This is a genomic window from Bradyrhizobium sp. T-12, assembly GCF_058314695.1.
Genome location: NZ_CM177756.1, coordinates 4,167,721 through 4,223,872 on the forward strand (window position 1 = coordinate 4,167,721; position 56,152 = coordinate 4,223,872).

General features: G+C 64.8%; 55 protein-coding genes (2 of these 55 running past the window's edge). 23 read left to right on the forward strand and 32 right to left on the reverse strand.

Annotated features, from left to right (window positions below):
* From fabF to AC0WRY_RS19785, 6 genes are all read right to left on the reverse strand, one after another.
* Window positions 1-1,180: the 5' portion of a beta-ketoacyl-ACP synthase II gene (gene fabF, locus AC0WRY_RS19760; protein WP_212066089.1), read on the reverse strand. Its footprint begins 86 nt before the window's first position; 1,180 of the gene's 1,266 nt are visible here — the first part of the coding sequence; the start codon lies at window positions 1,178-1,180; its stop codon lies beyond the left edge, outside the window.
* Between the two features lie 108 nt (window positions 1,181-1,288).
* Window positions 1,289-1,528 (reverse strand): acyl carrier protein, encoded by a 240-nt coding sequence (locus tag AC0WRY_RS19765; RefSeq protein ID WP_008130699.1) that lies wholly within the window; start codon window positions 1,526-1,528, stop codon window positions 1,289-1,291.
* Window positions 1,529-1,840: 312 nt separating this feature from the next.
* Window positions 1,841-2,578 (reverse strand): 3-oxoacyl-[acyl-carrier-protein] reductase, encoded by a 738-nt coding sequence (fabG, locus tag AC0WRY_RS19770; protein ID WP_027557576.1) that lies wholly within the window; start codon window positions 2,576-2,578, stop codon window positions 1,841-1,843.
* 67 nt (window positions 2,579-2,645) lie between these two features.
* Complete coding sequence (gene fabD / locus AC0WRY_RS19775; RefSeq protein ID WP_194402468.1) at window positions 2,646-3,605, reverse strand: ACP S-malonyltransferase; 960 nt, start codon at window positions 3,603-3,605, stop codon at window positions 2,646-2,648.
* Between the two features lie 201 nt (window positions 3,606-3,806).
* The gene (locus AC0WRY_RS19780) at window positions 3,807-4,832 is read right to left on the reverse strand and encodes a fatty acid desaturase family protein (protein ID WP_194402469.1); all 1,026 of its coding nucleotides are present in this window, start codon (window positions 4,830-4,832) and stop codon (window positions 3,807-3,809) included.
* 3 nt (window positions 4,833-4,835) lie between these two features.
* Window positions 4,836-5,525, reverse strand: coding sequence for a TetR/AcrR family transcriptional regulator C-terminal domain-containing protein (locus AC0WRY_RS19785; RefSeq protein ID WP_194402470.1), 690 nt, complete (start codon window positions 5,523-5,525; stop codon window positions 4,836-4,838).
* A gap of 336 nt (window positions 5,526-5,861) precedes the next feature.
* Between AC0WRY_RS19785 and rpsF the strand changes: the two genes are divergently transcribed.
* The 4 genes from rpsF to rplI all read left to right on the forward strand — a co-directional run bounded on the left by rpsF (window position 5,862) and on the right by rplI (window position 8,366).
* The gene (gene rpsF, locus AC0WRY_RS19790) at window positions 5,862-6,365 is read left to right on the forward strand and encodes a 30S ribosomal protein S6 (protein ID WP_008133548.1); all 504 of its coding nucleotides are present in this window, start codon (window positions 5,862-5,864) and stop codon (window positions 6,363-6,365) included.
* Window positions 6,366-6,370: 5 nt separating this feature from the next.
* Window positions 6,371-6,610 carry a 30S ribosomal protein S18 gene (rpsR, locus tag AC0WRY_RS19795; RefSeq protein WP_007592020.1) on the forward strand — a complete coding sequence of 80 codons (240 nt, stop codon included), beginning with the start codon at window positions 6,371-6,373 and terminating at the stop codon, window positions 6,608-6,610.
* Between the two features lie 131 nt (window positions 6,611-6,741).
* Window positions 6,742-7,719 carry a DUF2232 domain-containing protein gene (locus tag AC0WRY_RS19800; protein WP_194402471.1) on the forward strand — a complete coding sequence of 326 codons (978 nt, stop codon included), beginning with the start codon at window positions 6,742-6,744 and terminating at the stop codon, window positions 7,717-7,719.
* Window positions 7,720-7,769: 50 nt separating this feature from the next.
* Window positions 7,770-8,366, forward strand: coding sequence for a 50S ribosomal protein L9 (gene rplI, locus AC0WRY_RS19805; RefSeq protein ID WP_194402472.1), 597 nt, complete (start codon window positions 7,770-7,772; stop codon window positions 8,364-8,366).
* Between the two features lie 37 nt (window positions 8,367-8,403).
* Here the strand turns inward: rplI and AC0WRY_RS19810 are convergent, their stop codons facing one another.
* The 3 genes from AC0WRY_RS19810 to AC0WRY_RS19820 all read right to left on the reverse strand — a co-directional run bounded on the left by AC0WRY_RS19810 (window position 8,404) and on the right by AC0WRY_RS19820 (window position 10,513).
* The gene (locus AC0WRY_RS19810) at window positions 8,404-8,868 is read right to left on the reverse strand and encodes a PaaI family thioesterase (protein ID WP_194402473.1); all 465 of its coding nucleotides are present in this window, start codon (window positions 8,866-8,868) and stop codon (window positions 8,404-8,406) included.
* An 11-nt stretch (window positions 8,869-8,879) separates the two neighbouring features.
* Window positions 8,880-9,476 (reverse strand): TetR/AcrR family transcriptional regulator, encoded by a 597-nt coding sequence (locus AC0WRY_RS19815; protein WP_194402474.1) that lies wholly within the window; start codon window positions 9,474-9,476, stop codon window positions 8,880-8,882.
* Window positions 9,477-9,583: 107 nt separating this feature from the next.
* The gene (locus AC0WRY_RS19820) at window positions 9,584-10,513 is read right to left on the reverse strand and encodes a hypothetical protein (protein ID WP_491120578.1); all 930 of its coding nucleotides are present in this window, start codon (window positions 10,511-10,513) and stop codon (window positions 9,584-9,586) included.
* A gap of 290 nt (window positions 10,514-10,803) precedes the next feature.
* Here AC0WRY_RS19820 and AC0WRY_RS19825 point away from each other — a divergent pair, with 290 nt between their 5' ends.
* The 3 genes from AC0WRY_RS19825 to alr all read left to right on the forward strand — a co-directional run bounded on the left by AC0WRY_RS19825 (window position 10,804) and on the right by alr (window position 15,654).
* Complete coding sequence (locus AC0WRY_RS19825; RefSeq protein WP_194402476.1) at window positions 10,804-12,054, forward strand: cyclopropane fatty acid synthase; 1,251 nt, start codon at window positions 10,804-10,806, stop codon at window positions 12,052-12,054.
* 767 nt (window positions 12,055-12,821) lie between these two features.
* Complete coding sequence (locus AC0WRY_RS19830; protein WP_194402477.1) at window positions 12,822-14,330, forward strand: replicative DNA helicase; 1,509 nt, start codon at window positions 12,822-12,824, stop codon at window positions 14,328-14,330.
* Between the two features lie 46 nt (window positions 14,331-14,376).
* Window positions 14,377-15,654, forward strand: coding sequence for an alanine racemase (gene alr / locus AC0WRY_RS19835; RefSeq protein WP_194408329.1), 1,278 nt, complete (start codon window positions 14,377-14,379; stop codon window positions 15,652-15,654).
* Between the two features lie 165 nt (window positions 15,655-15,819).
* Here alr and AC0WRY_RS19840 read toward each other — a convergent pair whose 3' ends face one another.
* On the reverse strand, window positions 15,820-16,041 hold the full coding sequence (locus tag AC0WRY_RS19840) for a cysteine rich repeat-containing protein (RefSeq protein ID WP_194402478.1): 222 nt from the start codon (window positions 16,039-16,041) through the stop codon (window positions 15,820-15,822).
* Window positions 16,042-16,080: 39 nt separating this feature from the next.
* On the opposite strand from AC0WRY_RS19840, the gene AC0WRY_RS19845 reads away from it, so the two are divergent.
* Window positions 16,081-16,860 carry an exodeoxyribonuclease III gene (locus tag AC0WRY_RS19845; RefSeq protein WP_491120581.1) on the forward strand — a complete coding sequence of 260 codons (780 nt, stop codon included), beginning with the start codon at window positions 16,081-16,083 and terminating at the stop codon, window positions 16,858-16,860.
* Window positions 16,861-16,970: 110 nt separating this feature from the next.
* Here AC0WRY_RS19845 and AC0WRY_RS19850 read toward each other — a convergent pair whose 3' ends face one another.
* The 3 genes from AC0WRY_RS19850 to treZ form a co-directional block, all read right to left on the reverse strand.
* Window positions 16,971-17,786, reverse strand: coding sequence for an SGNH/GDSL hydrolase family protein (locus AC0WRY_RS19850; RefSeq protein WP_194402480.1), 816 nt, complete (start codon window positions 17,784-17,786; stop codon window positions 16,971-16,973).
* A 106-nt stretch (window positions 17,787-17,892) separates the two neighbouring features.
* Window positions 17,893-18,261, reverse strand: a complete 369-nt coding sequence (locus AC0WRY_RS19855; protein WP_194402481.1) for a GFA family protein — start codon at window positions 18,259-18,261, stop codon at window positions 17,893-17,895.
* A gap of 135 nt (window positions 18,262-18,396) precedes the next feature.
* The gene (gene treZ / locus AC0WRY_RS19860; RefSeq protein WP_246776273.1) at window positions 18,397-20,223 is read right to left on the reverse strand and encodes a malto-oligosyltrehalose trehalohydrolase; all 1,827 of its coding nucleotides are present in this window, start codon (window positions 20,221-20,223) and stop codon (window positions 18,397-18,399) included.
* Window positions 20,224-20,538: 315 nt separating this feature from the next.
* On the opposite strand from treZ, the gene glgA reads away from it, so the two are divergent.
* The 4 genes from glgA (at window position 20,539) to AC0WRY_RS19880 (ending at window position 25,485) form a co-directional block, all read left to right on the forward strand.
* Window positions 20,539-21,948 carry a glycogen synthase GlgA gene (glgA, locus tag AC0WRY_RS19865; protein ID WP_194402482.1) on the forward strand — a complete coding sequence of 470 codons (1,410 nt, stop codon included), beginning with the start codon at window positions 20,539-20,541 and terminating at the stop codon, window positions 21,946-21,948.
* A gap of 171 nt (window positions 21,949-22,119) precedes the next feature.
* The gene (locus AC0WRY_RS19870) at window positions 22,120-22,401 is read left to right on the forward strand and encodes a hypothetical protein (RefSeq protein WP_194402483.1); all 282 of its coding nucleotides are present in this window, start codon (window positions 22,120-22,122) and stop codon (window positions 22,399-22,401) included.
* Between the two features lie 24 nt (window positions 22,402-22,425).
* Window positions 22,426-24,663, forward strand: coding sequence for a glycogen debranching protein GlgX (glgX, locus tag AC0WRY_RS19875; RefSeq protein WP_194402484.1), 2,238 nt, complete (start codon window positions 22,426-22,428; stop codon window positions 24,661-24,663).
* A gap of 96 nt (window positions 24,664-24,759) precedes the next feature.
* Window positions 24,760-25,485, forward strand: coding sequence for a sulfite exporter TauE/SafE family protein (locus AC0WRY_RS19880; RefSeq protein ID WP_194402485.1), 726 nt, complete (start codon window positions 24,760-24,762; stop codon window positions 25,483-25,485).
* A 6-nt stretch (window positions 25,486-25,491) separates the two neighbouring features.
* Here AC0WRY_RS19880 and AC0WRY_RS19885 read toward each other — a convergent pair whose 3' ends face one another.
* Together AC0WRY_RS19885 and AC0WRY_RS19890 are read right to left on the reverse strand one after the other, a co-directional pair.
* Entirely contained in the window at window positions 25,492-27,543 is a 2,052-nt protein-coding gene (locus AC0WRY_RS19885) for a putative bifunctional diguanylate cyclase/phosphodiesterase (protein ID WP_194402486.1), read from the reverse strand.
* A gap of 17 nt (window positions 27,544-27,560) precedes the next feature.
* Window positions 27,561-28,709, reverse strand: a complete 1,149-nt coding sequence (locus AC0WRY_RS19890) for an ABC transporter substrate-binding protein (RefSeq protein WP_194402487.1) — start codon at window positions 28,707-28,709, stop codon at window positions 27,561-27,563.
* Between the two features lie 193 nt (window positions 28,710-28,902).
* Here AC0WRY_RS19890 and radA point away from each other — a divergent pair, with 193 nt between their 5' ends.
* From radA to AC0WRY_RS19920, 6 genes are all read left to right on the forward strand, one after another.
* Window positions 28,903-30,348 carry a DNA repair protein RadA gene (radA, locus tag AC0WRY_RS19895; protein ID WP_194402488.1) on the forward strand — a complete coding sequence of 482 codons (1,446 nt, stop codon included), beginning with the start codon at window positions 28,903-28,905 and terminating at the stop codon, window positions 30,346-30,348.
* Window positions 30,349-30,515: 167 nt separating this feature from the next.
* The gene (locus AC0WRY_RS19900) at window positions 30,516-31,145 is read left to right on the forward strand and encodes a CvpA family protein (protein ID WP_011086837.1); all 630 of its coding nucleotides are present in this window, start codon (window positions 30,516-30,518) and stop codon (window positions 31,143-31,145) included.
* Between the two features lie 27 nt (window positions 31,146-31,172).
* Entirely contained in the window at window positions 31,173-32,696 is a 1,524-nt protein-coding gene (gene purF / locus AC0WRY_RS19905; protein WP_194402489.1) for an amidophosphoribosyltransferase, read from the forward strand.
* Window positions 32,697-32,855: 159 nt separating this feature from the next.
* Window positions 32,856-33,596, forward strand: a complete 741-nt coding sequence (locus AC0WRY_RS19910) for an SDR family NAD(P)-dependent oxidoreductase (protein ID WP_194402490.1) — start codon at window positions 32,856-32,858, stop codon at window positions 33,594-33,596.
* Between the two features lie 76 nt (window positions 33,597-33,672).
* Complete coding sequence (locus AC0WRY_RS19915; protein ID WP_194402491.1) at window positions 33,673-34,821, forward strand: NHL repeat-containing protein; 1,149 nt, start codon at window positions 33,673-33,675, stop codon at window positions 34,819-34,821.
* Window positions 34,822-34,990: 169 nt separating this feature from the next.
* Window positions 34,991-36,217, forward strand: a complete 1,227-nt coding sequence (locus tag AC0WRY_RS19920; RefSeq protein ID WP_491120588.1) for an ABC transporter substrate-binding protein — start codon at window positions 34,991-34,993, stop codon at window positions 36,215-36,217.
* A 106-nt stretch (window positions 36,218-36,323) separates the two neighbouring features.
* Here AC0WRY_RS19920 and AC0WRY_RS19925 read toward each other — a convergent pair whose 3' ends face one another.
* From AC0WRY_RS19925 to AC0WRY_RS19960, 8 genes are all read right to left on the reverse strand, one after another.
* On the reverse strand, window positions 36,324-37,580 hold the full coding sequence (locus tag AC0WRY_RS19925; protein WP_491120590.1) for a TCR/Tet family MFS transporter: 1,257 nt from the start codon (window positions 37,578-37,580) through the stop codon (window positions 36,324-36,326).
* Window positions 37,577-38,956 carry a ribosome biogenesis GTPase Der gene (der, locus tag AC0WRY_RS19930; RefSeq protein WP_491120592.1) on the reverse strand — a complete coding sequence of 460 codons (1,380 nt, stop codon included), beginning with the start codon at window positions 38,954-38,956 and terminating at the stop codon, window positions 37,577-37,579. Before der ends, AC0WRY_RS19925 begins: the two co-directional genes overlap by 4 nt.
* 48 nt (window positions 38,957-39,004) lie before the next feature.
* Window positions 39,005-39,556, reverse strand: a complete 552-nt coding sequence (locus AC0WRY_RS19935) for a hypothetical protein (RefSeq protein ID WP_491120594.1) — start codon at window positions 39,554-39,556, stop codon at window positions 39,005-39,007.
* 44 nt (window positions 39,557-39,600) lie between these two features.
* Window positions 39,601-40,260: a tetratricopeptide repeat protein gene (locus AC0WRY_RS19940; RefSeq protein WP_194402496.1), complete on the reverse strand. Its 660-nt coding sequence runs from the start codon at window positions 40,258-40,260 to the stop codon at window positions 39,601-39,603.
* A 165-nt stretch (window positions 40,261-40,425) separates the two neighbouring features.
* Entirely contained in the window at window positions 40,426-42,018 is a 1,593-nt protein-coding gene (locus tag AC0WRY_RS19945) for a class I adenylate-forming enzyme family protein (RefSeq protein ID WP_491120596.1), read from the reverse strand.
* Window positions 42,019-42,093: 75 nt separating this feature from the next.
* The gene (locus AC0WRY_RS19950; RefSeq protein ID WP_491120598.1) at window positions 42,094-42,678 is read right to left on the reverse strand and encodes an NnrU family protein; all 585 of its coding nucleotides are present in this window, start codon (window positions 42,676-42,678) and stop codon (window positions 42,094-42,096) included.
* A gap of 72 nt (window positions 42,679-42,750) precedes the next feature.
* Window positions 42,751-43,332: a UCP034077 family protein gene (locus AC0WRY_RS19955; RefSeq protein WP_194402499.1), complete on the reverse strand. Its 582-nt coding sequence runs from the start codon at window positions 43,330-43,332 to the stop codon at window positions 42,751-42,753.
* Between the two features lie 97 nt (window positions 43,333-43,429).
* Window positions 43,430-45,052 (reverse strand): peptide chain release factor 3, encoded by a 1,623-nt coding sequence (locus AC0WRY_RS19960; protein ID WP_194402500.1) that lies wholly within the window; start codon window positions 45,050-45,052, stop codon window positions 43,430-43,432.
* 171 nt (window positions 45,053-45,223) lie between these two features.
* Here AC0WRY_RS19960 and sugE point away from each other — a divergent pair, with 171 nt between their 5' ends.
* Window positions 45,224-45,538, forward strand: coding sequence for a quaternary ammonium compound efflux SMR transporter SugE (gene sugE / locus AC0WRY_RS19965; protein ID WP_194402501.1), 315 nt, complete (start codon window positions 45,224-45,226; stop codon window positions 45,536-45,538).
* On the opposite strand, the gene AC0WRY_RS19970 is transcribed toward sugE, so the two are convergent.
* The 7 genes from AC0WRY_RS19970 to AC0WRY_RS20000 form a co-directional block, all read right to left on the reverse strand.
* Entirely contained in the window at window positions 45,531-46,538 is a 1,008-nt protein-coding gene (locus AC0WRY_RS19970; protein ID WP_194402502.1) for an inorganic phosphate transporter, read from the reverse strand. The genes sugE and AC0WRY_RS19970 overlap by 8 nt on opposite strands.
* Window positions 46,539-46,550: 12 nt before the next feature.
* Complete coding sequence (locus tag AC0WRY_RS19975; protein WP_128917587.1) at window positions 46,551-47,195, reverse strand: DUF47 domain-containing protein; 645 nt, start codon at window positions 47,193-47,195, stop codon at window positions 46,551-46,553.
* 155 nt (window positions 47,196-47,350) lie between these two features.
* The gene (locus AC0WRY_RS19980) at window positions 47,351-48,319 is read right to left on the reverse strand and encodes a branched-chain amino acid ABC transporter permease (protein WP_194402503.1); all 969 of its coding nucleotides are present in this window, start codon (window positions 48,317-48,319) and stop codon (window positions 47,351-47,353) included.
* 1 nt (window position 48,320) lies between these two features.
* Window positions 48,321-49,184, reverse strand: coding sequence for a branched-chain amino acid ABC transporter permease (locus AC0WRY_RS19985; protein WP_194402504.1), 864 nt, complete (start codon window positions 49,182-49,184; stop codon window positions 48,321-48,323).
* A 73-nt stretch (window positions 49,185-49,257) separates the two neighbouring features.
* Window positions 49,258-50,481, reverse strand: a complete 1,224-nt coding sequence (locus AC0WRY_RS19990) for an ABC transporter substrate-binding protein (protein ID WP_194402505.1) — start codon at window positions 50,479-50,481, stop codon at window positions 49,258-49,260.
* 36 nt (window positions 50,482-50,517) lie between these two features.
* On the reverse strand, window positions 50,518-51,276 hold the full coding sequence (locus AC0WRY_RS19995) for an ABC transporter ATP-binding protein (protein ID WP_194402506.1): 759 nt from the start codon (window positions 51,274-51,276) through the stop codon (window positions 50,518-50,520).
* Window positions 51,269-52,024, reverse strand: a complete 756-nt coding sequence (locus AC0WRY_RS20000) for an ABC transporter ATP-binding protein (protein WP_194402507.1) — start codon at window positions 52,022-52,024, stop codon at window positions 51,269-51,271. Before AC0WRY_RS20000 ends, AC0WRY_RS19995 begins: the two co-directional genes overlap by 8 nt.
* 367 nt (window positions 52,025-52,391) lie before the next feature.
* Here AC0WRY_RS20000 and AC0WRY_RS20005 point away from each other — a divergent pair, with 367 nt between their 5' ends.
* Window positions 52,392-53,039, forward strand: coding sequence for a PAS domain-containing protein (locus AC0WRY_RS20005; protein ID WP_194402508.1), 648 nt, complete (start codon window positions 52,392-52,394; stop codon window positions 53,037-53,039).
* A 3-nt stretch (window positions 53,040-53,042) separates the two neighbouring features.
* On the opposite strand, the gene AC0WRY_RS20010 is transcribed toward AC0WRY_RS20005, so the two are convergent.
* Window positions 53,043-53,399, reverse strand: coding sequence for an ArsC family reductase (locus AC0WRY_RS20010; RefSeq protein WP_194402509.1), 357 nt, complete (start codon window positions 53,397-53,399; stop codon window positions 53,043-53,045).
* A gap of 99 nt (window positions 53,400-53,498) precedes the next feature.
* On the opposite strand from AC0WRY_RS20010, the gene AC0WRY_RS20015 reads away from it, so the two are divergent.
* From AC0WRY_RS20015 to AC0WRY_RS20025, 3 genes are all read left to right on the forward strand, one after another.
* The gene (locus tag AC0WRY_RS20015; protein ID WP_194402510.1) at window positions 53,499-53,870 is read left to right on the forward strand and encodes a tRNA-binding protein; all 372 of its coding nucleotides are present in this window, start codon (window positions 53,499-53,501) and stop codon (window positions 53,868-53,870) included.
* Between the two features lie 206 nt (window positions 53,871-54,076).
* On the forward strand, window positions 54,077-54,709 hold the full coding sequence (locus AC0WRY_RS20020; RefSeq protein WP_194402511.1) for a TetR/AcrR family transcriptional regulator: 633 nt from the start codon (window positions 54,077-54,079) through the stop codon (window positions 54,707-54,709).
* 3 nt (window positions 54,710-54,712) lie between these two features.
* Window positions 54,713-55,495: a sulfite exporter TauE/SafE family protein gene (locus tag AC0WRY_RS20025; RefSeq protein ID WP_194402512.1), complete on the forward strand. Its 783-nt coding sequence runs from the start codon at window positions 54,713-54,715 to the stop codon at window positions 55,493-55,495.
* Between the two features lie 2 nt (window positions 55,496-55,497).
* On the opposite strand, the gene AC0WRY_RS20030 is transcribed toward AC0WRY_RS20025, so the two are convergent.
* Window positions 55,498-56,152: the 3' portion of a glutathione S-transferase family protein gene (locus AC0WRY_RS20030; RefSeq protein ID WP_194402513.1), read on the reverse strand. 50 nt of this gene lie beyond the right edge of the window; the window shows 655 of its 705 coding nt (coding positions 51-705); its start codon lies beyond the right edge, outside the window — the gene reads right to left on this strand; its stop codon occupies window positions 55,498-55,500.

A 56,152-nucleotide genomic window follows, 5' to 3' on the forward strand; every position in this document is an offset into this window, starting at 1 on the left:
TCTTGGCCGTGTGCGGCACGAGGTCGATTGCGGTCTCCACCGACGGATTGTCGAGGTTGATCGTCGGCGGCACGACATTATCGCGAATCGCGAGAATGGCGAAGATCGCTTCGATCGCACCGGCCGCGCCGAGCAGATGACCCGTCGACGATTTGGTCGACGACATCGCGACCTTGGAGGCGGCATTGCCGAGCAGGCGCTCGACGGCACCGAGCTCGATCTCGTCGCCGAGCGGTGTCGAGGTGCCGTGCGCGTTGATGTAGTCGAGATCGGATGCCGTCAGGCCGGCGCGCCGGAGCGCGGCCGACATGCTGCGGAAGCCGCCATCGCCATCGGGCGACGGCGACGTAATGTGATAGGCGTCACCCGACAGACCGTAGCCGATCACCTCGGCGTAGATCTTCGCGCCGCGGCGCCGGGCGTGATCGAGCTCTTCCAGCACGAGGACGCCGGCGCCCTCGCCCATGACAAAACCGTCGCGGTCCTTGTCGTAGGGACGCGAGGCCTTCTCGGGCGTCTCATTGAAGCCGGTCGAGAGCGCGCGCGCGGCGTTGAAGCCGGCGATACCGATGCGGCTGATCGGCGACTCGGCGCCGCCTGCGACCATCACGTCGGCGTCCCCCAGCGCGATCAGGCGGGCGGCATCGCCGACCGCATGCGCGCCGGTCGAGCAGGCCGTGACCACCGAATGGTTTGGGCCCTTCAGCCCGTGCTTGATCGACACATATCCGGAGGCGAGATTGATCAGGCGGCCCGGAATGAAGAACGGCGATACCTTGCGGGGTCCCCGTTCCTTCAGGAGCAGCGCGGTCTCGGCAATGCCGCTAAGGCCGCCGATGCCGGAACCGATCATGGTGCCGGTCGCGCACTTGTCCTCCTCGGTCTCGGGATGCCAGTTGGCGTCGTCGAGCGCCTGGCCGGCTGCGGCCATGCCGAAGATGATGAAGTCGTCGACCTTGCGCTGGTCCTTCGGCTCCATCCACTTGTCGGGATTGAAGGTGCCGTTGCTGCCGTCGCCGCGCACGACGGTGCAGGCGTATTTTGTCTGAAGATCGGAGACATCGAAGCTCTCGATCGGGCGCGCGCCGCTTTCGCCGTTGAGGATGCGTTTCCAGGTCGGTTCGACGCCGCAGCCGAGCGGCGACACCATGCCGAGACCAGTGACGACAACCCGCCTCATGTCAGAAAACTCCGCATCGAAAGATTCACGGCCAATAACAAGAAACCGGCTGACCGCTGCGAAGCGGCCCGTCCGGTTTCAATGTTGTCCCCGCGAAAATGAAGAGCCTTAGCTCTTCGCGTTCTTCTCGAGAAACTTCGTGGCATCGCCGACGGTGAGAATCGTTTCCGCGGCGTCGTCCGGAATCTCGCAACCGAATTCCTCTTCGAACGCCATCACCAGTTCGACGGTGTCCAGACTGTCGGCGCCGAGGTCGTCGATGAAGCTCGCAGCGTCGACAACCTTCTCGGGTTCAACACCAAGGTGTTCGACCACGATCTTCTTAACCCGCTCGCCAATGTCACTCATTGCATAACCTCGTGTTGTTCCCTGTAGACCCGACCCCCCGGGACGATACGAGCCGTCGTGGTCGTGTTACTTGCCTTCGCTTACGAACTTGATTTGGCCCCATCCTAACCGATACAGGGCCCGGCGAACGACGGCCAAGGCTCCGCATCGCCAATATACAGGGTTTCAAAAACCTGCAATGGCGTTCTTTGCCCATCCGTTGAAGGTCCGGTTATCACACTTCAATTGCCTTGACTACAAGCCTCATTTCGCTCCGGAAACGGCCGTTTGCCACATCCGCGCCGCCGATCTGGGCGGTGCGGAACGAGGGCTTCAGATCATGGCCATGCCGCCGTTGACGTGGATGGTCTGGCCGGTGACGTAGGCTGCTTCGTTCGAACTCAGGTACACGGCGGCCGCGGCGATGTCCTCGGGCGTTCCCAGACGGGCGGCCGGAACCTTGGTCAGAATCGTTTCGCGCTGCTTGTCGTTGAGCGCGTCGGTCATCGGCGTCTTGATGAAGCCGGGCGCGATGCAGTTCGCGGTCACGCCGCGCTTGGCGTATTCGGCCCCGAGCGTCTTGATCATGCCGATCAGGCCCGCCTTCGAGGCGGTGTAGTTGCCTTGTCCGGGATTGCCGGTGACACCGACCACCGAGGTGATGGCGATGATGCGGCCGAAGCGCTTGCGCATCATCAGCTTGGTCGCGGCGCGCGCGAGGCGGAAGGTCGCGGTCAGATTGACGTTGATGACCTCCTCCCAATCCTCGTCGCGGAGCTGCACGAAGAGATTGTCGCGCGTGATGCCGGCATTGGCGATGAGGATGTCGACCTGGCCCATCGCGGCTTCCGCAGCCGGCACCAGCGCCTCGACCTCGTCGGCCTTGGAGAGATTGCAGGGCAGCACGTGGGTGCGCTCGCCGAGCTTGCCGGCAAGCTCATCCAGCACTTCCTTGCGTGTCCCTGAGATCGCGACGGTGGCGCCCTGCGCGTGCAGCGCCTGCGCGATCGCGCCGCCGATGCCGCCGGTGGCGCCGGTGACGAGCGCCTTTTTGCCAGTCAGATCGAACATCGATAACTCCTCCAATGCACGATCCGGAAAAGTGTGCAGCGGTTTTCCGGAATGATCGTGCGTAAACTCAAGCCTGCTTCGCGGCGGCCAATGCATCCTTGGCGGCGGCAATGTCGTTGGGGCCGCCGACCGCAACGCCGACGGCACCGTCTGCGATGCGCTTGACGAGACCGGTCAGCACCTTGCCGGCGCCGATCTCGAAGAAGCGGGTGACGCCCTGTCCTGCCATATAGGCAACCGACTCGCGCCAACGCACCGTGCCCGTGACCTGCTCGACCAGGCGGCGGCGGATCTCGTCGGGGTCGGTGATTGCGCTCGCCAGCACGTTGGACACCAGCGGGGCGGCCGGCGCCTTGATCGTGACCTTCGAGAGCGCCTCCGCCATGGCGTCGGCGGCGGGCTGCATCAGCCTGCAATGGAACGGTGCGGACACCGGCAGCAGCATCGCGCGCTTGGCACCCTTGGTCTTGGCGATCTCGACGGCGCGATCAACCGCGGCCTTGTCGCCCGAGACGACCACCTGCCCGCCGCCATTGTCGTTGGCGGCCTGGCAGACCTGCCCCTGGGCCGCCTCATTGGCGACCTCCATGGCGGCCTCGTAGTCGAGACCGAGCAGCGCGGCCATTGCGCCGGCGCCGACCGGGACAGCCTTTTGCATTGCGAGACCGCGGGTGCGAAGCAGACGGGCGGTATCGGAAAGCGTCAGGCTGCCCGCCGCAGCCAGTGCCGAATATTCACCGAGCGAATGACCGGCGACGAAGGCCGCGTCTCGTCCCACGGAAACTCCGGCCTCGGCCTCTAGCACGCGCAGGGTGGCGACAGAGACCGCCATCAGCGCCGGCTGGGCGTTTTCGGTGAGCTGGAGGGTTTCGGCCGGACCATCCCAGATGATCGCCGTCAGCTTCTCGGACAGCGCGGCATCGACCTCGTCGAACACGGCGCGCGCCACCGGAAAGGCGTCAGCCAGGGCCTTGCCCATGCCAACCGCCTGGGACCCCTGCCCCGGAAATGTGAATGCTGCCGTCATCGGCGCTCCCTGCTTGTCGGGCACGATCCCTCGTAAGAACCAGCAGCCGATTACGCGCGGCCTTGATATCTGGTTCCCTGGCCATAGCTCCCTCGGCCATGGTTCCGGATCACGCTCCAAAGGGGGCCGTAGACACTGTCCGGGGCCGGACTGTCAAGCCGAGATGGGAACCCGCCCCGGCATTCAACTGGGGATCGCCGGTCAAAACCCGCCGGCGGTCTGGTTGGCATCGACCTTCGCCCCCGCCTGGGCACGGCGCGCGCTGTTCACCAGCTGCCCCGGCCGGTCGTCCCCGTCAGGCTTCGCCGTCGCCAGCCACAGCACGGCGGCATAGCCCGGCTGCACCTCCATGCGGTCCGCATGCCGGCTTGCGCTCAGCAGCCGGTGCACCTTCGGCAGATTGTAGCAGGGCACATAGAACAGCAGATGATGCTCGAGGTGATAGTTCACGTAGTACGGCGCGATGAACAGGCGCTCGAGAACATTGGCATGCGTGGTGCGGGTGTTGCGCAAGGGATCGCGGCTGTCGGGGACGACGGCGTGCTCGGCGATGTTGCGAATGCGGGTGATGACCATCATCCAGGTCAACAGCGGCACCAGCCAGAGCAGCGGATAGGCCCACCACACGCCGGCCGCCACGCACGCGGCGAACATCGCGGCATTGACGATGCATTGCGGACCGAGCTTGTCCCAGAAATGCGAAAGGCGCTGACGCCACGGCCAGTCCTTCGCACCGAGCGCGTTGAGCAGTTGCGCCTTGCGCTGCTGGTAGCCGGTCTGTCCGGTGATGTCGCGAATGAACTTGCGACGATAGCTCAGCTTCGTGATCGGAAACGGCGCCGACAGAACGAGGTCGGGATCATCCTCCTGCTGGGTGCGCGCATGATGCTGCAGGTGGTAGCGCCGGTAGCTGCGCGTCTCCGCGAACAGCGGATAGGCGCAGAACCACTGGCTCAGGGTCAGATTGGTTTTCTCGTCCGCGGACAGGCAGCCATGTGCGCCGTCATGCATCAGGATCGCAAGACCGAGCTGGCGCGAGCCGATGATGGCGACGGCGAGAACATAGGTGACGGGATTTGGCCACCAGGCGACCAGCGCAACCGCCCCAACGATCAGCGCCCAGGCGTGCGCGATCAGCGCAACGCCTTTCCAGGTCACGCGCTGGCGCACGTCGGCGAGCTGGTCGTCGGTCAGGAAATCGCGGGCACGCATGCGAAGCGCGGTCATGGCCTACCCCTCTTCATTCGAATGTGACGCGTCGTCGACGAGGCGCAGGCGCGCCGTGTCGGTGGATTTCGCCTGCTCACCGAGCACCCGCAGCATCTCGGCGCAAAGCGCCTCGGGCGAACGGCCCATCGCGTAGCCTTCGAGAATGACGCCGATGGCGACGGCCCAGAAACGCCGCGAGCTTTCGTCGGGCGCCCGCAGCGAGCGCCAGCCGTGCCGCGCCACCTGGCTCGCATAGGCGCGTGCGCCTTCACCGTGCAGGCGCTCAATCGTGCGCTCGACCAGAGGCGCCAGATCCTGGCGCCGGCGCGTCAATGTCAGGGCTTCGGCGAAGAAGGCGACGGAATCGCTTGCCGTCACGGTCTGCGCCAGCGCATGCGTGTAGTCCCGCGGTGTGCGCGCCTGCAGCGCCGCCTGCTCGGTCGCGCGCGCCAGATACAGCAAATCGCGGCAGGCGCATTCGACGAACAGCGCCTCCTTGGTGCGGAAGTAATAGGTGATCTGGCTCGGGAAGGCGTCGGCGGCAGCCGCGATGTCGGCGATCGCCGTGCCCGAGAGCCCCCGCTCGCGGAACAGCGGGCTCGCCGCATCCAGCAGCAGCGAGCGCATCTTGCGGCCGGCGGAGCGCGTCGCCCGCGCGGCGTGCTTGGGATCGCCCGCCTCAACCGCTTCATGGACCGACTTTTCCGCCATTGGGATCTCTCCGCCGAGTTGTTTGTATGATATACAAACAAAGAAATCAAGATGGGTTGGTATTGGAGGACGGCGCCGGCCATCTGGGCGATCCGAGCCGAAATCCAGCCCTCAACCTTGCAAAGCCGGTCAAAATCCGTATAAGGCGCGCATCCGCAGACCCCGGCCGGGAGCTGAACGGACGGTCTCAGCAAATCATTCGTGATTTTGGTGTGGCAGGGCCAGTCGGCCCGTCGTCCCGTGTTTCCGCCTTCTGAGCTTAATCCCAGAGTCCTTTCCGAAGGCCTCTTAAGGGCTTGACGCCGGGCGATGCGCCAACATGAGGAAAGGACCACCATGGCTCTTTATGAGCATGTCTTTCTCGCGCGTCAGGACGCGAGCACGCAGCAGGTCGAAGAGCTGACTGCGCAGATGACCGGTATCGTCGAGGGGCTCGGCGGCAAGGTCACCAAGACCGAGAATTGGGGCGTGCGCTCCCTCACCTATCGCATGAACAAGAACCGCAAGGCGCACTTCGTGCTGCTCAACATCGACGCGCCGTCCGCGGCGATCGCCGAGATCGAGCGCCAGGAGCGCATCAGCGAAGACGTGATCCGCTATCTCAGCGTCCGCGTCGAGGAGCTTGAGGAAGGCCCGTCCGCGATGATGCGCAAGGCCGATCGCGACCGCGAGCGTGACGACCGTGGCGGCGGCTTCCGCGATCGTGAAGGCGGCGGTTTCCGTGGCGACCGTGAAGGCGGTTTCCGCGGTGGCGATCGCGACGGTGGTGGCTTCCGCGGTGATCGCGGCCCGCGCCGTCCGCGCGAAGACGCTGAAACCACCACGACGGATGGGGAGTAAGACCAATGGCTGAAGCTGGTGCACGCCGTCCGTTTTTCCGTCGTCGCAAGAGCTGCCCGTTCACGGGCGCCAACGCTCCGAAGATCGACTACAAGGACTCCAAGCTGCTGATGCGTTACGTCTCCGAGCGCGGCAAGATCGTGCCGAGCCGCATCACCGCGGTGTCCGCGAAGAAGCAGCGTGAGCTCGCCCGCGCCATCAAGCGCGCGCGGTTCCTGGGCCTGCTGCCCTACGTCATTCGTTAACACGACCAATTCGGCCGGCGGCCCTGAGCCGCCGGTCGCAACTTTTTCGAACTCATAAGGCTTCCGGGTCGTCCGGTCGCCGATGGTTGGGGCAAGTGGCCTCTAACCGCTCGAAGGGAGCGGGACAGCTGATGATGGCTTTTGCACTGATTGGCCTGATCGCCGGCGCAGCGTCGGCCCTGATGTTCGCCTCGATCATTTCGGGCGCGCTGATCTCGCTCGTCCTGTTCTATCTCGCCCCGCTGCCGCTGATGGTCGCCGCGATCGGCTGGGGACCGCTTTGCGCGAGCCTTGGCGGCATCGCCGCCGCGGTCTGCCTCGGCGCCCTGTTCGGCCTGCCCTATTGCATCGCCTTCGCCGTCACCGTCGCGCTGCCCGCGTGGTGGCTCGGCCATCTCGTCCTGCTCAGCCGTCCTGTGGGACCGGTCACGCCAGACGCGACTACCCAGCCTCCCGCCGCGCCTGAACTCGAATGGTATCCGGTCGGCCGCATCCTGCTATGGCTCGCGGGCTTCGCCACGCTGACCACGATGGCCGCCCTGCTCACGCTCGGGACCGATGCCGAAACCATCCTCGGCACGTTGCGGCGCGGCCTGATGCGCCTCCTCCGCGCCACCGACCCGCAGAGCTCCGGCGAAGCCGGTCAGTTCGTCGACGCGCTGGTGCGCATCGCGCCGGCCGGGGCCACTGTCATCGCGATGATGACGCTGACCCTCAACCTCTGGCTCAGCGCCAAGATCACCGCGACGTCGGGCCGGCTGCGGCGCCCGTGGCCGGACATGAAGACGGCGGAGCTGCCGCCGATGACGCTGGTGGGGCTCTGCATCGCGCTCGCCTTCTGCTTCACCGGCGGGCTGCTCGCGATCGCCGCCCAGATCGCCGCGGCCGCGCTGATGATGGGCTATGCGCTGACCGGCTTCGCCGTGCTGCATACGCTGACGCTGGCGCTGAAGAGCCGCACGTTCTGGCTCGGCTCGACCTACGCCGTCGTGGTCGTGTTCGGATGGCCCGTGATCGCGATGGTGATCCTCGGCCTTGCGGACGCCATGTTCGGCTTCCGCGAGCGCTTCCTGCGCAGCCGGCAGCCGCCGCCACTGCCGACCCCTTAAGTCAACCACCGGAACTGAAACCTACAAACCACTTCAAAAGGAGAACGAATATGGAAGTCATTTTGCTGGAACGCGTCAACAAGCTCGGCCAGATGGGCGAAGTCGTGAAGGTTCGCGACGGCTATGCCCGCAATTTCCTGCTCAAGCGTGGCAAGGCGCTGCGCGCCACCGCCGACAACCGTTCCAAGTATGACGGCATGAAGGCCGAGCTCGAGGCCCGCAACCTGCAGGCCAAGGGCGAGGCGTCCAAGGTCGCCGAGAAGATCAAGGACAAGAACATCATCGTGATCCGTCAGGCCTCGGAAGCCGGCCAGCTGTTCGGCTCGGTCACGGTGCGCGACATCGTCATGGCGTTCGAGGCCGACGGCGTCCACCTCGACCGTCCGCAGGTGCAGCTCGACGCGCCGATCAAGACCATCGGCAAGCACACGGTCATCGTCGCAGTTCACCCCGAGGTCGAGGTCGAGATCACCGTGACCGTCGCGCGCAGCCAGGACGAGGCCGAGCGCATCAACCGTGGCGAGGACATCTCGACCCGCAACGAGGACCGCGACGCGGCCGCCGAGGCGATCGCCGCCGCCGGCGAGTTCTTCGATCCGGAAGCCGAGCCCGACGTCGAGCCGGCGCCGGCCGCGGAAGAGAAGTAAGCCTCGCATTCGCGCGAGACCGCGAAGCCCGGCTGCCTCAGGCGGCCGGGCTTTTCGTTTTCGCAGCGACGTCCTCGCTCAACATCGCGATCGAGGCCAGCGCCGTTGCCGTGTGCTTCTCGACACCGTCGCTGACGCAGAACACGTCGGCGGCAACCACCGAGACCTGACGGCCCGGCTTGATCACGCGGGCCCGGCAGATCAGCTTCTCGCCGACCGCGGGCGAGAGCAGATTGAGCTTGTATTCCGCCGTGAGCGCCGGCTGGCCGCGCGAGGTGGCGGCTGCGATCGTCGTGGCGTTGTCGACCAGGAAGGCGGTGACGCCCCCGTGGAAGAAGCCGTGCTGCTGCAGCAGCTCCGGCCGGCGATCCACGGCAATCGTGCAGGTGCCGCGCGTCAACTCCGAGAGCTCGGCGCCGACCAGGTTCATGAAGCCCTGGCGGCCGACATTGGCATGGATGTGCTTGGCAATCGGCGCAAATTCCGGATCCGCTTCGCGCATGCAGTCTCTCCTTATTGCTTGTTGATGCGATCGTATGGCCGCAGCGCGCGGATGGCGCAGGCGATCAGCGTGTCGGCCTCGGCGCGCGGATCGGCGCGGTCGCGTCCCGACAGAAAGGCGCGGCAGAAAATCTGCGCCGGACCGATGAGCTGGCTGACGAACATCGCCGGCGTCATCGGCAAGAGCTCACCGCTTGCAATCAGCGGCGCGCGCCAGCGCTCGATGCCTTCGGCGAGGCGCCCATTCTGCGCGCGCTGGGCGTCGCGGATGTCCTCGCCCCACTCGCTGCGCGAAATCTCGAAGAGATAGCGCGCCTCGCGCCGGCTGGTCACCACCCAGTCGAGATGGGCCCGGATCAGCCGATCGATGCCCTGTTCCGCACCGGGCACGGGATCGAGCGCGGCCAGCACCGCGGCGTGATAGTGCCGCAAGACCTCCAGGAACAGCGCACCGGCAAGCTCCTTCTTCGAGCCGAAGGCGTGAAAGAAGCTGCCATTGGAGGCCCGCGCTTTGCTGCGGATCGCGGCGACCGTCGCGGCTTCAAAGCCGACGCGGTCGAACACGACGAGACCCGCTGCCAACAAATCGTCCCGCACGCTCGCCGTCATCGGAGCCTCCTAGAGCATTACTCTAGAGCACTACTCTAGCGCCGGTCAATACAATGGGGAGGCCGCGACGAATGCGGCCTCCGCAGGTCGATCAAAAACGGGCTGGCTTAGCGCGAGATCGGCGGCGTCGGGGGGCCGGAAGATTCGGCCGGCGCTGCAGGCGGAGCTGCAGCGGTCGCGGGCGGTGCCGGCTCCTGCGGCTTGGCCGCCGGTTCAGAGCTGGCAGCCGGCGCGGCAGGCTTGGGAGCCGCCTCTTCCGCCGGTTTGGTGGGCTCGGCCGGCTTCGCGGCGGGCGTGACCGGAGGGACCGGATCGGACCGCAGCGCCGGCGTCTCATTGCCGCGGGGTTCGACCTTGGCGCTGTCAGGCTTGGACTCAGCCGGTTTCTCGTCGGGCTTGGTCTCAGGCTTGACGATCTCAGGCTTGACGATCTCAGGCTTGGCAGTCTCCGTCTTGGGCTCGCTCTTCTTTTCTTCGGTGGCCGGCGCGGCGGCATCGACCTTCGGGGCTTCCTCATGCCCGGGCTTGGCGCGGCGCTTGCCCTTGCGTCCTTCGGGCGCAGCCTGGCCCTCGGGCTTCGCGCCTTCCTCGGCCGGACGCGCGGCACGCTTCTGGCGCGCCCCTTCCGCGGCGGGAGCAGCGGCCTCGCCCTCCGGCTTGGCGTCTTGGGCACGCGGACGGCGGCCCTGATGCTCGGGATTGGTGCTCGCGTCCTTTTCCTTGGCGCCGTCCTTCTTGCCGTCCTTGGCCTGGTAGCGGGTGTCGGTGGCACCGTTGGAGACGAGATAGGAGGCGAGAATGCCCGCCATGTCCGAGCTCGTGGTGTAGTGCTGGCGCAGGAAGCCCGGCAGCGAACCCGGCGCGACGGACTTCAGAAGTCCGCGCGGGCTCTTGTGGCACGCAGTGCAGGTCTGCGAGAAAATCTGGGACGGGCTTTTGCCGGCCTCGAGGTTGGTCGCCTGCGCAAAAACGGTATCGGCCGCGCCGAAGCCCATCAGAAGCAGTACCGTCGCGAGGCTGAGCGCTCGGCTCGACATTCCCATCATCTCCATTGAATTCCGAGAGGTGCAGCCGGCCTCCGGCACGGCGGCGGGTCACCTTTTATCCGATTGAGCCGCGAATGGAAGCAGCCTCCACGCGCAAGGATGTGATTAAGCGCTTTTGGAATATCGGCTGTGAACTCAGCGCAATAGCGCAGCCGTCCCGCCGTCCCCAGATTTGGATGCAAACGCATAGGAACCAGAGCGGGACCTGAGCGTCCGACGTGAAGGCCGGGTTAGTCGCATCTAGTCGCATCTCTTGGGGTTCGCTCGAGAGGAAGGTGGCGATGGACCGATTGTTGCGTAGATTCCTGACTCAATTCATCCGCCGCGGGTCAATGACGGTGACCGGCTCCAGCGGATCGAAATTCACCGTCGGCGACGGCGCCGGCGAGCCGGTCGCGGTGCGCTTCGTCACTGCGGAGGCGGAACGCAAGGTCCTGGTCAATCCCGAGCTCGGGCTTGGAGAGGCCTATATGGACGGCGAGTTCGTCGTCGAACGCGGCACCATCGCCGATGCCCTCGCGATCCTGCTCGATCAACCCGACCTCTTGCCGCACTGGGCAAGACCCTGGTGGCATCTGCGCTATCTGACGCGGCACCTGAAGCAGTTCAATCCGCGTTCGCGCTCCCGCCGGAACGTCGCACATCATTATGATCTCGACGCCCGGCTCTATTCGCTCTTCCTGGACGCCGACAAGCAGTACAGCTGCGCCTATTTCGAGACGCAGGACGCGACCCTCGACGACGCGCAGCTCGCCAAGAAGCGGCACGTCGCCGCCAAGCTGTTCGTCAAGCCGAGTCAACGCGTGCTCGACATCGGCTCCGGCTGGGGTGGGCTCGGGCTCTATCTCGCCGAGATCGCCGGCGCCGACGTCACCGGCATCACGCTCTCCACCGAGCAGTTGCAGATCGCCAATGCACGCGCGGCCGAAAAGGGCCTGACCGGCTCGGCCAGATTCCTGCTCCAGGACTATCGCGACATCGACGGTCCGTTCGACCGCATCGTTTCGGTCGGCATGTTCGAGCATGTCGGCGCCCATTTCTACGACACCTATTTCCAGCGCTGTGCCGAGCTGCTCAGCGAGAACGGCATCATGCTGCTGCATTCGATCGGCCGTTCGCAGGGCCCGGACTCGACCAACCCCTGGATAGCCAAATACATCTTCCCCGGCGGCTACATCCCGGCCTTGTCGGAAGTGCTGCCGGCGATCGAGCGCGCCGGCCTCTTGGTCTGCGATATCGAGATCCTGCGCCTGCACTACGCGGAAACGCTCAAAGCCTGGAGGGAACGTTTCATGGCGCGGCGCGAGGAGGCCGTGCAACTCTACGACGAGCGCTTCGCCTTGATGTGGGAATTTTATCTGGCGGCCTGCGAGATGACGTTCCGCAAGCAGGCCATGATGAACTTCCAGATCCAGCTCACGCGCCGTCAGGGCGTGGTGCCGATCACCCGCGACTACTTGCCGCGCGAAGAAACCCGGCTGCGGGCTCGCGAGGCTGCGGCCAGGCCGAGGCTACAGCTGGCGAGTGAATAGATCCTAGTGACGCAGGGTCGAAAGCGGGGAGAACCGGGCGAGGGCCGTTAACGCCAGCTGGGCCCGCAGTTCCACCAGGATTGCGGGTGCCACGGGCTCGCGACGCACTTCGGGGCGTTCAGCGTGCTCCATGGCCGCAATCAGTCCCGACAGCCAAAGCCGGCTACCTGCCTCGCTTCGCCAAATCTGGTGCTGCCGTTCTGGCCGCATCGCTTGCCTCGTTCCCTGTTGGCGGACCGTGGGAGACAATTCCCCTCCCGTCCGCCTGTTCCGGTCATACCCCCGAAAGAATCCGGGGAGATGTGATCCACTTCACATAAGTCTGGTCGGGCCTGGCTTAGACCGTCGCCATGAGCAAAGAGACCCAAACCTCGTTTGACGTGCAGGACGACCTCCGCACCGATTACGCCCTGATCGTTACCGGCGTCGGGGCGGCTCTGGTTGCGCTGGTCTACCTCCTGCTGGTCTGAAGCCGCGCCGAAAGCGGTTCGCCGAGCGCCCATTTTCGCACGCTTCTTGATACGTCTGCGCGCAAACCCATAAAGTTCATGGTTTCCGGATTTTTCCATGGCACGGTCGCGGCCGTTTCCAGCGCTGGAGCAGGTTCCGCAAAAATCCGTCAAGCGCGGCGCGTGCTGCGACTGCTAATCATCCACCATTTTCACTGAGCGGTTGATAGCGGTCAGCTTTCGCTTTCGCTTTGACCTGCGGCGGCGCTTTATCCCGGCCCCGCATCCGCCCAAGAAAATTGCTAAGTACGTCCAACCATGGCCCTGACTGATTCGAACGTTCTCAAACTCGCGCCCGACGCCGGAACGCCCGCCTATCGGAGCGCTCCGCATAATATCGAGGCGGAACAGAGCCTTCTGGGCGCGATCCTGGTCAACAACGACGCCTTCTACCGCGTCTCCGACTTCCTGGAGGCGAAGCATTTCTTCGAGCCGCTGCACCAGACCATCTTCGAGACCGCCGGCAGCCTGATCCGAATGGGCAAGATCGCGACGCCCGTCACGCTGAAGACGTTCCTGCCCGCCGACACCGATGTCGGCGGCATGACCATCGGGCAATATCTTGCGCGGCTCGCCGCCGAAGCGACCACCATCATCAACGCCCAGGATTACGGCCGCACGGTCTACGACCTGTCGCTCAGGCGCGACCTGATCGGCATCGGCGAGGACATGGTCAATGTCGCCTATGACGCGCCGGTCGACTTCCAGCCGCGGGCGCAGATCGAGGACGCCGAGCGCAAGCTCTACGAGCTCGCCGAATCCGGCCGCTATGACGGCGGCTTCCAGAAATTCTCGCAGGCACTGGCGGTCGCGGTCGATCTCGCGGCCAAGGCGTTCCAGCGCGACGGCAAGCTGTCCGGCATCTCGACGGGCATGCGCGACCTCGACACCAAGATGGGCGGCCTGCAGCACTCCGACCTCATCATCGTCGCGGGCCGTCCCGGCATGGGCAAGACCTCTCTTGCGACCAACATCGCCTACAACGTCGCACGAGCCTACGTTCCTGAGCTCCAGGCCGACGGGACCACGAAGGCCGCCAATGGCGGCGTGATCGGGTTCTTCTCCTGCGAAATGTCGGCCGACCAGCTCGCCACGCGTATCGTGGCCGAGCGCACCGGCGTCCCCTCCTCCCACATCCGCCGCGGCGGCATCTCGGAAGCCGATTTCGACAAGATCCGAGAGGTCTCGATCGAGCTGCAGTCGCTGCCCTTCTACGTGGACGCCACCGGCGGCCTTTCGATCGCGCAGCTGATGGCGCGGGCGCGCCGGCTGAAGCGCCAGAAGGGCCTCGACCTGCTCGTGATCGACTACATCCAGCTGCTCTCGGGCTCCGGCAAGCGGAGCGACAATCGCGTGCAGGAAATCACGGAGATCACGACCAGCCTGAAGGCGCTGGCCAAAGAGCTCAACGTTCCCGTGATCGCGCTGTCGCAGCTCTCGCGTCAGGTGGAATCGCGCGACGACAAGCGGCCGCAGCTCTCCGACTTGCGTGAATCCGGATCGATCGAGCAGGACGCCGACGTCGTGCTGTTCGTTTACCGCGAGGAATATTACCTCGCGATGAAGGAGCCCCGCCCGGGCACGCCTGAACACGAGAAGTGGCAGCTCGACATGAGCCTTGCGCACGGCAAGGCCGAAGTCATCATCGGCAAGCAGCGCCACGGCCCGACCGGCACCGTCGATCTGGCTTTCGAAGCCTCGGTCACGCGGTTCGGCGACCTCGCGCCTGACAGTCAGCTGCCGGTTCGTAGCGGCAACGACTACTGAGTTCCTTGAACAGCAACTTCCTCTTGCGTAAAACGGCGCCATGACAATGGCGTCCGACCCGAAAATAAACCCGCAATCCGGCCTTCTCTCCGCGGAGGCCAATCAGGCCGCCGCGCTCGCCTCCTATGGCGGCGTGCTGACCGTCGATCTCGACGCCGTCATCGCCAATTGGCGCAAGCTCGAGAAGACGGCGGTGCCCGCCGAATGCTCGGCGGTGATCAAGGCCGACGCCTATGGCTGCGGCGCTGCCGAGGTCGCGCGTGCCCTGAGCAAGGCCGGCTGCAAGACCTTCTTCGTCGCCACTATCGAGGAAGCGCGCAAGGTGCGCGCGGCCGTCCCGGAGCCCACGATCTACGTGCTCGGCGGCTATTTCCAGAACACCGGCGAGCACTACGCCAAGATCAATTGCCGCCCGGTGATCGGCGACCTCAACGAGCTCGCCGAATGGGACGTGTTCTGCCGTCGGACGGGGTGGAACGGCGGCGCCGCCATCCACATCGACACCGGCATGAACCGGCTCGGGCTGACGCTCCAGGAGGCGCAGGCCATCATCCCCCGCATCAATGCCGGCGATCACGGCATCACGCTGGTGATGAGCCATCTGGTCTCGGCCGAGCAGCTCAACAGCCCTGTCAACGCCAGGCAGCTCGCCGCCTTCCGCAGCATCGCCAGCGAATTCTCCGGCGTGCCGGCCGCGCTCGCCAATTCCTCCGGCATCTTCCTCGGCGCGCCGTTCCAGTTCGACCTGGTGCGGCCGGGCGCGGCCCTCTACGGCGTCAACCCGACGCCGGAGGCCGACAATCCGATGCAGCAGGTGGTCGACCTCAAGGCGCGCATCGTGCAGACCCGCACCATCGAGCGCGGCGAGAGCGTCGGCTATGGCGGCACCTGGACCGCGCGGCGGCCGACGAAGCTCGCGATCATCGCAGTCGGTTATGCCGACGGCTATTTCCGCGCCGCCAGCTCCAATGACGGCACCCGCGGCGCCGAAGTCATCGTCGCCGGCAAACGCTGCCCGGTAGCCGGACGTATTTCAATGGACCTCATCGCGATCGACATCACCGATCTGCCGCCGAATGCGGCGCGGCGTGGCCACATGGTGACGCTGCTCGGCGAGGGCATCACCGTCGACGAGCTCGCACATCATTTCGGCACCATCGGCTATGAGGTGCTGACCAGCCTCGGCCACCGCTATGCCCGCATCTACAAGGGCGGCCATGTGGAGGAGCCGCTGGCAAGGCCGGAGCCGGCGCAAGCGACCGTTCAGCCGCCCTCCCCGCCGCCGATCGAGCCACCCACGGCCCCACCGCCGGTGCCGGGCTGAGCAACGCTCGCGTGCCCCGGACGCTGCGCAGCGCTGTCTAGGCGATGCGAAGCATCGTCCGGGAGCGGTGCGCTGCAGAGCCGGGGCCCATCTCTCCGAATTATGTTGTGCCGCCTTCCGGGTCCCGGCTCGCGCGACGCGCGTCCGGGACACAAGAGTGTCGACTTACTTCTTCTTTCTGTTGTCCAGCACCGACTTGCAGGTCGCGCTGAGCTGGTCGCGCTTCTCGGTGAGGCAGGCGACGATGCGGCCGCCGCCGGGCGCGATGCCGGCGCAGAATTTGTCGTAGTCTGCCTTGCACGCGCCGCGCGGGTCGGGCGATTGTGCCGACGCGGGCCCGGAGAGCGCGACAGCGACGACGATAGCGGCAAAGTTCAACTTGGACATTGTATCTCCGGGACGGAAGGCAGGAGCCGGTAGCTCTACATGAAGATCGCGACATTCAACATCAACAACATCAACCGCCGCCTGCCCAATCTCCTGGCATGGCTGCGTGCGGCAAAGCCCGATGTCGTCGCCCTTCAGGAATTGACGGCAAGTGATGGCGAATTTCCGGCGACCGCGATCGAAAAGGCAGGTTACGGCGCGGTGTGGCACGGACAAAAGACCTGGAACGGGGTCGCCATCCTCGCCCGCAAGGCCGAGCCGATTCTCACGCGCGACCGTTTGCCTGGAAGACCCAACGATCACGAAGCCCGCTACATCGAGGCCGCCGTGCGCGGCATCATCGTCACCAGCATCTATCTGCCCAACGGCAATCCGCAGCCGGGACCGAAATTCGACTACAAGCTCGACTGGTTCGCGCGCCTCAGGCGCCACGCCAGCAGTTTCATCAAGCAGGATCTGCCCGTCGTGCTCGCCGGCGATTACAACGTCGCGCCAACGGAGATCGACATCTATCCGACGCGCTCATGGGACAAGGATGCGCTGGTCCAGCCGAAGAGCCGCGCGGCCTATGCCTCGCTCGTCTCGCAGGGCTGGTGCGATGCGATCCGCGAGCAGCATCCGGACAAACGCATCTACACGTTCTGGGACTACAAGCGGAACCGCTGGCCGCGCGACGCGGGCCTCAGGCTGGATCATCTCCTGCTCAGCCCTGCCCTCACCCCGCGGCTCGTCAAGGTCGGCGTCGACAGAGACGTCCGCGGCGAGGAAGGCGCCAGCGATCACGCGCCGGCATGGGTGGTGTTGAAAGAGCCACGATGACGGTGCCGTAGGGTGGATTAGCTGAAGGCGTAATCCACCACTTCTCTTCCGCCGTGACCAAGTTGGTGGATTGCGCTGCGCTAATCCACCCTACAAGATCGCGTCGTTGATCACCGCCCGTAATAGTCCTGCACCGTGTCCCACGCCGCCTTTTGCAGCAGCTCGACCGTCGGCGCATCCAGCCCCATCACGTACGAATTTCCGACCGGCGAGCGTCCCGTCACCGCAGCGAATGTCACGCAGGCCGCAAGATACGTGCCCGCCGGACTCGGATGCCGCTTGTCCGGCGCGTAGAGATTGAGCTCCGGCTGCAACTTACGCACGCGCGCGAAGGCAAGACCCGCGGGAATGACCAGCGCGTCGTTGGCATTGCCGGCGGTCGTATAGGCTTCGGCCAGTTGCTCCGTCATCTCAGGCTTGTCCGCATAGGCCCAGGACATAAAAAACACCGGCCGCATGCCGTGGGCGCGAACGATGTCGCTGTCCTTCTTCGCGAACGTCACGAAGGCGTCCTTCAATTGCGGATGGATCGGGCACTGGCTGCAATCCATCATCACGACGGCGTCGTATTGCCGGCCCGGCTTGTTGAAGATGACGTTGTTCTGCTCGTCGAAGGAATAGGCGCCGAGGCCGCCCGGCCGCAGCAGATTGTCCATGTCGTGCCAGTCGAGGCCGGAGCCGCCGATCGTGGCCATGGTGTTGCGATAGGCCATCTTGTTGGCGGGATCGGCAGCCCGCTCCATGAAGGTGAGATGCCCGGGCATGCCGTTGTTGTAGTAGAAGAAGCTGTTGCCGACGAACAGCACGGCCTTTGGGAAGTCCGGCCCGAGCGAGGTGACCTTCGGCTTGGTCTGCGCCTGTGCATTGAGGCCGACTGCAACGGCCAGACACATTGCGAGCATCACTCGCGCAAAAAGACGCATCATGGCTTCCTCCCTATTTTTCCAGGGCCGAAACCAAATCAGCTTTTCAAAACGGCCTCAAGAGCACGAACGCGCGGAGGACATGCGCCGCGATTCACCACAGATTGGTTCACCACAGATTCCTGCCGTCGATCATGTTCACAGGCACAGCGTCGAGATCGAAATCGTCAAACAGACGCGCGTTCACTGCGACCTTGGGATTGTCGAAATCGGGCTTGCCGGTCGACCAGTCCGGCGACTCCGAATAGGTGCCGCAACCGCAACTCGCGCAGAAATGGTGTTTGACCGTGCGGCTGCCCCACAGATAGGTCGCGACATTGTCCGGCGGTGACAGCAGGCGAAACTGCGCCGGCGTGTAATAGGCCCACAACGCCCCGCGCTTGGCACAGAGCGAACACGTGCAGCGCGTCACGTTCGAGGGCGCCTCCGTCACCTCGAACACCGTCTCACCACAATGACAGCTTGCCTCGATCGGCATGATCCGCTCCCCGCTTTGTCAGGAGCTGGTCGTAGCCTGCCCCTGCTGCCAACATGCTGTCAGCAGCGCAGTGCATGGGCAAAAAACGCGAAAACAACCCCATGCACAGTAGCCGGCTCTAGTCGAATCAATGGTTTAGGCATGGCCCAATCGTACGATGATGTTGCCGGGCAGGAGCGCTTGCTCGTCCGAGGGCCCGCTCCGCCAGAGGCATTCGCCTGCGACCAATTCCGGCGTTGAGAGCCGATGGTCGGCAAAGTTCGCGACGATCTGCAAAGTGTCCCCTTTCTCGGTCCGCCAGCGCACGTCCACGCCGCCCCGGCGAGGATCATCGCCAAGCAGCTCACGCTGCGCCGAGACGAAGCCTTGTTCGATCAGCGGCAGGATCTTTTCGCGCCGGATCGTCAACAACTGCGTCGTCAAGGCCCGAAAGCGCACGCAGCCGGGAGAATGATCCATGCTGGCCCAGTCGAGTTTCGAGGCCTGAAAGGTGCTCTCGTCGCACGGGTCCGGAATCCTGGCGCGCATTTCAGGTGTCGAGAAGGCCTTGAAGTGCGAAAACTCCTTGCGGCGCCCTTCCCGCGTCAGTTCGGCCGCTTCTCCGGTCCAGTCTGCAAAGAACAGGAACGGCGTTTCGACAGCCGCTTCCTCACCCATGAACAGCATGGGAATGTGCGGATTGAGCAGGACCAGCGCCATCGCCTGCTCCAGCTTTTCCGGGCTGACCAATGTCGACAATCGCTCACCCAAGGCGCGGTTGCCGATCTGATCGTGGTTTTGCGCGAAGAAGATCGTGGCTTCCGGCGGCAGATGGGCACTCGGCTCGCCGCGTGGCGCATCATGCAGTGCAAAGACCTCGCCCTGGTACGCAAAGCCTTCCGTGAGCGATCGCGCAAGGTGTTCGAGCGGCTTGTCCGCGAACGCGCGGTAATACCCCTCGTCTTCTCCCGTCAGCAGGACGTGAAGCGCATTATGGAAATCGTCGCCCCATTGCGCATCGAAATATCTCGGCCGTCCGTCTTTGCGCTCTAGCAGGTGCGCCTGATTGGCCTCATTCTCCAGCATCAGATGCACGCGCCGGCCGGGCAATTCGTGCCGGATGATCTCGGCAAGCTCGATGAGGAAATGCCGCTCGGAATGGTCTTTCAAGGCGTGGACGGCATCGAAGCGCAGGCCGTCGAAGCCGTAGTCACCCAGCCACATCAGCGCATTCTCAATCAAGAACTCGCGCACGAAGGCGCCGTCGGATCCCTCCAAATTGACGGCAGGCCCCCAGCCGGTCGTGTGACGGTTGTTGAAGAAGTTCTCCGCGTAAGCGTGCAGGTAATTCAGCTGCGGGCCGAAGTGGTTATAGACCACGTCGAGATAGACCATGATGTCGAGGGCGTGTGCGGCCCGCAACAGCCGCTTGAGATCCTGCGGCCTGCCGTAGCGCGCGTTGGGCGCGTTCAGCAGCACGCCGTCATAGCCCCAATTGTGCCGGCCGGGGACATCGTTGATCGGCATCAGCTCGATGGCGGTGATGCCGAGATCGCGCAGATACGGGAGCCGCTTCTCGACGCCGGCATAGGTCCCCTCCTCGCTGAAGGTGCCGACGTGCAGCTCGTAGATGACGGCTTCCGCCCAGGGACGGCCCGGGTAAGGGACAGGATCCCGAAGCGCCGCAATATCGACCACCTCGCTCGGCGCGCCGACGTCATCCGGCTGAAAGAACGAGGCAGGGTCCGGCACGATCAGGTCCTCGTTGATCCTGAACTGATAGCGCGTGCCGGCATGCGCGGTTGGACTGAGCATCTGATACCAGCCATCGTCGTCGCGTGACATCCGCTGCGGCGGCCGGCCGGTCTCCAGCAACTCCACCGATCGGGCCGTCGGTGCCCACAGGTTGAAGCTGACCCCATGATCGACGATCTCAGCGCCGCGGCGCCGGGCATGCCCTGCTAATCCCAGTCTTTGAATCAATCTGTTCGCCTTTCGCGCCGCATGCTCGCATTGGCATGCCTTGGGCGGAGCGCGATGCGCGCGCCGTTACGATCGCTTGAGGGATGCCTGTGGACGAGAAAGCTGACCTGCCGACATTCGTTCCTCCGGCCCCCAGCGCCGCCCGCTTGTGTACACTTTTGGACCCATCTCCAAGAAAAGCTCAGTCGCTCGTTGAGCTTAGGAACTTTTGTTGCGCCGCAGAATTTGAGCCACAACGCTTCACTGACGAAGCGTCGTTGGAATTCAAAGATGGTTGGCAAAGACCACTATTGCCCCGGTTGGTGGGCATAGCGAATGCGGATCCTGTTCGCGACGCCCGAAGTATCAGACTTCATTCAAGTCGGCGGCCTCGCCGCCGTCTCCGCGGCTCTGCCGCGCGCCTTACGCGATCTTGCTGACGTACGCGTCATCATCCCAGGCTATCCGGCGGTTCTGCGCGGCTTGAGCGATCTCAAGACCGTGGGTCGATGCCAGCCCTACGCCGCCCTGCCCGCCTTCGAGGTCGATCTCGGACATACCGCGGATGGCCTGACATATTACGTCGTGCGCTGTCCCGCGCTGTACGATCGGGACGGCACGCCCTATGCCGACGGCCGCGGGGCGGATTGGTCCGACAACAATGTGCGGTTCGCCACTTTCTCCTATGCCGCCGCTCAGATCGCCAGAGGATTGGTCGACAAGGACTGGTCCGCCGACCTGGTTCACGCCAACGACTGGCAATGCGCGCTGATCCCCGGCTATCTGGAATGGCACTACGCGCACATTCCGACCGTCTTCACGATCCACAATCTGGCCTATCAGGGGGTCTTCGACCGGAGCTCGCTGGCCCCGCTCGGAATTCCCGAGGCGAGCTTCAACATCGACGGTGTCGAATTCTACAATCGCCTGTCCTTCATCAAGGCGGGTCTGGTCTATGCATCGCACCTGACGACCGTCAGCCAGACCTATGCGCGGGAGATCACGACGGCCGAGTTCGGCTGCGGTCTCGAAGGACTTCTGAAGCAAAGAGCTGATCGCAACCAGCTGTCCGGCATCCTCAACGGCATCGACGAGAGCTGGGACCCGCGCACCTGTTCGTCACTGCTGCAACCGTTCGGGGCCGGTGACTGGACCGAGCGTTCCCTGAACGCCGAAGATGTCAGGGACCAGTTCGGCCTGGCAATCTCACGTGGACCCCTGTTCGCCCTCGTGGCGCGCCTCGTTCATCAAAAGGGCGTCGACCTCGTGATCGAGAGCGCTCAAGCGATCGTCGATGCGGGCGGCCAGATCGTCGTCACCGGCAAGGGCGAGCCGCGGTTCGAAGAGGCCCTGCTCCAGGCGCAGGCGCGCGCGCCGCGATCGATTGCCGTCAAGATCGGCTTCGACGACGCCGAAGCGCGGAAGATCTTCGCGGGCAGCGACTTCACGCTGATGCCGTCGCGCTTCGAGCCATGCGGGCTGAGCCAGATGTACGCCCAGCGCTTCGGCTCGCTGCCGATTGGCCACCGCACCGGCGGCCTCGCCGAGACCATCGTCGACGGCGAGACGGGATTTTTGTTCGACCGGGCATCGGCGCCCGGCTTCCTCGGGAGCCTCTGCCGGGCCTTTTCGACCTTCGGCATGAAGGATCGCCTCGATCATATGCGCAGGGCCGCCATGGCGCAGGCCTTCAGCTGGAGCCAGTCGGCCAAATCCTACGCGGCGCTCTACAAATCTTCGATCTAACAGTATCGCGATACTCTGCAGCTCGATCCCTCGCCAGGAAGATGACGCCCCGTCGCATGAGGATGCTCGTTCGAATTACGCAGCGCGATGAACGCCAGCAGACGCCATTCTCCGGGCAACTGGAACGGAAACATCCGGCGACTGTTACGACCACACACAGGAGTTGCCGCCATGCGCCGTTCGACACCGAAGCCCATCCGCAACAAGCTCGACCTGACCGACCGCGCGCAGATGCGCCTCGTCAGGAAACGCTTGGGTCTGTCAGATGCCGAGTTGACTGCCATCGCCGGGCGGATCGGCAATTCGATCTCCGCGATCAGCAAGGAAGCGGCCCAGCAGCGCGCCAGCGTCCTGCCCAAGCCGGCCGATGTGCCGCCGGCCGCCGTGATCGCCTCGGCAACGGCTGCTGAACAGGCCGCGACCGAACTACCGGCAACAGCGCCGACATCCTGACCCGATCGTCATTGGGGGGCAGACATGGACCAAAAGACGCAATCCGACGACGCCCTGACGCGGGCGGCGTCGAGCCTGCGCCGTTCCCGGATCACGGAAGGCAAGCCGTTTCCGCTCGGCGCGACCTGGGACGGCCTCGGCGTCAATTTCGCGCTGTTCTCGGCCTATGCCACGAAGGTCGAGCTGTGCCTGTTCGACGCCGACGGTGAAACCGAAATCGAGCGCATCGAGCTTCCGGAATATACCGATGAGGTCTGGCACGGCTATCTGCCGTCGGCCCGTCCGGGCACGGTCTATGGCTATCGCGTTCATGGACCCTACGAGCCCGACGCCGGACATCGCTTCAACCCCAACAAGCTGCTGCTCGATCCCTATGCCAAGCAGCTGGCCGGACAATTGCGCTGGGGACCGGAGCTGTTCGGCTACCAACTCGACCACGCCGACAAGGACCTCTCCTTTGACGAGCGCGACAGCGCGCCGCTCATGCAGAAATGCCGCGTCATCGACCCCGCGTTCACCTGGGGCGCGGCGCGCAAGCCCGAAGTGCCGTGGGAGCGGACGATCGTCTACGAGATGCACGTCAAAGGCTTCACGCAGCTGCATCCGCTGGTGCCCGAGGCAGACCGCGGGACGTTCTCCGGCCTCGCGCATTCGGAAATCTCCGCCTATCTACGCTCGCTCGGGATCACCAGCGCGGAGCTGCTGCCGATCCATGCTTTTGTTGATGATAGCTATCTGGTCGACAAAGGCCTGCGCAATTACTGGGGCTACAATTCCATTGCCTTCTTCGCGCCGGAGCCGCGTTACCTGAAGACGCCGTTCGCGAACGAGTTCAAGGAGATGGTCAACCAGTTCCACGCCCATGGCATCGAAATCATCCTGGATGTCGTCTATAATCACACTGCCGAAGGCAACGAGCTCGGCCCGACGCTGTCGTTCAAGGGCATCGACAACGCCAGCTATTACCGCCTGCTGCCGGACCAGAAGCGCTACTACATCAACGATACCGGCACCGGAAATACGGTGAACCTGTCGCATCCGCGGGTGCTGCAGCTGGTCGCGGATTCCCTTCGCTACTGGGCAAATGAGATGCGGGTCGATGGCTTCCGCTTCGACCTCGCCACCATCCTCGCGCGCGAGCCCTATGGCTTCGACGAAGGCGGCGGCTTCCTCGACGCTTGCCGTCAGGATCCTGTGCTGTCCAGCGTCAAGCTGATCGCGGAGCCATGGGACATCGGCCCGGGCGGCTATCAGGTCGGCCAATTTCCGCCCGGATGGGCCGAGTGGAATGACAAGTTCAGGGATAGTGCGCGCGCCTTCTGGAAGGGCGACGAGGGATCAATCGCGGACTTCGCCAAGCGCGTGTCGGGGTCGGGCGATCTCTTCAACAAGCGCGGGCGCCGGCCTTGGGCCAGCGTCAACTTCATCACGGCGCATGACGGCTTCAACCTCAACGATCTCGTCTCCTACAACGACAAGCACAACGAGGCGAACGGAGAGGACAACCGCGACGGCCACAGCAACAACCATTCCTGGAATTGCGGCGTCGAAGGACCGACCGACGATCCCGAGATCACTGCGCTGCGCGAACGCCAGAAGCGGAATCTGCTCGCGACGATGCTACTGTCCCACGGCACGCCGATGCTGCTTGCCGGGGACGAGTTTGGGCACACCCAGAATGGCAACAACAATGCCTATGCCCAGGACAACGAGACGACGTGGCTCGACTGGATGGGTATCACGGCAAACGGCCGCAGCCTTCGCGAATTCGCGCGCAAGCTGATCGCCACGCGCAAGGCCTTCCCGATCCTCTATCGCAGCCGTTTCCTGGTCGGCTCGCACAACGAAGAGCTCGACGTCAAGGACGTCACATGGCTGTCGCCCTCCGGCGACGAGATGACCAGCGAGCAATGGCAGGACGGCAACGCCAAGTGCTTCGGCATGCTGCTCGACGGACGCGCCCAGGAGACCGGGATCAAGCGCCGCGGCTCGGACGCGACGATGCTTCTGATCTACAACGCCCACTATGACGTGGTGAACTTCACCTTACCGACGGTCACCGATGGAAACAGCTGGTTGGGCCTGATCGATACCAATCAGCCTGAGGCCCAGATGCCCGCATTCGAGCTCGGACACGCTTACGCCGTGACCGGACGGTCGCTTGTCGTATTTGGTCTTGCCACCGAGAACGCGGCCACGCGACGCCTTCTGCAAGGTCTCGGCGCGCTGCTCGATGTCGCGGAAGCGCCATTGCCGCGCTAGAGTTCCGGCCTCGCGGAAAGCACACCCAGGCTGCAGCCGGTATCGCCCTCGCCGGCCCGCGCAGCTACACTGCTCCGATTCCCGGAGCTTCTCCTCTTGGCCTTCCTCTTCGTCCTCATCGTCGGCCTCGTCGCCGGCACCATCTCAGGCATCGTCGGCACCGGCTCGTCGATCATGCTGATGCCGGTGCTGGTCTATGCCTATGGGCCGAAGGAAGCCGTGCCGATCATGGCGGTGGCGTCCGTGATGGCGAATTTCTCGCGCATCCTGGCCTGGTGGCGCGAGGTCGACTGGCGGGCCTGCGCGGCCTATTCGGTCACGGGCATTCCGGCCGCCGTGCTCGGCGCGCGGACGTTGCTGGCGCTGCCCTCGCATGCCGTCGATCTCGCCATCGGCCTGTTCCTGATCGCGATGGTGCCGGTGCGGCACTGGCTGGCGCGGCACGATTTGAAGGCCAATCTCTGGCACCTCGCCATCGGCGGAGCGGTCATCGGCTATCTCACCGGCATCGTGGTCTCGACCGGCCCGCTCAGCGTGCCGCTGTTCCTGTTCTACGGCCTCTCGAAGGGCGCCTTCCTCGCCACCGAGGCCGCAAGCTCGCTCGGCCTCTATTTCGCGAAATCAGTGACCTTCGAGCGCTTCGGCGCGCTGACCGGCGATGTCTTCGTGAAGGGCTTGATTGCAGGCGCCTCGCTGATGTCGGGCGCCTTCATCGCAAAACGCTTCGTGCTGCACCTGAAGCCGGACATGTTCCGCCTGCTGATGGACGCGATCATGATCGCGGCCGGGCTCTCGATGCTGTGGAACGCGACGCAGCCCTGATCGCGCTCAGGCGGCGAATTCGGGCGCGATCGAGGGGCTGTCGGCGAGGACGCGGCTTTCGACCGCCGGCCGCGTCTCGAGCCATTGCAGCACGGCGTCGAGCGGCTGCGGCCGCTGATAGAAGTAGCCCTGCCCGAACCTCACGCCCATCTCGCGCATGGCCGCGGCCTGCTCGGCGCGCTCGATGCCTTCAGCGACCAAAGTGAGCCCCAGCGTGCCGGCGAGCGATGCGATCACGCCGACGATCGCCTTGTCTTCCGCGCTATCGGGAATCTCGTTGATGAACGCCTTGTCGATCTTGACCTTGTCGAGCGGGAAACGCCGGAGATGCGCGAGCGAGCTGTAACCGGTGCCGAAATCGTCGAGCGCGATCGTGGCGCCCAGGCGGCGCAGGCGATGCAGCGTCTCGGAGGCGCTGGCGATGTTGTTGATCAGCGAGCCCTCGGTGATCTCGAGCTCCAGCAGTGAGGCCGCAACGTCGAAACGCGCGCAGGTCGCGCGCAGCTCGGCGGCGAGCGAATGGTCGGCAAGCTCGGACGGCGGCAGATTGATCGCGATCCGGATCTGCGGCCTGCCGGCGGCGGCGAGCCGCTGCAGCGCCCAGCAGGCGTCGGTCAGCACGTAGCGGGTCAGCCGCGCGTTGTTGCCGCTGCGCTCGATCAGCGGCAGGAATTCAGCCGGACCGATCACGCCATGTTCGGGATGCCGCCAGCGGATCAGCGCTTCCAGGCCGACGACATCGTGGCTCTCGAGGTCGACCTGGCTCTGGTACCAGACCTCGAACTGTCCCTCGGCAAAGCCCGTGGGGATGGCAAGCTCGAGATCCCTGCGGCGGCGATAGTCGCGCTGCAGCGCTTCGTCGAGCACGGCGACCGTGCCGGGCGCCTTGCTCTTGGCATGATAGAGCGCGATATCGGCCAGCGTCGGCAGGTGCGACAGCTCCGGATCGTCGGCGCGGCGCACGGCAAGGCCGATGCTGGCGCGCGGCACGACCTGCTTGTCGTGGAGCCGGATCGGTTCGGAAATGGCGGCCAGCACCTGCTGCGCGAAGGCGTGCGCCGACGCCTCGTTGCTCACCTCGGGGCGAATGACGACGAATTCATCGCCGCCGAGCCGGGCGACCCAATCCTCCGCCTCGACTGCACGACGAAGACGCTGGGAAATATGCACCAGGAGCTGGTCGCCGGCCTCGTGGCCGAAGGTGTCGTTGATGCCCTTGAAGTCGTCGAGATCGATGAAGCAGAACGCGACCAGCGCGTCCGGCCTGCCGCCATCGCGGCTCGCGACGGCAAGCCGCTCGGTCAGCGAGCGCCGGTTGGGCAGCCCCGTGAGCGGATCGTGCGCGGCCATGTGTCCGAGCCGGTCGAGCGCGCCCGACGTCGTGTGCTGCATGGCGTTGAAGGCGCGCGCGAGCTGGCCGAATTCGTTCGCGGATGTGACGTCCGCCGGATAGGCGCGGCCGTCCTGCTTGCTGCGCTGGATCGCCGACATCATGGCCGCCAGCGGCCTGCCGATGAAGATGTTGGCGGAGATCCGCATGGCGATCAGGGTCGCAAACGTCGCGAGCAGGCCGACGACCAGCAGCAGCACCATCCGGCTGCCGGTGTCCGCATACAACGTCGCATGGGAATAGGCGATGGCGATGCGGCCGGCCTGAACGGCCATGTTGCCGTTGCTGTACTGGATCGGACGCGAGACCTCCGCGACCGTCTGTCCTTCGGGGCGCGCCACCACGCGGGCAATCGCAGCGCCCGTGTCGTCATAGACGGCCGCCGCAGCGATGGTCTCGTCGTGCATGATCTCGTTGAGCACGCCCGTGACCTGGTCGTAGCGCATCTTCCAGAGCGGCTCGGCGATCAGCTCGGCGCGGCTCTCGGCAACACGGGCCATGCGGGCGTCGAGCTGCCTGATCTGCGACCAGAAGCTCGAAGCCTCGACGCCGGCGGAGGCCAGCAATTGCACCAGCAGCAGAACGGGCACGGTGGCCCAGATCATGGCGCGAACGACCGAGCGCAGGCGCGGCGGCGCGGCCTCGTCGTTGCCTTCAGGCTCGTTCATCGCCTCATCCTCGCGCATCAATCGGCGGCGCCTTCGGGAAGCGGCAGCGACGAAATCAACGCATCGAGCGAGAAGTCGTAATGGCCGCAGCGTCCCGGCTTCGCCCTGAAGCGCGCGAAGTCGATCCGGTCGAACGCACGTGTCTTGATGAGGTCGCCGACCGAGGCGAGATTCTGGCGGGTGATCGCAGACGTCTTGACCTCGACGCGGGGCGAGGCCGCCGCGAAATCGCAGCCGTCGGCATAATCGCGCAGCAGGACGATCGACCAGCCGCCAAGCAGGAAATGCCCGCCGTCGGTCAGCAGCAGGCGGCCTGCCCTGATCTCGCGCAGCGCGTCCTCCGACCAGTTGAGGCCGACCAGCTGAATGTCGCGGCCGGGCACGAGTCCGGCGGCGACCACCGCGCGCAGCGCGCCGAGCGCCATCGGATCGTTTCCGGCCCAGATGCCGGCGGGCCGAATCTCCTTGCGCGAGGCCCAGCTCAGATAATTCGTGGTGACCTGCTCGGCCTCCGACTGCGTCCAGTTGGCGAACAGCAGCCGGTCCACCACGACGTCAGGCGCGGCATCCACCGCAAGCTTGAGACCGGCGTTGCGCGCGATCGAGGCGGGTGTGATCTCGTCGCCGCCGATGCCGAGAAGATGGATCTTGCCGTCCGGGCTCTGCCATTTCTCGGCACGAGCGGCCGCAATCAGGGCGTTGGCCATCCGTGCGCCCGCGGTCTGAAGATCGGTCGTGATGTCGCCGAGCCAGGTCCTGAGCTTTTGCCGGGGCGGTCCAAGACGCACCGCATCCTCGCCGATCAGCGTGTTCGAGAGCAGCAGCGTCTTGACGCCTGCAGCCTCGGCCGCTTCCAGGATCGGAACGGCGGCGGATTCCTCGTTCGACAGGATGAGGAAATCGGGCTTGTCACGGCGTGCGACCACGCCGAAGCCGAGCTCCTGCATGGTGCGGTAGTTGCGTTCGCTGGTCAGCACCTCGACATGCGCATCGAGCTTGCGGCCGGCGGCCTGCATGGTTTGCGCCACCATGTCCCAGTAGACCTCGCCGGTCTTGCCGGGATTGACGAACACGATGTCGAGGGGCTTGGCATAGCTGGGGCTGGCGGACGCGAAAACGCCGCCGGCCATGCCCACAGCGAGCAATATTCGCAGGAATCTCGTCATTTCTCTTCGCCGCCCCCGATGGTTCCGAGGTTGGACCCGCGTCCGCTAACACTTCGCAAAATCCACCCGGCCACGGCGACACAGGGCTAATGAAAGGTATATCTGGCCTGCCGAATTGAGATAATCGAAGCGCCGGCGATCACCCTGCCATTCCGTGCTATCAGCAAGCTGAAACCTCGACTCATCTATCCCCATGGCCAAGAACACGCTTTCCTTCGTCTGCCAGAACTGCGGCGCGGCCTATAACCGCTGGCAGGGCAAGTGCGAGTCCTGCGGCGAGTGGAATACGCTCGCGGAAGAAGACACCAGCGGCAGCGTGCCGGTCTCGATCCGCTCCAAGCGCAAGGGCCGGACGTTTGCGCTGGAGAGCCTCGCCGGCAAGAGCCCGGATGCGCCGCGCCTGTCCTCTGGCATGACCGAGCTCGACCGCGTCACCGGCGGCGGCTTCGTCCGTGGTTCGGTGCTGCTGGTCGGCGGCGATCCCGGCATCGGCAAGTCGACATTGCTGACACAGGCAACCAGCCTGATGGCGCGCGCCGGCCACCGCATCGTCTACATCTCCGGCGAAGAGGCGATCGCGCAGGTGCGGCTGCGCGCCGAGCGGCTCGGCCTGTCGGACGCGCCGGTGCAGCTCGCCGCCGAGACCTCGGTCGAGGACATCGTCTCGACGCTGTCGGAGGGCGCGGTGCCCCGGCTGATCGTGATCGACTCGATCCAGACCATGTGGACCGACACGGTGGAATCGGCGCCCGGCACCGTGACCCAGGTGCGCGCCTCGGCGCAGGCGCTGATCCGTTTTGCCAAGAAGACCGGCGCGGCCATCATCCTGGTCGGCCATGTCACCAAGGACGGCCAGATCGCCGGCCCCCGCGTGGTCGAGCACATGGTCGACGCGGTGATGTCGTTCGAGGGCGAAGGCTCACAGCAATTCCGCATCCTGCGCGCCGTGAAGAACCGCTTCGGCCCGACCGACGAGATCGGCGTGTTCGAGATGACCGGCCTCGGCCTGCGCGAAGTCACCAACCCCTCGGAGCTGTTCCTGTCCGAGCGCGATCTCGGCACGCCCGGCACCGCAGTCTTCGCGGGTATCGAGGGCACGCGGCCCGTTCTGGTCGAATTGCAGGCGCTGGTGGCTCCGACCTCGCTCGGCACGCCCAGGCGTGCGGTGGTCGGCTGGGATCCGAGCCGACTGTCGATGGTGCTGGCGGTGCTGGAGGCCCATTGCGGGGTCAAGCTGTCCGGTCATGACGTTTATCTGAACGTCGCCGGCGGCCTGCGCATCCACGAGCCGGCGGCCGACCTCGCCGCCGCGGCGGCGCTGGTGTCATCCCTGGTTAATGCGCAATTGCCGACCGATGCGGTCTATTTCGGCGAGATCTCGCTGTCCGGCGTGGTGCGGCCGGTGGCACAGACCCCGGCCCGGCTCAAGGAAGCCGCAAAACTCGGCTTCCAGCGCGCCGTGCTGCCCGAATCGGCACGGGGCGAGACCGGGGGCGATGCCGGATTGACGCTGAACGCGGTCAACAGCCTGACGACATTGGTGGCCGAGATCGCCGCCCGCGGCTCGCGCCGGGGCGAATCGAACACGCCGGCCGAGAAAAATGCCACACCGGCAAGATTCCGCCGCGGAGAGGGCTAGGTGGAGGTGACGCCGGAGGCCCCCGCCGCTATACAGCCGTCACAAAAGCAGCATGGGATTGCGTGGTTGCGGCCTTGCCGGGAACGCCGTCTGCCCCTCTTTTAGGGCAGCGGCCAAACACCGATTCGCTAGAGCACCTTCGAAGTACGAGCGGACCAGACCAGCCGATGCCAGTAACACTCCTCGACCTGATCCTGCTCGGTGTGATGCTGATCTCGGGCCTGCTCGCCATGGTGCGCGGCTTCATGCGCGAAATCCTGTCGATCGCGGCCTGGGGCGCGGCGGCGATCGTGACGCTGTACTCGTTCTCGAAGCTGCTGCCGACCGCCAAGACCTATTTCAACAACGACACGGTGGCGAGCGTCGTGGTCGTCGCGGGCGTGTTCGTGGGCACCCTGGTCGTGGTCTCCGTGATCACGGTCCGAATCTCCGACATGATCCTGGATTCGCGCATCGGCGCGCTGGACCGCACGCTGGGGTTCCTGTTTGGCCTGGCTCGCGGGCTTTTGATCGTCGTCGTCGCGTTCCTGTTCTTCACCTGGCTGGTGCCGGACAAGCAGCGCCCGGACTGGGTCACGGGCGCGAAGTCCCGCGTGGTGCTGCAGGGAACCGGGGATTGGCTGATGGCCCTCTTGCCTGACGACCCCGAGAACACCATCTTGAAGAGATTCAAGAAAAACAAACCAGATGATGATCAAGCTGATTCCGAGCAGCAGCCTTCGGGCAGTGGCGACGGATACAGTAAACCTGCTCGTGACAGTTTGAAGAAACTGATCGAGAAACCTGCGGCGCGTTGATTGCCCCGAAAGAGAGGCGTGGACGAGATGCGACACCCTGACCAGGACGCCCAATTCGATCTCGATCCACACGCCGGCCCGGGTCCGGCCGCGCTAGAGGTCCAGGACGATCTGGAGGGGGATACGCTGCGCGAGGAATGCGGCGTCTTCGGCATCTACGGCCACCCCGACGCCGCCGCCATCACCGCGCTCGGCCTGCACGCCCTTCAACACCGCGGCCAGGAAGCTGCCGGCATCGTCTCCTATGACGGCAGCCGTTTCCACAGTGAACGTCGGCTCGGTCTCGTCGGCGACACCTTCTCCCGCCGCGAGGTGATCGACCGCCTGCCCGGCAACATGGCCGTCGGCCATGTCCGCTATTCCACCACCGGCGCCACCATCCTGCGCAACGTGCAGCCGCTGTTCGCCGAGCTCAATGCCGGCGGCCTCGCCGTCGCCCACAACGGCAACCTCACCAACGGCCTGACGCTGCGCCGCGAGCTCGTGAAGAACGGCGCGATGATGCAGTCGACCACCGACACCGAGGTGATCCTGCACCTGGTCGCGCGCTCCAAGCGCAGCCGCTTCATCGAGCGCTATATCGACGCGCTGCGCGAGATCGAGGGCGCCTATGCGCTGGTCTCGCTGACCAACAAGAAGCTGGTCGGCGCGCGCGATCCGCGGGGCATCCGCCCGCTGGTGCTGGGCGAGCTCGACGGCTGCCCGATCCTGACCTCGGAGACCTGCGCGCTCGACATCATCGGCGCGCGCTTCATCCGCGACATCGAGCCGGGTGAGGTCATCGTGTTCGACGAGAACGGCCAGGACATCCACAAGCCGTTCCCGCCGATGGCGCCGCGTCCCTGCATCTTCGAATACATCTATTTCTCCCGTCCGGATTCCGTCGTGCACGGCCGCTCGGTCTACGAGGTGCGCAAGGCCTTCGGCGCCCAGCTTGCGCGCGAGAGCCACGTGCCGATCGACGTCGTCGTGCCGGTGCCGGATTCCGGCGTGCCCGCCGCGGTCGGCTACAGCCAGCATTCCGGCGTTCCGTTCGAGCTCGGCATCATCCGCAACCATTATGTCGGCCGCACGTTCATTCAGCCGACACAGGCGATCCGCGAATCCGGCGTGCGCATGAAGCATTCGGCCAACCGCGCCGCGATCGAAGGCAAGCGCATCATCCTGATCGACGACTCGCTGGTGCGCGGCACCACCTCGAAGAAGATCGTGCGCATGATGCGCGATGCCGGTGCCAAGGAAGTGCACTTCCGCCTCGCCTCGCCGCCGATCCTGTATCCCGATTATTACGGCATCGACCTGCCGGATCGCGGCGGCCTGCTGGCGGCGACGCACTCGCTGGAGGAGATGCGCGAGATCATCGGCGCCGACTCGCTCGCCTTCCTCTCGATCGACGGCATGTACCGCGCCATGGGCGAGCCCGGCCGCGACCCCGCCAATCCCAAGTTCTCGGATCACTGCTTTACCGGTGCCTACCCGACCCACCTCACCGACCAGACCCAGACCGAGCAGCAGCCGCGGCAGCTGTCGCTGCTGGCGGAGGCGAGCTGACGGCGAAGCCGTCATCCCGTGGCGGTGCCTAAGCGCCGAACTCGGGATCTCGATGTGTTGCCTCGAACTTCTAGATTTCGGGTTCGGTCCTGCGGACCGCCCCGGAATGACGACCACGCGGGGGCTTGTCCGGGCCGTCCACGCCTGTAAAACCCCGCCATGACAAAACCTCTCGCTGACCGCATCGCTCTCGTCACCGGCGCCTCGCGCGGCATCGGCTACGCCACCGCCCTCGCCCTGGCGAAGGCCGGCGCGCATATCGTGGCCACCGCGCGCACGCAGGGCGGGCTGGAAGAGCTCGACGACGAGATCCGCAAACTCGGCGGCAGCGCCACCCTGGTGCCGCTCAACCTCACCGATTCCGACGGCATCGCGCGGCTGGGCGCCGGCCTGCATGAGCGCTATGGCAAGCTCGACATCCTCGTCGGCAATGCCGGCGTGCTCGGCCCCTCCTCGCCGATCGGCCATATCGAGCTGAAGGCCTTCACCGACGTGATGGCGGTCAACGTCTCCGCGAACTTTCAGCTGATCCGCTGCATGGAGCCGCTGCTGAAGCAGTCCGACGCGGGGCGCGCCGTGTTCATCACCTCGGGCGCTGCCAACAAGGCAACCGCCTATGTCAGCCCCTACGCGGCGTCCAAGGCCGCGCTGGAGACGCTGGCGCGCGCCTGGGCGCAGGAGACCGCGAACACCAAGCTGCGCGTCAATCTGTTCAACCCGGGGCCGGTCCGTACCCGCATGCGCGCCACGCTGATGCCGGGCGAGGATCCGGCGACGCTCGACACGCCCGAGCAAGTCGCCGAACGCATCGTGCCGATGTGCGCGCCCGACTGGACCGAGACCGGCAAGTTCTACGATTACAAGACGCGCACGCTGATGAGCTTCCGTTCGCCCGCCTGATTGACTCGCATGCCTCCCCGCGATTGACTGCCGCCGCTCAAGCGGCAGCAAGCCGCAAGCCAAAAGGGAGGTCACCATGACGCAATGGCATGGTCGCGCAGGTTTTGCGCGTGCGCTCGCGAATGTCTCTCACGCCGTCTCGATCCTGGTCGTCGCGGTGGCATTCGTGCTTCCGGGCACAGCGCGGGCCGGCGATATCCCGACCTTCGCGGTCGATGCCTCCTGGCCGAAGCAGCTGCCCAACAACTGGATCCTCGGTCAGGTCGGCGGCATCACGGTCGATTGGCAGGGCCACATCTGGGTGATCCATCGCCCGCGCTCGCTCACCGACGACGAGAAGGGCGCGAGCCTCACCCCGCCCCGCTCGAAATGCTGCGTGTCGGCGCCGCCCGTGCTCGAGTTCGACGCCGAGGGCAATCTGCTGCGGTCCTGGGGCGGGCCAGGCCAGGGCTACGAATGGGTCGGCCGCGAGCACGGCATCGAGGTCGACGAGCGCGGCTTCGTCTGGGTCGGCGGCAATGCCGACAACGACAACGCCATTTTGAAATTCACGCTCGACGGCAAGTTCGTCGCCCAGATCGGCAAGTTCGCGCCGAGCCTCGGCAGCAACGACACGACGCAGCTTGGCAAGCCTGCCGAGACCGCGATCGACAAGGAGGCCAACGAGATCTACATCGCCGACGGCTACGGCAACCGCCGCGTCATCGTGTTCGACGCGACGACGCTGGCCTATAAGCGTCACTGGGGCGCCTACGGCAACAAGCCCGACGACGCCAAGCAGGCGCCCTACGATCCCAAGGCGCCGGCCGCGCAGCAATTCGGCAATCCGGTTCACTGTGTGAAGCTCGCCAATGACGGCCTCGTCTATGTCTGCGACCGCATCAACAACCGCATCCAGGTGTTCAAAAAGGACGGCAGCTTCGTGAAGGAGTTCTTCTTCGAGAAGAACACGCTCGGCAACGGCGCGGTGTGGGACATCGCGATCTGGCCGGATCCGAAGCAAACCTGGCTGCTCAGCGCCGACGGCGAGAACAACGAGATCAGGGTGATCAAGCGCGAGGACGGCAGCGTGGTCGGCAGCTTCGGGCACAGCGGCCGCAACGCCGGTCAATTCCACTGGGTGCACGCCATGGCGATCGACGCCAAGGGTAATGTCTATACCGCCGAGGTCGACACCGGAAAGCGCATCCAGAAATTCAAGCTGACATCGGACGCACTCAAATAGCGTCTCAACGCATTTTGTCCAAAAAGTTAACCTGCGGATGACGCTGCGACGAAAGCGTCATCCGGCTTTAGGCGCATTGCCGCCGGGCCTCGGACAGGCTAGAGCCATCAGCCGGAACGAGGCTCCGGAAGAGAGCCGTCCGCATATTTGACAATGGAGGAAACCTTTTATGACGACGACGTTCGCGCGCCGCTCTGCGGCCCTTCTGGCCTGTGCCGCCTTCGGTTTTGCAACATCCGCTTTCGCGCAGGACAAGACCGTCAAGATCGGCGTGCTCAATGACATGTCGAGCCTCTATGCCGACATCGGCGGCCCGAACTCCGTGGTCGCGATCAAGATGGCTGTCGAGGATTCCGGCCTGCTCAAGAAGGGCTGGAAGATCGACGTCATCAGCGGCGACCATCAGAACAAGCCCGACGTCGGCGTCAACATCGCCCGGCAGTGGATCGACAACGAGAAGGTAGACGCGATCGCGGACACGCCGAACTCCGGCGTCGCCCTCGCGGTCAGCAACCTCGTCAAGGAAAAGAACGCGGTGCTGCTGAATTCCGGCGCCGCCTCCGCCGACCTGACCGGCAAGGCTTGCACCCCGAATACGATCTCGTTCACCTACGATACCTACATGCTTGCCAACGGCACCGGCAAGGCGCTGACCAAGGCGGGCGGCGACAGCTGGTTCTTCCTGACTTCCGATTATGCCTTCGGCCACGCGCTGGAGCGCGACACTTCGGCGGTCGTGACAGCGAACGGCGGCAAGGTGCTCGGCAGCGTCAAGCATCCGATCAACACCGCGGACTTCTCCTCCTTCCTGCTGCAGGCGCAATCGTCCAAGGCCAAGGTCGTGGGCCTCGCCAATGCCGGCGGCGACACCACGAACTCGATCAAGCAAGCGGCAGAATTCGGCATCGTCTCCGCCGGCCAGAAGCTCGCCGCGCTGCTGCTGTTCATCAACGACGTGCATTCGCTGGGCCTGAAGACCGCGCAGGGCCTGACCTTCACCGAATCGTTCTACTGGGACCTGAACGACAAGACCCGCGAATGGTCCAAGCGCTTCTCGGCGCTCGCCAGCAAGAACGCGATGCCGTCGATGACCCAGGCCGGCAATTACGCGATGGTGCTGCACTATCTCAAGGCGATGGAGGCGCTCGGCGGCAATCCGCATGACGGCGCCAAGGTCGTCGCCAAGATGAAGGAGCTGCCGACCGACGATCCGCTGTTCGGCAACGGCCCGCTGCGCCAGGACGGCCGCCGCCTCATCCCGGCCTATCTGTTCGAGGTGAAGAAGCCCGAGGAGTCGAAGGGACCGTGGGACTATTACAAGCAGATCGCCACGATCTCGGCGGAAGACGCCGCCAAGCCGCTCAAGGACAGCGATTGCCCGCTGGTGAAGAAATAGGCGAGAGGTCGTAGGGCGGGTTAGCCACAGGCGTAACCCGCCTCTTCTCTCATCTGGAAGACGGCGGATTGCGCTTCGCTAATCCGCCCTACTTCTAGTGCCCACCCTACGAGACCGTCCTCGGTCCACCCAGCGTCCGCACCGCAATCGCGACGCACACCACCATCAGCGCCGCCGCCAGCAGGAACGGCGCGCCGGGCAGATGCAGCGGCGCGTTGGCGCCGATGAAATAGGAAAAGGTCAGCGTGAACAGGAACGGGCCGACGAGCTGCGAGACGCTCTGCACGCTCGCGGTCGCGCCCTGCAGCTGACCCTGCTGCTCGGGCGCCACCAGCCGTGTCATCAACGCTTGCGACGCCGCACCCGAAATGCCCCACAACGCCAGAATGGGAATTCCGATCCAGGACAGCGGCCCGGTCGGCGCCGCGCCCAGGACCACGAAGCCGAGCGCGCCACAGCACAGGCCGAGCAGCAACGCGTTCCGCTCGCCCAGCACACGCACGATGGGACCGATCGCGAGCCCCTGCACCAGCATGGCGCAGATGCCGACCATCGCCAGCGTCAATCCCACGGTCTTGGAATCCCAGCCGTAGCGATAGGTGGCATAGAGCACGAAGGTCGAGGGCAGCACGACATGCGCGACCTGCGCGATGAAATTGACGACGGACAATCCGGCCAGCGCCGCGTTTGAGCGCAGCAAGTGGAGCGCTCCGAGCGGACTGGCGGTTCGCCAGCGAAACGGTGCGCGCTTGTCGGGCGCCAGCGATTCCGGCAGGACGAACAGCCCGTAGAGCGCATTTGCGAGGCTCAATCCCGCCGAGGCCCAGAACGGCAGGCGCGGATCGATGTCGCCGAGCAGGCCGCCCAGCGCCGGACCGAGCACGAAGCCGGCGCCGAAGGCTGCGCCGATCCGGCCGAAGACCGCCGCGCGCCGCTCCGGCGGCGTGATGTCGGCGATATAGGCAAAGGCCGTCGAGATGCTGGCCGACGTAATGCCGGAGACGACGCGGCCGACGAACAGCCAGGCCAGTGACGGCGCCAGCGCCATCAGCACGTAGTCGGCGGCAAGCCCGAAATTCGACAGCAGCACCACCGGCCGCCGCCCGAAACGATCCGACAGTGCCCCTAACAGCGGCGAGAACACGAATTGCATCAGGGCCCAGGCGGTGCCGAACAGGCCGAAGATGCGAGCCGCGTGCGCGGTGTCGTTGTCGACGAAGCTCTCGATCAGCTTCGGCAGGATCGGCATGATGACGCCGAGCGCGAGCATGTCGAGCAGGATGGTGACGAAGATGAAGGCAACCGCGCCGCCCCTCGCTGGCACAGCGCCCGGCGCCGTCACCTCTCCGGCGCCATCGCTCACGACGGCCGCTTGCGCTTGTGCGCGAAGGGATTGGCCTTCTCGCGCAGGGTGATGCGCACCGGCGTACCCGGCAGATCGAAGGTCTCGCGCATGGAGTTGGTGAGGTAGCGCAGATAGGACTGCGGTACCGCGTCCGCGCGCGAGCAGAACAGCACGAAGCTCGGCGGGCGCGCCTTGTTCTGCGTGATGTAGTTCAGCTTCAGCCTGCGGCCGGACACCGCCGGCGGCGGATTGGCCTGGACCGCCTGCTCGAACCAGCGATTGAGCGCCGAGGTCGGCACGCGCCTGTTCCAGACCGCATAGGCGTCCTGGACCGCCTGCATCAGGCGGTCGATGCCCTCGCCCATCAGGCCCGACACCGCGACGATCGGCACGCCCTTGACCTGCGGCAGCCAGTGATCGGCATCACGGCGCAAGCCCGAGATCGCGCCGCCGCCCTTGGTCTCCATCAGGTCCCATTTGTTGACGGCGAGCACGATGGCGCGGCCCTCGCGCTCGATCAGATCGGCGATGCGCAGATCCTGCTCCTCGAAGCGGTTCTGCGTGTCCATCATCAGCACGACGACTTCGGCAAAGCGCACCGCACGCAGCGCGTCGGCGACCGAGAGCTTCTCCAGCTTCTCCTCGATGCGCGAGCGACGGCGGAGACCCGCGGTGTCGAACACGCGAAAATCACGGCCCTTCCAGTTGATCTCGACCGCGATGGAATCGCGCGTGGTGCCGGCCTCCGGGCTCGTCAGCAGGCGCTCCTCGCCGAGCAGATGGTTGATCAGCGTCGACTTGCCGGCATTGGGCCGGCCGACGATGGCGACGCGGATCGGGCGGGTCGCGGCCTCCTCCTCCGTGAGCGGCACGCCGTCGTCCTCGTCCTCATCGACGGGCTCCGGCATCAGCTTGGCGAGCTCATCATAGAGCTCGCCCATGCCCTCGCCGTGCTCGGCCGAGATCTGGATGGGATCGCCAAGCCCGAGCGCGAAGGCCTCCATCGCGCCGGCATCACCGTGCTTGCCCTCGCTCTTGTTGGCGACCAACAGCACAGGCTTGTTGGCCTTGCGGGCGAAATCGGCGAAAGCGCGATCGGTGGGCGTGAGGCCGATGCGGGCATCGATCACGAAGAACAGCGCGTCGGCCTGCGCGATCGCGGCTTCGGTCTGCTCCTGCATCCGCGCGGTCAGCGAGCCCTTGGCGCCCTCGTCGAGGCCGGCGGTGTCGATGATGGTGAATTCGAGATCGCCGAGCCTGGCCTCGCCCTCGCGGCGATCGCGGGTGACCCCCGGCAAATCATCGACGAGCGCGAGCTTCTGCCCGACCAGACGGTTGAACAGCGTCGATTTGCCGACATTGGGCCGGCCGATAATGGCGATCGTGAAGGACATCGGTCATTCGTGCGCTGCCGGGGCTGCGCGTGTCAATGAAATGAATGATCAGCGCGAGAAGCTGCCGCTCGGCAGCGGCGCCGGGAAAGCTCCCTGCGATTGCTGCTGCGTGGTCTGGGTCGGTTGCGCCTGCTGGACCGGCTGGTCCGGCGGTGGTGCGGTGGTGCGCTTGCGGACGATCTTGTGCTTGGGCGGCGGGGCGGCCGTGGGCGGCGCGGCCTCCGGCTGGGCCTCGCCGTCAACCTCGCCGGCAGGCGCCTCAGCCGGCGCCACCGCTGCGGCGGCCGGCTGCCTCGTCTTCTTAGACTTGGCGCCCTTCGCCGGCTTGGCCGGCTCGGGCGGCGGCTCCGCGGGCAAGGCCGCGACGGCGGGCGCGTTCGGATCGGGCTGCTGCTGCGCGCCCTTGTACAGCTCCTTCGGCACGCCCTGTTCGAGGCCCGGCACGCCTTCCGGGAAGACCGGCTTGCGGTCGCCCGGCAGCTTCTTCTTGGTGTCGAGGAAGTCGAGCATGTCGCTTGGATCGAAGCTGGAGCAGCCGCCCAGGACGCCCGTGAAGGCGATCAGGACGGCGGCTGCGATCAAGCGTGGCATACGGCGCATCGTGTGTCTCGTTTACGTCAGAGGGCCCGTCAGTCAGCTCTTGGTCAGCTTTTGGCGACGGGCGGCAGCAGGGCCTGGAGCGCCTCGGCGCGCGAGCGCAGCCCGGGCGGCGTCTCGCCGTCCTCAGCGATCGCCTCGAGCCATTTGCGGGCCGCGGTCATGTCGTTGTTGCGCCAGGCCGACAACGCCAGCATCTCGCGAGCACTATGGCGGAAGGTCGCTGTCGATTTGGGCGCAGCGGAGGACTCCAGGCGCTGCTGCATGTCGGCATAGCTGGCGCTATCGAGCACGAGGCCGGCGGCGCGGATCTTCGCCAGATCCTGCCACTCACCGCCCACGCTGCGGTCGGCAGCAAGGTCGTCATACATCTTCGCGGCGGCCTTGGGATCGCGCGCGGCAGCCTCGGCCGCGGCGCGCAGCCGCGCCAGGGTGCGATAGCCCGACGGCGCCTTGGCGGCGAGTTCTGTGAAGGCCTTCTCCGCGTCGGCGTGCTTGTCCTGCTCCGACAGCTCGACGGCCTTCTCGAAGGCAGCGCCGGCCTCGGCGGCCTTCTTGGTCTCGAGATATTGGTAACCACGCCAGCCGGCGACGCCCGCGACGATCAGCACCATCAGGGCGATGAAGTAGATCGAATATTTATCCCACAGCTTTTTGAGCTGTTCGCGACGTACTTCCTCGTCGACTTCGTCAAATAATTCAGACACTTATGCTAATCCCATGCCCGTCCGGGTGCGCGCGCCGAAGCGTCCGCGTCAGGAATCCCGTCCCCCACGTGGCGGCGAGGTACCCTAACGATATGGCGCTGGCAAGGCAAAGCGAGCCCGATCAAGGCGTTAACCACCCGGGAGAGCCCGGATGGCCTGCCCGACTCAGGCTCCCAGGAGCTCGCGCAACTGCCGTTTCAGCACCTTGCCGTTGGCATTGCGTGGCAAGGGATCGGCTGTGATCGCCAGGGTCTCGGGAACCTTGTAGTCAGACAGCCGCTCGGCGCACCAGGTCCGCAGGACCTCATGGGTGACCGGCTCTCGCGTCACCACCACGGCGTGGACGCGCTCGCCCAGCACCGGGCACGCCTTGGCGATGATCGCGCTCTCGACCACGGCGGGATGGCCGGCCAGCACGGATTCGACCTCGGCCGAATAGATCTTCAGGCCGCCGCGGTTGATCATGTCCTTCTGCCGGTCGAACACGCGGACAAATCCCTCCGCATCGACCGAGCCGAGATCGCCCGAGTGCCAAAATCCGCTCGTGAAGCTTTCGGCGGTGGCCTTCGGGTTGTTCCAATAGCCCTTGATGACAGAGGCGCTCTGGATCCAGAGCTCACCGATCTCGCCGCGGGGCAGCTCGCGCCCATCCGAGCCCATCGCCACGATGCGCGCGCCCGGGCAAGGCAGGCCGACGCTGTCGATATGGCTCTCGGTCAGCTCGCCCGGCATGATCGTCGAAGGTGACGTCGTCTCGGTCGCGCCGTAGCAATTCATCAGCTTGAGGCCCGGAATTTTCGCCTTGAGCTTCTCGATAGTCGCGACCGGCATCGGCGCCCCGCCAAAGCCGCCGATGCGCCAGCTCGACAGATCGTAAGCATCGAAATCGGGCTGGAGCAGGCAGAGATTATACATCGCCGGCACCATCACCGTGTAGGTGACGCGCTCGCGGGCAGCGAGCTTGAGGTAATCGGCGGCCTTGAATTCGGGCATGATGATCAGCGCGCCGCCACAGCGGATCATGGTCGTGATGTTGGCGACGATTCCGGTGACATGGCCGAGCGGCACCGCCGCGATCGAGCGATCCGCCTCCGTCAATTGCAGGCAGGACACGAACACCATCGAGGAATGCACGATGTTGCAATGGGCCAGCATCGCGCCCTTCGGCTTGCCCGTGGTGCCCGAGGTGTAGAGGATCATCGCGGTGTCCTCTTCGCTCACCTCGACCGGTGCCGAGGCCGGCGCGCTGTCGGCGAGCGCCGCGAAGCGCGATCGGGCCGGATCGTCGTCCATGGCGATGCGATGGATCAGATCAGGCACATCCTGCGCCTCGGGCAGCCGCTCGGCGAGCGAGCCCTCGTGGATCAGGATCTTGGCGCCGCAATCGGCGAGCACATAGGCGATCTCCGGCTTCTGCTGACGCGTGCTGAGCAGCACCGTCACCAGCCCCTCATGCGCGGCGGCAAACAGCAGCAGCGGAAATTCGATACGGTTGCCGAGCAGGATCGCGACACGGTCGCCGCGCTGCAGGCCGAGCTTGCGCAAGCCCGCGGCGATCCGGGTCGCCTGCTCCACCGCCTGCCGCCAGCTCAGCCGGACATTGCCTGCGATCAGTGCCTCGCCATCCGGATAACGAGCGCAGGCGTCCGCGATCATCGCCCACAGGTCTGCCGGCCGGTCGCAAAAGGAAGGCACCACCCGATCGCCAAACCGCGTCTCGAGCCGCATCGGCGGGATCTGAGATTGCGACCAGTCCATCGAACGCCCTCGGCTTGTTGCTTTGTCACCTTCCGCGCACGGCTGCGCGAAAGGATCTTGCGCTGATCCGCTGTGTCAGACCCCCACGACCGGCACGCCGATCACGACCGGATGGAACGCGAACGCCAGCGCCAGATAGGCGACGACGCCGACCGCGACGGCGATCAGATCGTTGGTGACACCGCCGACCGGAATCGGCGGCCCGCCGGCATCGGTGCGACGCTTCAGCGAGATGCGGTCATAGACCGCCCAGCCCAGGAACGAGCCGAACAGAATGATGGAGCCGAGATCGCCGTTGGCCAACAGATGCGCCGCGGCCCACAGCTTGACGCCGGCCAGCATCGGGTGCTTCAGCGCGGCATAGATGCGACCGCGCAAGTACGAGGCGACCACCATAATGACCGCGGGCAGCATCAAGGCGACCGTGATGTGCTTCATCGCCTTCGGCGGATACCAGACGTCGATCCAGCCGGAGCTGCGGTAATGGGCAAAACCCCAGATGATCAGCGCGAGCCCCGCGAGCGAGACGACGGTGTAGAGGATCTTGTAGGTCCCCTCGCCCAGCCTGGCGATCGCCTGCGCGCGCGCCTCACGTTTCGTGGTGAAAACATGGGTGGCGAAGAACAGCACCAGCCCCAGGATCATGACCAGCAGACCCACGACATCCTCCCCTTTAGCCAACGCCCCAGCGTCTGAGGTATCATCGATTGGATGCGGGTCGCAACTGATGCGCTACTTGCCGAGCTCGCGATTGTCGACATAACGGATCGCGATCGGCCGGCCGGCCAGCGCGCCGCCGAGACCGCCCGTGAGTTTCAGCGGCAGGCAGGCATTCAGCGATGAATTGATCGCGTTGAGATAGGTGGTTCGCGTCTCTGCTGGCACGCCCGCAGTCGCATATGTGAGGCGCGGCGGGCCGATCAGGCCGCCCGCCTTGTTGAAGCTGAAACGCACCGCCATCTGCATGCCCGCGCGCGCATTGTCCGTCGGCGGCGGCGACCAGCAGCTGCGCAGCTCGGCAAAGAGGTCGCCGATCGTGTCGAGATCGTGATCGGGCTTCTGATATTTGGCGCGATCGGCCTCCGATGGAACGCTCTGGATGGTGAGCTGGAGGTTCTGGCCATAGGGGTAGTCGATCTCGGGAATGCAGGGGCCGGGCTCGAGCGGGCTGCAATAGGACGGCGTGCAGGGCCTGTTGTCGAGCACGCTGCACGGCTCATGCGCGAACGGGATCGGATTGATCTGTCGGGGCCGCGCGTCGGCGGCGGCGGTCGAGACCGACAGCGGGAGAAGAACGAGAATGCCGCGCCACATGGTGTGAACTCGCAAGGCCACGAGCAAAAATGGCATTGTCCATGAACGCGTCAAGCCGGCGCGCAATCACAGACTCGCGCGCAAAAGTCCGCCCGCCCTACCCCTTCTTCTTCACGTCCTTGACGTTGGTGAACTCGATGCCCTCGGCGCGCTCCTTGGTGTAGCCGAGATAGAACTCGTTCCGGGCAAGGTACACGGGATCGCCGTCGACGTCGTCGGCGATGCTGGAGGTGTTGGCGGCGATGAAGGTGTCGAGCTTCTTGCGGTCGTCCGAGGAGACCCAGCGCGCCAGCTGGAACTCGCTGACCTCGAACTCGACCGGCAAGGAATATTCAGCTTCCAGCCGCGCCTTCAGCACGTCGAGCTGCAGCGCGCCGACGACGCCGACCAGCGCCGGCGCACCGTCGCGCGGCCGGAACACCTGCACCACGCCCTCTTCCGACATCTGCTGCAGCGCTTCCTTCAGCTTCTTCGCCTTCATCGCGTCGGTGAGCCGCACGCGGCGGACGATTTCCGGCGCGAAGCTCGGCACGCCCACAAAATTGAAATCCTCGCCCTCGGTCAGCGTGTCGCCGATGCGTAGCGTGCCGTGATTGGGAATGCCGACGACGTCGCCGGCGAAGGCTTCATCCGCGACCGAGCGGTCCTGCGCGAAGAAGAATTGCGGGCTCGACAGTGGCATGCTCTTGCCGGTGCGCACCAGCTTCGCCTTCATGCCGCGGCTGAGCTTGCCCGAGCAGAGGCGCGCAAACGCGATGCGGTCGCGGTGGTTTGGATCCATGTTGGCCTGGATCTTGAACACAAAGGCGCTCATGCGGGGATCGGTGGCCTCGACCTTGCGCTGATCGCTGTCCTGCGCGCGCGGCTCGGGCGCGAACTTGCCGAGGCCTTCCAGGAGATCGCCGACGCCGAAATTGCGCAGCGCGCTGCCGAAATAGACCGGCGTCAGATGGCCCTCGCGGAACGCTTCCAGCTCGAACGGCTTCGAGGCCTCGGTGACGAGCTCGAGCTCGTCCTTCACGGCGGAGACGTCGAGATTGGCGTTGAGCTTGGCGAGTTCCTCGATCTCGATCTGCTGCGCCGCGCCGGTCTTGGCGCCGCCGCCTTCAAGCAGGCGCACGCCGCCATTGACGACGTCGTAGGTGCCGAGGAAGTCACGGCCGCGTCCGACCGGCCAGGTCATCGGCGTGGTGTCGAGCGCCAGGGTCTTCTCGATCTCGTCGAGCAGCTCGAAGACGTCGCGGCTCTCGCGGTCCATCTTGTTGATGAAGGTGATGATCGGGATGTCGCGCAGGCGACACACCTCGAATAGTTTCCGGGTGCGCGCCTCGATGCCCTTGGCGGCGTCGATCACCATCACGGCGGAATCGACCGCGGTCAACGTGCGATAGGTGTCTTCCGAAAAGTCCTCGTGGCCCGGCGTGTCCAGCAGGTTGAAGACGAGGCCCTCGAACTCGAAGGTCATGACCGAGGTCACGACGGAGATGCCGCGCTCGCGCTCGATCTTCATCCAGTCCGAGCGCGTATTGCGCCGCTCGCCCTTGGCCTTGACCTGGCCTGCGAGGTTGATCGCGCCTCCGAACAGCAGCAGCTTCTCGGTCAGCGTGGTCTTGCCGGCGTCAGGATGGGAGATGATCGCAAAGGTCCGCCGCCGCGCCACTTCAGCGGCAAGCGGTGAACGGGCCGGCGATTCGGCGGAGGTGATGGCGATGTCGGACATGGCGGCAGCGTTTGACAGGGAAAATGGGCCTGATCAAGCCTCAATTGGCGATTGCGGAGCCCTTCGGCCAGCCCCATATCGGCTTGACGATCAATCCTGGGGAAGGACGACCTTCCCGCTCATCAACACATCAGCCCGCGGGGACGACCCTGCCTTGAACGGAGGGTCGTCATGGCCTGGAGCATCCTGTTCGTCGCCGGACTTCTCGAGATTACCTGGGCGATCGGCCTGAAATACACGGAAGGCTTCAGCAAGCTAGTTCCGTCCGTCGTCACGCTCGCGGCCATGGCCGGCAGCGTCATCCTGCTCGGCCTCGCCCTCAAATCGCTGCCCGTCGGAACCGCCTATGCGGTATGGACCGGGATCGGTGCGGTCGGCACCGCGACCCTCGGCATCATCCTGTTCGGCGAGCCGGCCACGGCCCTGCGTCTTGCCAGCATCGGCCTGATCGTCGCCGGGATCGTCGGGCTGAAGCTCGTTACTTGACGAAGATCTTGACCGCCCACCAGGTCAGCGCCGCGACGATGGCAGACGCCGGCATCGTGATGACCCAGGCATAGACGATCGAGCTGGCGACGTTCCAGCGCACCGCCGAGAGGCGGCGGGCGGCGCCGACGCCGACGATCGCGCCGGTGATGGTGTGGGTGGTCGAGACGGGAACCCCGAGGAAGGTCGCCATGAACAGGGTCGCGGCCCCCCCCGTCTCGGCGCAAAAGCCCTGCATCGGCGTCAGTTTGGTAATGCGCAGGCCCATTGTGCGGACGATGCGCCAGCCGCCCATCAAGGTGCCCATCGCCATCGCCGCCTGGCACGACAGCACCACCCAGAAGGGAACAAAGAATTCGCCGCCGAGATGGCCCTGCGAATAGAGCAGCACGGCGATGATGCCCATGGTCTTCTGCGCGTCGTTGCCGCCATGGCCGAGCGAATAGAGCGAGGCCGAGGCGAATTGCAGGATGCGGAAGGCGCGATCGACTGCGAATGGCGTCGAGCGCACCGACGCCCAGGACACGATTGCAACCAGCACCATCGCAAGCACGAAGCCGACGAGCGGAGACAGCACGATCGCAATGACCGTCTTGGACAATCCGCTCCAGACCGCCGCGGAGATCCCGGCTTTGGCCACGCCCGCACCGAATAACCCGCCGATCAGCGCATGCGACGACGAGGATGGGATGCCGAGCGCCCAGGTCACGAGGTTCCAGACGATGGCGCCGACCAGTGCCGCGAAGATCACCTGGGCGTCGACGATCGCGGGATCGATGATGCCCGTGCCGATGGTCTGGGCGACGTGCAGCCCGAACACCATGAAGGCGACGAAATTGAAGAACGCGGCCCAGAACACCGCGAATTGCGGCCGCAACACGCGGGTCGAGACGATGGTCGCGATCGAATTGGCGGCATCGTGCAGGCCGTTCAGGAAGTCGAACAGCAGCGCGACGGCGATCAAGCCGACCAGGATGGGAAGACCCAACGCGGCGTCCACAGCAATCCTGCCTTACACTTGCTCGATGACGATGCTGTTGATCTCGTTCGCAACGTCGTCGAAACGGTCGGCCACCTTCTCCAAATGATCATAGATCTCGACGCCGACGATGAAGTCCATCGCATTGCCGTCGCGATGCTTGAGAAACAGCTCCTTCAGCCCGATGTCGTGGAGATCGTCGACACGGCCTTCCAGCTTGCCCAGCTCTTCCGTGATCGCGGTCAGCATCGCCACGTTCGGGCCGATCGATTGCATCAGCGGCAGCGCACGGCCGACCAGATTGGCGCATTCGATCAGAAGTCCGCCGATCTCACGCATCGGCGGCTCGAAGCTGCGGACCTCGAACAGCATCACGGCCTTGGCGGTCTGCTGCATCTGGTCGATGGCGTCGTCCAGCGAGGTAATGAGGTTCTTGATGTCACCCCGGTCGAACGGGGTGATGAAGGTGCGGCGCACCGCCGTCAGCACCTCGCGGGTGATGTTGTCGGCGTCGTTCTCGAACTGGTTGACGCGCTGGCAGTAGACCGGCGTTTCCTCGCCCCCGTTGAGCATGCCCTGGAGCGCGATCGAACCCTGGATCACCGTCTGGGCATGTCGGTCGAACAGGTCGAAGAACCGTTCTTCCTTGGGCAGGAAAGCGCGAAACCATCGCATCATGGGGATAGGCTACCGGTTGGAAATGGCCCGGCCCGAGGGGCCGTCATGAAACTGTCATAGACCATTTTCGATCCGCGCGCGTGTCATCTCACGCCCGCGGAGCCGGATCATCCACCGCTTTCACGCGACAAGTAAATTGACTTTAAATCAATGGCTTAGAGCGATCGCCGGAAGTAATGCGCGATTTCACCGATCACGCCGCGGCGGAAGGTGAGCACGCAGATCACGAAGATCGAGCCCTGGATCACCGTCACCCATTGGCCGAAACCCGCCAGATATTGCTGCATGGCAATGATCACGAAGGCGCCGACCACGGGGCCGAAGATAGTGCCGAGGCCGCCGACCAGCGTCATCAGCACGACCTCACCGGACATCGTCCAATGGACGTCGGTGAGCGAGGCGTTCTGCGCCACGAATACCTTCAGCGCACCGGCAAAACCGGCCAGCGTGCCTGACAGCACGAAGGCCAGGAACTTGTACTGGTCGGTCCGGTAGCCGAGCGAGATCGCCCGCGGCTCGTTCTCGCGGATCGCCTTCAGGACCTCGCCGAACGGCGAGTTGATAATGCGGAAGATCAGGAGGAAGCCGGCGAGGAACCCGACCAGCACGACGTAATACAGCACCGTCGGCTTGGACAGATCGAAGATACCGAACATGCGCCCCTGCGGGATGCCCTGGATGCCGTCCTCGCCGTGGGTGAAGGGGGCCTGGAGGTAGATGAAGTACAAGAGCTGCGACAGCGCCAGCGTGATCATCGAGAAGTAGATGCCCTGGCGGCGGATCGAGATGAAGCCCGTGATGAGCGAGAGCACGAAAGCCGCGGCGATGCCGACGAGGATGCCGAGCTCGGGCGGCAGCGCCCACACCTTCAGCGCATGCGCGCTGCAATAGCCGGCGGTCCCCATGAACATCGCGTGGCCGAACGACAGCAGGCCGCCGTAGCCGATCAAGAGGTTGAAGGCGCAGGCGAGCAACGCAAAGCACAGCGCCTGCATCACGAAGAACGGGTAGACGCCCGTGAATGGCACCGATGCCAGCAGCAGCGCCATCACCACGAAAACAATCATCTCGTCGCGCATCGCGCGCGGGGTTGCCTGCAGCGTGTCGTCCGTCAGGGTTGTCATATCAGGCCGCCCTTCCCGTCAATCCCGTTGGCTTCACCAGGAGCACCAGCACCATCAGCACGAACACGACGGTGTTGGAGGCCTCAGGGTAGAAATATTTGGTCAGCCCCTCGATCACCCCGAGCGCGAAGCCGGTGATGATGGAGCCCATGATCGATCCCATGCCGCCGATCACCACCACCGCGAACACGACGATGATGAGGTCGGCGCCCATCAGCGGCCGCACCTGGTTGATCGGCGCCGAAAGAACGCCGGCCAGCGCGGCGAGACCGACGCCGAGGCCGTAAGTGAGCGTGATCATGCGCGGCACGTTGACGCCGAAGGCGCGGACCAGCGTCGGATTCTCGGTGGCGGCGCGCAAATAGGCGCCGAGCCGCGTCTTCTCGATCAAGAACCAGGTCGCGATGCAGACCACCAGCGAGAACACGACCACCCAGCCGCGATAGATCGGCAGGAACATGAAGCCGAGATTCATGCCGCCCTTGAGCTGATCCGGAATGGCGTAAGGCAGGCCCGACGATCCAAAGTAGTTCTGGAACACGCCCTGCACGATCAGCGCGATGCCGAAGGTCAGCAGCAGGCCGTAGAGATGGTCGAGCCCGGTAAGCCATTGCAGCATGGTCCGTTCCAGGATCATGCCGAAGATGCCGACGATGATGGGGGCCAGCAACAGCGCCCACCAATAGTTGATGCCGCCGAGGTTGAGCAGGAAATAGGCGACGAAGGCGCCCATCATGTAGAGCGCGCCATGGGCGAAATTGATGATGTTGAGCATGCCGAAGATCACGGCAAGCCCGAGACTGAGCAGCGCGTAGAACGAGCCGTTGATCAGTCCCACCAGTAGCTGAGCGTATAGAGCCTGCATCGATCCCGCACCCGGTCCTTCGGCGTTCCCTTGAAAGTCGCCCGCAAGCCTTCAAGGCCTGCGGGCGGTCATCTTACTTCTTGAGCAGCGCGCACTTGCTCTCGGACAGCGGCGTGAAAGCCTGGTCGCCCGGCACCGTGCCGACCAGCTTGTAGAAGTCCCACGGCCCCTTGGACTCCGAGGGCTTCTTCACTTCGAACAGATAGGCATTGTGGATAGTGCGGCCGTTGGGCTGGATCTCACCCTTGCCGAACAGATCGTCCTCCGTCGGCATCGACTTCATCTTCTCGACGATCTTGACGCCGTCGTGGGGATTTCCGCCGAGCGCTTCGAGCGCCTTGAGATAGTGGCGCACGCCCGCATAGACGCCGGCCTGCACCATGGTGGGCGGCGCGTTGTTCTTCATCTTTGCGGCGAAGCGCTTCGAGAACGCCCGGGTCTGGTCGTTCATGTCCCAGTAGAACGTCTCGGTGAAGTTGAGGCCCTGCGCCGTCTCCAGGCCGATCGCCTTGATGTCGGTGAGGAAGAGCAGGAGCGCCGCGAGCTTCTGGCCACCCTTGCCGATGCCGAACTCGGCCGCCTGCTTGATGGTGTTGGTGGTGTCGCCGCCGGCATTGGCAAGTCCGATGATCTTGGCCTTGGACGACTGCGCCTGCAGCAGGAAGGACGAGAAGTCCGGCGTGTTCAAGGGATGCTTGACGCCGCCGACCACCTTGCCGCCGTTGGCGGTGACGACCGCCGTGGTGTCGCGCTCGAGCGCAGCACCGAAGGCGTAGTCGGCGGTCAGGAAGAACCAGCTGTCGCCCCCCGCCTTGACCAGCGCCTGCCCGGTGGTGTGGGCCAGCATGTAGGTGTCGTAAGTCCAGTGCACGGTGTTGGGCGAGCACTGCGCGTTGCTGAGGTCGGACGTCGCCGCACCTGAGTTGATATAGACGCCGTTCTTTTCCTTGATGACGTTGTTGACGGCGAGCGCCACGCCGGAATTCGGCACGTCGACGATGATGTCGACCTTGTCGACGTCGAACCATTGCCGCGCGATCGCGGTGCCGATGTCGGGCTTGTTCTGGTGATCACCGGAGATGATGTCGATCTTCCAGCCCTTCGCAGCGAGGCCGGAATCCTCGACGGCCATCTGCGCCGCGAGCGTCGAGCCGGGACCGCCGAGGTCGGCATAGAGCCCGGACTGATCGGACAATGCGCCGATCTTGACGGTCTTGTCCTGCGCAGAGGCGACGCCTACTGCGGCGAATGTCAGCGCGGTGGTCAGCAGCAATGACGCAATCGACCTGGTCTTCATGCAACTTTCCTTTTTGAATTTTTCTCGTTGGCAGTACTAGACACCAAGATAGGTGTGGAGCTTGTCCATGTTGGCGGCCAGCTCGGCATTGGAAAATCCGTCAATGATCTTGCCATGCTCGACCACGTAATAGCGGTCGGCGACGGTCGACGCGAAGCGGAAATTCTGCTCGACCAGGAGGATCGTGAAGCCCTCCTTCTTGAGCCGCGCAATGGTGTGGCCGATCTGCTGAATGATGACGGGCGCGAGGCCCTCGGTCGGCTCGTCCAGCATCAGGAAACTCGCGCCGGTGCGCAGGATGCGCGCGATCGCGAGCATCTGCTGCTCGCCCCCGGACAGCTTGGTGCCCTGGCTGTAGAGCCGTTCCTTCAGGTTCGGGAACAGTTCGAAGATCTGCTCGAGCGGCAATCCGCCTGCACGGACCACCGGCGGCAGCATCAGATTCTCGCGCACGTCGAGACTGGAGAATATGCCGCGCTCTTCCGGACAGAAGGCGATGCCCATGCGCGCGATCTTGTCGGAGGTCGCGCGGATGATCTCCTGGTTGTTGAACTTCACCGAGCCGGTCCGCTTGCCGATGATGCCCATGATCGACTTCAGCGTGGTCGTCTTGCCGGCGCCGTTACGCCCGAGCAGGGTGACGACCTCGCCCGCGTTCACGTCGAAGTTGATCCCGTGCAGGATGTGGGACTCGCCGTACCAGGCTTCGAGGTTGCGGATTTGAAGGACGTTTCCGCCGGTCGCAGTCCCGGTCGCAGACTTGGCCGGAGCCTCGGCGATCGCAGTGTCAGGCATGACCGGCTCCCAGATAAGCTTCCTTGACGCGCTCGTCCTTGGTGAGCTCGCTGTAATGACCTTGCGCGAGCACCTGCCCGCGCGTCAGCACGGTGATGATGTCGGAGAGGTTGGCCACGACGCTCAGATTATGCTCGACCATCAGGATGGTATATTTCGCGGAGATGCGCTTGATCAGCGCCGCGATCTTGTCGATGTCCTCGTGGCCCATGCCGGCCATCGGCTCGTCCAGCAGCATCATCTCCGGGTCGAGCGCGAGCGTAGTTGCGATCTCCAGTGCACGCTTGCGTCCATAGGGCATCTCGACGGCGGGCGTGTTGGCGAATTCGTTGAGGCCGACATCGTTGAGCAGTTCGCGCGCGCGATCGTTGAACTGGTTGAGAACCGACTTGGAGCGCCAGAAATCGAACGAAGAGCCGTGCTGGCGCTGAAGCGCGACACGGACGTTCTCCAGCGCGGTGAGATGCGGAAATACCGCCGAAATCTGGAACGAGCGAACAAGCCCCAGGCGGGCCACGTCGGCCGGCGCCATCGCGGTGATGTCCTGTCCCTTGTACAGGATTTTTCCGGCGGACGGTTTGAGGAACTTGGTCAGAAGATTGAAGCAGGTCGTCTTGCCGGCCCCGTTCGGACCGATCAACGCATGAATGCTGCCACGGCGAACCTTGAGCGCAACGTCGCGGACGGCGAAGAAGCCCGCGAACTCCTTGGTCAAGCCTTCCGTTTCGAGAATGAACTCATCGGCCAAACAGATTTCCCCCTGCCCGCGCGCCGCGCGTGGCTATCCTTGTTGCTTCGGCTTTCCGGAGGCCTTGTTGCCTATCCTTGGAGCCACTCCTTGGAGCCTATCCGGAACACCGTCTCCGGGCGCGGAATATGCCGGAGGTGACGGGGGTTAGGCAAGGTGGAAAGCTGAGCAGATCAGGTCTCCGGCTGGGATACAAATGCTCCCTTAGTCGGAGGCGAGTGACGTCGCGCCTGCCCGGCCTCCCGGTTCGCAAGGCACCGGTCGTCAAGCCGTCGTTAACGGTCTTTCGTTCCGCGCGCCAGCCTTCATCAAAAATTTTCCCGCAAGGGTTATGATGCGCGGGTTTTGACGCTCCGGGAATATTGTCTTGGATTTCGCAAGCGCCGCTCCGTCCGTCGTCAAGTCGATCAGGCAGCGTGATCTCCTGAACACGTGGCTGCGACTTTATGCGCGCGAGCAGATCGCGCCGGCGATCTCGGAGTATCAGCCTGCGCGGCTCGAGGAAGAGCTGTCCGATCTCATCTATTATACGGTGGACAGTTCGGCGCCGGCGCCGCGCCTCACCATCCAGAGCGAAAACACGCGCATCTCGCGCGCCTATGGACATACCGGCAAAGGCGTTCCGCTCGACGAGTATCTCGGGCCTAAAATCGCGCCTTTCGTGATGCCGATCTATTACGAATGCGTCGCGCGTGGGCTGCCGGTCTACAGCGTTGCTGACGTCGACGACATCTACGGACGCATCGTTGCTTATGAGCGGCTGCTGCTGCCTTTCCAGTCCGACGGCAAGGTCTGTCACGTCATCGCATCGGTCAAGACCTTCTGCGAGGACGGCGGCTTCGAGATCAAGAATCTGATGCGCGGAAACGACGCACTGCCGCGGCCGAAACTGCGCGCCGTGATCGATCACGAGCTTTTCCATCGCGCGCCTGGCCGCATCGCGACGGCCGACGTGGTCGAGTTCGCCGACCAGCCGGGTCCCGGCATCCCCAACGAGATCATCGAGCTGAACTAGCGCTCAGCGCTTTCCGCCGACTTCCTTGGCATAGATATCCGGCTTGAAGCCGACCAGCAGCTTGTCGCCGATCTCCAGCACCGGCCGCTTGATCATCGATGGTTGCGCTAGCATCAGCGCCAGCGCCTTCTTCTCGGTGAGGCTTTCCTTGTCGGACTCGGGCAGCTTCTTGAACGTCGTCCCAGCGCGATTGAGCAGCGTCTCCCAGCCGACCTTGTCGCTCCATTGCTCGAGCTTGTCCTTCTCCACGCCCGCCGACTTGTAGTCGTGAAACGCGTAAGGCACGCCATGAGTGTCGAGCCAGGCGCGCGCCTTCTTCATGGTGTCGCAGTTCTTGATGCCGTAAATGATGTTGGGCAAGACGTTCCTCGCGCATGACGGATCGTGATGGACGTGGCGTTGTACGAAACTCCGCTTCGCGCGACAATATTGCGAACGATGCTACCGAACGGACATCCCATGCACGTCACCCACGATCCTGCAGCCGCCGCCACGGCGATCATCGACTTCAACAGCTTCCTCGCCGTCGATATCCGCGTCGGCACCATCGTCGACGCAAAACCGTTCCCAGAGGCGCGCAAGCCGGCGTTTCGGCTGTGGATCGACTTCGGGCCCACGATCGGCGTGCGCAAGAGCTCGGCCCAGATCACCGAAAACCATCCGCTCGAGACCTTGGTGGGACAACAGGTCGCGGCCGTCGTCAATTTCCCGCCGCGCCAGATCGGACCTGTCATCTCGGAGGTGCTGACGCTGGGCTTCCCCGATGCCAACGGCAAGGTCGTGCTGGTCCAGCCCAGCCAGCCGGTACCGAACGGCGGACGGCTGTTCTAGCCGCGATCCGGTGCCGCGGCGCCGCGTCCGCCGGCGCAGTCGCAGAGAATCCTTCTGTTTTCCGCCTTCGGCCGGCCGGGCTTGACCCTATCCGCTTTCAAGATTAAAATGACTGACTGATCGTTTTTTATTTAGTCCGGCCGACTTTGCGCTAAAGCGCAATCCTTTGGAAAACGATCAACCTGTCAGTTATTTGAGGCGGCTGAATGCCCAAGATCAGCGACAAGCAACGCGAAAGCCGGCGGCAGCAGATTCTCGAAGCGGCCCTCGCCTGCTTCTCGGACAACGGTTTTCACCAGACCGGCATGGCCGACATCGTGAAGCGGTCCGGATTGAGCCATGGCGCGGTCTATCTCTACTTCCAGAGCAAGGACGATCTGATCGAGGCGCTTGCCGACGACCGGCATCGCCGTGAAGCCGTGCTCAATTCGGTCGCGCAGGGATCCGGCGACCCGATCGAAGGACTTCACGCGCTGATCCGCGTCTACGCGCAATGGCTGGCCGATCCTGCCGGCGAAGCCCGCCGCCGCGTCGGCATCCACGGCTGGGCCGAAGCCCTGCGCAACCGCCGCGTCCGCAGCAGCGTCGTCGAAGGCATCGACATGCCGCGCGCGCTGATCGTGGCGCTGGTCGAGCGCGGCCAGCATGACGGTCTCATCCGGCGCGACCTCGGCGCCGACGCGATCGCGCGCGTCCTGATCGCAATCTTCCAGGGGTTTGTGCTGCAAAAATCTTGGGGCGATGCATTTGACGTCGAAGCCTGCATGGCGGCCGTGGCCGGCGTGATCGACGGCCTGTGCACGACGAAGCCTGACGTCAGGCGGCGAGCCCGGACGTAAGCGATGTCCTGGCTTCACGACATCCTCGCCGGTGGTGGTGTCGGTCTGGTCGCCGGGCTGGCATCGGGCTTCACGGGGACGAGCCCGGGCGGCGGCCTCGTGATCTTCTCCGTGCTGCTGCTCGGGGCCGAGCAACACGTCGCCCAGGGCACCTCGCTGATCACCCAACTTCCGCCGACCGGTCTTGCCGGCATCCGCCGTTATTGGCAGAGCGGCAATCGCAGCCCCTTGCGGTGGATCGTCTGGATCGGCCTCGGGTTTCTGATCGGTGGCGCCGGCGGCGGTTATGCCGCGACCGCGGTCTCCGATTCCGTCCTGCAATGGACCTATGTCGTGTATCTCGTCGCGCTGGTCGCCCTGTTGATCCTGCGCCGCGACCGCAAGGACAGCCACCTTGAAGCCGGCGAGCGCGATCACCTTCACTGGCTGCCCCTGCTCCTGATCGGCACGCTTGCGGGCTTTTCCTCCGGCTTCATGGGCATCGGCGGCGGTCTTGCGATCACCGTCGGCCTCGCCGCCGGATTTCGCGTGCCACAGCATCAGGCGCAGCTCGTCAGCCTCGTCTTCTCGGTGATCCCGACCAACCTCCCGGCAGCCTGGATCTACTGGAGCAAGGGGCTGATGGTCGGCTGGCCGGCCATCATCGGCATTCTCGCCGGCCTCTGGGGTGGGACCGACCTCGGCGCACGCATGGCCAACGGCGTCAGCCGATCGGCGCTCCGCCAGGCCATGATCGCCCTCGTCTCGCTGATGGCGCTCTACATGACTTACAAGGCGCTGAGCTAGCCTTACGGCCGCTGCGGAATGTTCAGCCCGTGCTGCACCGCCGGACGCGCAAGGCCACGCTCGAGCCAGGCTCCGACCGATTTGAACTGGGTGAATTCGACGAGATCGCCGGCGCCGTAGAAGCCGATGAGATTGCGCACCCAGCCGAGCATCGAGATGTCGGCGATGGTGTAGTCGTCATCCATGAACCATTGCCGGCCGGAAAGATGCGTGTCCATGACGCCGAGCAGGCGCCTGGCTTCGGCGACGTAGCGGTCGCGCGGCCGCTTGTCCTCAAAGTCCTTGCCGGCGAATTTGTGGAAGAAGCCGACCTGGCCGAACATCGGCCCGACGCCGCCCATCTGGAAATGCAGCCATTGAAGCGTCTGGTAGCGGCGCGCCGCGTCCTGCGGCAGCAGCTTGCCGGTTTTCTCCGCGAGGTATTGCAGGATTGCTCCTGACTCGAACAGCGGCAGCGGCCTGCCGCCGGGACCGTTGGGGTCCAGGATCGCCGGGATCTTGCCGTTCGGATTGAGCGAGAGGAATTCGGCCGTCTTCTGGTCGTCCTTGCCGAAATCGACGAGATGGACTTCGTAGGGAAGTCCGGTCTCCTCCAGCATGATCGAGACCTTCACGCCGTTCGGCGTCGGCAGGGAATAGAGCTGGAGCAGCTCGGGA

Coding starts and splice junctions, on each gene's coding strand:
- AC0WRY_RS19845 (WP_491120581.1), top strand. CDS start 16,081: ATGAAGATCGCGACATTCAACATCAACAACATCAACCGCCGCCTGCCC.
- sugE (WP_194402501.1), top strand. CDS start 45,224: ATGGCCTGGAGCATCCTGTTCGTCGCCGGACTTCTCGAGATTACCTGG.
- AC0WRY_RS19910 (WP_194402490.1), top strand. CDS start 32,856: ATGACAAAACCTCTCGCTGACCGCATCGCTCTCGTCACCGGCGCCTCG.
- fabD (WP_194402468.1), bottom strand. CDS start 3,605: ATGACGGCAGCATTCACATTTCCGGGGCAGGGGTCCCAGGCGGTTGGC.
- glgA (WP_194402482.1), top strand. CDS start 20,539: ATGCGGATCCTGTTCGCGACGCCCGAAGTATCAGACTTCATTCAAGTC.
- AC0WRY_RS20025 (WP_194402512.1), top strand. CDS start 54,713: ATGTCCTGGCTTCACGACATCCTCGCCGGTGGTGGTGTCGGTCTGGTC.
- AC0WRY_RS19810 (WP_194402473.1), bottom strand. CDS start 8,868: ATGCGCGAAGCGGATCCGGAATTTGCGCCGATTGCCAAGCACATCCAT.
- AC0WRY_RS19955 (WP_194402499.1), bottom strand. CDS start 43,332: ATGTGGCGCGGCATTCTCGTTCTTCTCCCGCTGTCGGTCTCGACCGCC.
- AC0WRY_RS19830 (WP_194402477.1), top strand. CDS start 12,822: ATGGCCCTGACTGATTCGAACGTTCTCAAACTCGCGCCCGACGCCGGA.
- AC0WRY_RS19995 (WP_194402506.1), bottom strand. CDS start 51,276: ATGCCTGACACTGCGATCGCCGAGGCTCCGGCCAAGTCTGCGACCGGG.
- AC0WRY_RS19920 (WP_491120588.1), top strand. CDS start 34,991: ATGACGACGACGTTCGCGCGCCGCTCTGCGGCCCTTCTGGCCTGTGCC.
- AC0WRY_RS19885 (WP_194402486.1), bottom strand. CDS start 27,543: ATGAACGAGCCTGAAGGCAACGACGAGGCCGCGCCGCCGCGCCTGCGC.
- fabG (WP_027557576.1), bottom strand. CDS start 2,578: ATGTTCGATCTGACTGGCAAAAAGGCGCTCGTCACCGGCGCCACCGGC.
- AC0WRY_RS19780 (WP_194402469.1), bottom strand. CDS start 4,832: ATGACCGCGCTTCGCATGCGTGCCCGCGATTTCCTGACCGACGACCAG.
- AC0WRY_RS19900 (WP_011086837.1), top strand. CDS start 30,516: ATGCCAGTAACACTCCTCGACCTGATCCTGCTCGGTGTGATGCTGATC.
- rpsR (WP_007592020.1), top strand. CDS start 6,371: ATGGCTGAAGCTGGTGCACGCCGTCCGTTTTTCCGTCGTCGCAAGAGC.
- AC0WRY_RS19945 (WP_491120596.1), bottom strand. CDS start 42,018: ATGGACTGGTCGCAATCTCAGATCCCGCCGATGCGGCTCGAGACGCGG.
- AC0WRY_RS19765 (WP_008130699.1), bottom strand. CDS start 1,528: ATGAGTGACATTGGCGAGCGGGTTAAGAAGATCGTGGTCGAACACCTT.
- AC0WRY_RS19815 (WP_194402474.1), bottom strand. CDS start 9,476: ATGACGGCGAGCGTGCGGGACGATTTGTTGGCAGCGGGTCTCGTCGTG.
- AC0WRY_RS19800 (WP_194402471.1), top strand. CDS start 6,742: ATGATGGCTTTTGCACTGATTGGCCTGATCGCCGGCGCAGCGTCGGCC.
- purF (WP_194402489.1), top strand. CDS start 31,173: ATGCGACACCCTGACCAGGACGCCCAATTCGATCTCGATCCACACGCC.
- AC0WRY_RS19825 (WP_194402476.1), top strand. CDS start 10,804: ATGGACCGATTGTTGCGTAGATTCCTGACTCAATTCATCCGCCGCGGG.
- AC0WRY_RS19960 (WP_194402500.1), bottom strand. CDS start 45,052: ATGTCCGACATCGCCATCACCTCCGCCGAATCGCCGGCCCGTTCACCG.
- der (WP_491120592.1), bottom strand. CDS start 38,956: ATGTCCTTCACGATCGCCATTATCGGCCGGCCCAATGTCGGCAAATCG.
- AC0WRY_RS19935 (WP_491120594.1), bottom strand. CDS start 39,556: ATGCGCCGTATGCCACGCTTGATCGCAGCCGCCGTCCTGATCGCCTTC.
- AC0WRY_RS19915 (WP_194402491.1), top strand. CDS start 33,673: ATGACGCAATGGCATGGTCGCGCAGGTTTTGCGCGTGCGCTCGCGAAT.
- AC0WRY_RS20020 (WP_194402511.1), top strand. CDS start 54,077: ATGCCCAAGATCAGCGACAAGCAACGCGAAAGCCGGCGGCAGCAGATT.
- AC0WRY_RS19785 (WP_194402470.1), bottom strand. CDS start 5,525: ATGGCGGAAAAGTCGGTCCATGAAGCGGTTGAGGCGGGCGATCCCAAG.
- glgX (WP_194402484.1), top strand. CDS start 22,426: ATGGACCAAAAGACGCAATCCGACGACGCCCTGACGCGGGCGGCGTCG.
- AC0WRY_RS19855 (WP_194402481.1), bottom strand. CDS start 18,261: ATGCCGATCGAGGCAAGCTGTCATTGTGGTGAGACGGTGTTCGAGGTG.
- rpsF (WP_008133548.1), top strand. CDS start 5,862: ATGGCTCTTTATGAGCATGTCTTTCTCGCGCGTCAGGACGCGAGCACG.
- AC0WRY_RS19985 (WP_194402504.1), bottom strand. CDS start 49,184: ATGCAGGCTCTATACGCTCAGCTACTGGTGGGACTGATCAACGGCTCG.
- AC0WRY_RS19870 (WP_194402483.1), top strand. CDS start 22,120: ATGCGCCGTTCGACACCGAAGCCCATCCGCAACAAGCTCGACCTGACC.
- rplI (WP_194402472.1), top strand. CDS start 7,770: ATGGAAGTCATTTTGCTGGAACGCGTCAACAAGCTCGGCCAGATGGGC.
- AC0WRY_RS19850 (WP_194402480.1), bottom strand. CDS start 17,786: ATGATGCGTCTTTTTGCGCGAGTGATGCTCGCAATGTGTCTGGCCGTT.
- AC0WRY_RS19840 (WP_194402478.1), bottom strand. CDS start 16,041: ATGTCCAAGTTGAACTTTGCCGCTATCGTCGTCGCTGTCGCGCTCTCC.
- AC0WRY_RS19820 (WP_491120578.1), bottom strand. CDS start 10,513: ATGTCGAGCCGAGCGCTCAGCCTCGCGACGGTACTGCTTCTGATGGGC.
- AC0WRY_RS20015 (WP_194402510.1), top strand. CDS start 53,499: ATGCACGTCACCCACGATCCTGCAGCCGCCGCCACGGCGATCATCGAC.
- alr (WP_194408329.1), top strand. CDS start 14,377: ATGGCGTCCGACCCGAAAATAAACCCGCAATCCGGCCTTCTCTCCGCG.
- AC0WRY_RS19890 (WP_194402487.1), bottom strand. CDS start 28,709: ATGACGAGATTCCTGCGAATATTGCTCGCTGTGGGCATGGCCGGCGGC.
- AC0WRY_RS19975 (WP_128917587.1), bottom strand. CDS start 47,195: ATGATGCGATGGTTTCGCGCTTTCCTGCCCAAGGAAGAACGGTTCTTC.
- AC0WRY_RS19990 (WP_194402505.1), bottom strand. CDS start 50,481: ATGAAGACCAGGTCGATTGCGTCATTGCTGCTGACCACCGCGCTGACA.
- AC0WRY_RS19980 (WP_194402503.1), bottom strand. CDS start 48,319: ATGACAACCCTGACGGACGACACGCTGCAGGCAACCCCGCGCGCGATG.
- radA (WP_194402488.1), top strand. CDS start 28,903: ATGGCCAAGAACACGCTTTCCTTCGTCTGCCAGAACTGCGGCGCGGCC.